Source organism: Arthrobacter sp. Y3223166 (assembly GCF_059090935.1).
In genome coordinates this window covers 1-54814 of the sequence record NZ_JBNHGE010000015.1, presented here as the reverse complement: position 1 = coordinate 54814, position 54814 = coordinate 1, and the positions used below count along the sequence as shown (strand labels likewise).

The 54814-nt window shown below is 66.5% G+C and carries 67 protein-coding genes and 1 pseudogene (1 of these 68 cut by a window edge); 61 read left to right on the top strand and 7 right to left on the bottom strand.

The window, feature by feature from the left end; all coding sequences use genetic code 11:
* The 22 genes from rplD to AC5RUH_RS09075 all read left to right on the top strand — a co-directional run.
* Positions 1-373, top strand: partial view of a 50S ribosomal protein L4 gene (rplD, locus tag AC5RUH_RS09180; RefSeq protein ID WP_494000478.1) — the 3' portion only. 245 nt of this gene lie to the left of the window's left edge; only the last 373 of its 618 coding nucleotides appear in the window; its start codon lies off the left edge, out of view; it ends in the stop codon at positions 371-373.
* The gene (gene rplW / locus AC5RUH_RS09175; protein ID WP_493941555.1) at positions 370-675 is read left to right on the top strand and encodes a 50S ribosomal protein L23; all 306 of its coding nucleotides are present in this window, start codon (positions 370-372) and stop codon (positions 673-675) included. Before rplD ends, rplW begins: the two co-directional genes overlap by 4 nt.
* A gap of 30 nt (positions 676-705) precedes the next feature.
* On the top strand, positions 706-1545 hold the full coding sequence (gene rplB, locus AC5RUH_RS09170) for a 50S ribosomal protein L2 (RefSeq protein WP_493979217.1): 840 nt from the start codon (positions 706-708) through the stop codon (positions 1543-1545).
* A gap of 12 nt (positions 1546-1557) precedes the next feature.
* Complete coding sequence (rpsS, locus tag AC5RUH_RS09165; RefSeq protein WP_074701289.1) at positions 1558-1839, top strand: 30S ribosomal protein S19; 282 nt, start codon at positions 1558-1560, stop codon at positions 1837-1839.
* A 38-nt stretch (positions 1840-1877) separates the two neighbouring features.
* Positions 1878-2243 (top strand): 50S ribosomal protein L22, encoded by a 366-nt coding sequence (gene rplV / locus AC5RUH_RS09160; protein WP_136784918.1) that lies wholly within the window; start codon positions 1878-1880, stop codon positions 2241-2243.
* Positions 2244-3077, top strand: coding sequence for a 30S ribosomal protein S3 (rpsC, locus tag AC5RUH_RS09155; RefSeq protein ID WP_494101425.1), 834 nt, complete (start codon positions 2244-2246; stop codon positions 3075-3077).
* Positions 3078-3494 (top strand): 50S ribosomal protein L16, encoded by a 417-nt coding sequence (gene rplP / locus AC5RUH_RS09150; protein ID WP_493979215.1) that lies wholly within the window; start codon positions 3078-3080, stop codon positions 3492-3494.
* A 2-nt stretch (positions 3495-3496) separates the two neighbouring features.
* Positions 3497-3844 carry a 50S ribosomal protein L29 gene (gene rpmC / locus AC5RUH_RS09145; RefSeq protein WP_494101424.1) on the top strand — a complete coding sequence of 116 codons (348 nt, stop codon included), beginning with the start codon at positions 3497-3499 and terminating at the stop codon, positions 3842-3844.
* On the top strand, positions 3841-4140 hold the full coding sequence (gene rpsQ / locus AC5RUH_RS09140) for a 30S ribosomal protein S17 (protein ID WP_494000476.1): 300 nt from the start codon (positions 3841-3843) through the stop codon (positions 4138-4140). The genes rpmC and rpsQ overlap by 4 nt, the downstream gene beginning before the upstream one ends.
* 380 nt (positions 4141-4520) lie before the next feature.
* Positions 4521-4889 (top strand): 50S ribosomal protein L14, encoded by a 369-nt coding sequence (gene rplN, locus AC5RUH_RS09135; protein WP_127511069.1) that lies wholly within the window; start codon positions 4521-4523, stop codon positions 4887-4889.
* Between the two features lie 3 nt (positions 4890-4892).
* Positions 4893-5258, top strand: coding sequence for a 50S ribosomal protein L24 (rplX, locus tag AC5RUH_RS09130; protein ID WP_493979212.1), 366 nt, complete (start codon positions 4893-4895; stop codon positions 5256-5258).
* Positions 5258-5827, top strand: a complete 570-nt coding sequence (rplE, locus tag AC5RUH_RS09125) for a 50S ribosomal protein L5 (protein WP_493989348.1) — start codon at positions 5258-5260, stop codon at positions 5825-5827. Before rplX ends, rplE begins: the two co-directional genes overlap by 1 nt.
* A gap of 82 nt (positions 5828-5909) precedes the next feature.
* Positions 5910-6308, top strand: a complete 399-nt coding sequence (gene rpsH, locus AC5RUH_RS09120) for a 30S ribosomal protein S8 (RefSeq protein WP_136784914.1) — start codon at positions 5910-5912, stop codon at positions 6306-6308.
* 18 nt (positions 6309-6326) lie between these two features.
* The gene (gene rplF, locus AC5RUH_RS09115) at positions 6327-6863 is read left to right on the top strand and encodes a 50S ribosomal protein L6 (protein ID WP_494000475.1); all 537 of its coding nucleotides are present in this window, start codon (positions 6327-6329) and stop codon (positions 6861-6863) included.
* 3 nt (positions 6864-6866) lie between these two features.
* A complete protein-coding gene (gene rplR / locus AC5RUH_RS09110) occupies positions 6867-7250 on the top strand; it encodes a 50S ribosomal protein L18 (RefSeq protein WP_127511074.1) in 384 nt (127 codons plus the stop codon).
* The gene (rpsE, locus tag AC5RUH_RS09105) at positions 7247-7963 is read left to right on the top strand and encodes a 30S ribosomal protein S5 (RefSeq protein WP_493989347.1); all 717 of its coding nucleotides are present in this window, start codon (positions 7247-7249) and stop codon (positions 7961-7963) included. The genes rplR and rpsE overlap by 4 nt, the downstream gene beginning before the upstream one ends.
* Positions 7963-8175, top strand: a complete 213-nt coding sequence (rpmD, locus tag AC5RUH_RS09100; RefSeq protein ID WP_127511076.1) for a 50S ribosomal protein L30 — start codon at positions 7963-7965, stop codon at positions 8173-8175. The genes rpsE and rpmD overlap by 1 nt, the downstream gene beginning before the upstream one ends.
* 2 nt (positions 8176-8177) lie before the next feature.
* Positions 8178-8633: a 50S ribosomal protein L15 gene (gene rplO / locus AC5RUH_RS09095; RefSeq protein ID WP_493979208.1), complete on the top strand. Its 456-nt coding sequence runs from the start codon at positions 8178-8180 to the stop codon at positions 8631-8633.
* Positions 8634-8829: 196 nt separating this feature from the next.
* Positions 8830-10143 carry a preprotein translocase subunit SecY gene (secY, locus tag AC5RUH_RS09090; protein ID WP_493979207.1) on the top strand — a complete coding sequence of 438 codons (1314 nt, stop codon included), beginning with the start codon at positions 8830-8832 and terminating at the stop codon, positions 10141-10143.
* Entirely contained in the window at positions 10140-10715 is a 576-nt protein-coding gene (locus AC5RUH_RS09085; RefSeq protein WP_494128402.1) for an adenylate kinase, read from the top strand. Before secY ends, AC5RUH_RS09085 begins: the two co-directional genes overlap by 4 nt.
* 31 nt (positions 10716-10746) lie before the next feature.
* Complete coding sequence (gene map / locus AC5RUH_RS09080; protein WP_494000473.1) at positions 10747-11574, top strand: type I methionyl aminopeptidase; 828 nt, start codon at positions 10747-10749, stop codon at positions 11572-11574.
* Positions 11575-11853: 279 nt separating this feature from the next.
* Entirely contained in the window at positions 11854-12699 is an 846-nt protein-coding gene (locus AC5RUH_RS09075; protein WP_494128401.1) for a metal-dependent hydrolase, read from the top strand.
* A 71-nt stretch (positions 12700-12770) separates the two neighbouring features.
* On the opposite strand, the gene AC5RUH_RS09070 is transcribed toward AC5RUH_RS09075, so the two are convergent.
* On the bottom strand, positions 12771-14357 hold the full coding sequence (locus AC5RUH_RS09070; RefSeq protein ID WP_494128400.1) for an HNH endonuclease: 1587 nt from the start codon (positions 14355-14357) through the stop codon (positions 12771-12773).
* 251 nt (positions 14358-14608) lie between these two features.
* Here AC5RUH_RS09070 and AC5RUH_RS09065 point away from each other — a divergent pair, with 251 nt between their 5' ends.
* The 7 genes from AC5RUH_RS09065 (at position 14609) to rplQ (ending at position 19034) form a co-directional block, all read left to right on the top strand.
* A complete protein-coding gene (locus AC5RUH_RS09065) occupies positions 14609-15628 on the top strand; it encodes a P1 family peptidase (protein WP_494128399.1) in 1020 nt (339 codons plus the stop codon).
* 218 nt (positions 15629-15846) lie between these two features.
* Entirely contained in the window at positions 15847-16068 is a 222-nt protein-coding gene (infA, locus tag AC5RUH_RS09060) for a translation initiation factor IF-1 (protein ID WP_005267757.1), read from the top strand.
* 77 nt (positions 16069-16145) lie between these two features.
* Complete coding sequence (gene rpmJ / locus AC5RUH_RS09055) at positions 16146-16259, top strand: 50S ribosomal protein L36 (protein WP_005267758.1); 114 nt, start codon at positions 16146-16148, stop codon at positions 16257-16259.
* Between the two features lie 160 nt (positions 16260-16419).
* Complete coding sequence (gene rpsM, locus AC5RUH_RS09050; protein WP_493979201.1) at positions 16420-16794, top strand: 30S ribosomal protein S13; 375 nt, start codon at positions 16420-16422, stop codon at positions 16792-16794.
* Between the two features lie 46 nt (positions 16795-16840).
* Positions 16841-17242, top strand: coding sequence for a 30S ribosomal protein S11 (rpsK, locus tag AC5RUH_RS09045; protein ID WP_005267760.1), 402 nt, complete (start codon positions 16841-16843; stop codon positions 17240-17242).
* Between the two features lie 158 nt (positions 17243-17400).
* Positions 17401-18405, top strand: a complete 1005-nt coding sequence (locus AC5RUH_RS09040) for a DNA-directed RNA polymerase subunit alpha (RefSeq protein WP_493979200.1) — start codon at positions 17401-17403, stop codon at positions 18403-18405.
* A gap of 65 nt (positions 18406-18470) precedes the next feature.
* The gene (rplQ, locus tag AC5RUH_RS09035; RefSeq protein WP_494128398.1) at positions 18471-19034 is read left to right on the top strand and encodes a 50S ribosomal protein L17; all 564 of its coding nucleotides are present in this window, start codon (positions 18471-18473) and stop codon (positions 19032-19034) included.
* 10 nt (positions 19035-19044) lie between these two features.
* Here rplQ and AC5RUH_RS09030 read toward each other — a convergent pair whose 3' ends face one another.
* Positions 19045-20001 carry a cytochrome c oxidase assembly protein gene (locus AC5RUH_RS09030; RefSeq protein WP_494128397.1) on the bottom strand — a complete coding sequence of 319 codons (957 nt, stop codon included), beginning with the start codon at positions 19999-20001 and terminating at the stop codon, positions 19045-19047.
* Positions 19998-20534, bottom strand: coding sequence for a DUF2243 domain-containing protein (locus AC5RUH_RS09025; protein ID WP_494128396.1), 537 nt, complete (start codon positions 20532-20534; stop codon positions 19998-20000). Before AC5RUH_RS09025 ends, AC5RUH_RS09030 begins: the two co-directional genes overlap by 4 nt.
* A gap of 192 nt (positions 20535-20726) precedes the next feature.
* On the opposite strand from AC5RUH_RS09025, the gene AC5RUH_RS09020 reads away from it, so the two are divergent.
* Positions 20727-21659, top strand: a complete 933-nt coding sequence (locus AC5RUH_RS09020) for a tRNA pseudouridine synthase A (protein WP_494128395.1) — start codon at positions 20727-20729, stop codon at positions 21657-21659.
* Between the two features lie 184 nt (positions 21660-21843).
* Here AC5RUH_RS09020 and AC5RUH_RS09015 read toward each other — a convergent pair whose 3' ends face one another.
* From AC5RUH_RS09015 to AC5RUH_RS09000, 4 genes are read right to left on the bottom strand one after another with little or no spacing between them, the layout of a single operon-like run.
* A complete protein-coding gene (locus tag AC5RUH_RS09015; RefSeq protein ID WP_494000466.1) occupies positions 21844-22227 on the bottom strand; it encodes a flagellar assembly protein FliW in 384 nt (127 codons plus the stop codon).
* Entirely contained in the window at positions 22224-23135 is a 912-nt protein-coding gene (gene flgL, locus AC5RUH_RS09010) for a flagellar hook-associated protein FlgL (protein ID WP_494128394.1), read from the bottom strand. The genes AC5RUH_RS09015 and flgL overlap by 4 nt, the downstream gene beginning before the upstream one ends.
* 2 nt (positions 23136-23137) lie before the next feature.
* Complete coding sequence (flgK, locus tag AC5RUH_RS09005) at positions 23138-24559, bottom strand: flagellar hook-associated protein FlgK (protein WP_494128393.1); 1422 nt, start codon at positions 24557-24559, stop codon at positions 23138-23140.
* Between the two features lie 10 nt (positions 24560-24569).
* Positions 24570-25055, bottom strand: coding sequence for a flagellar protein FlgN (locus AC5RUH_RS09000; protein ID WP_494128392.1), 486 nt, complete (start codon positions 25053-25055; stop codon positions 24570-24572).
* 245 nt (positions 25056-25300) lie between these two features.
* On the opposite strand from AC5RUH_RS09000, the gene AC5RUH_RS08995 reads away from it, so the two are divergent.
* The 31 genes and pseudogenes from AC5RUH_RS08995 to AC5RUH_RS08845 all read left to right on the top strand — a co-directional run.
* On the top strand, positions 25301-26113 hold the full coding sequence (locus AC5RUH_RS08995) for a sigma-70 family RNA polymerase sigma factor (RefSeq protein ID WP_494128407.1): 813 nt from the start codon (positions 25301-25303) through the stop codon (positions 26111-26113).
* 148 nt (positions 26114-26261) lie between these two features.
* A complete protein-coding gene (locus AC5RUH_RS08990) occupies positions 26262-27116 on the top strand; it encodes a flagellin N-terminal helical domain-containing protein (protein ID WP_494128391.1) in 855 nt (284 codons plus the stop codon).
* Positions 27117-27238: 122 nt separating this feature from the next.
* On the top strand, positions 27239-28588 hold the full coding sequence (gene fliD / locus AC5RUH_RS08985) for a flagellar filament capping protein FliD (RefSeq protein WP_494128390.1): 1350 nt from the start codon (positions 27239-27241) through the stop codon (positions 28586-28588).
* The gene (gene fliS / locus AC5RUH_RS08980) at positions 28585-29031 is read left to right on the top strand and encodes a flagellar export chaperone FliS (protein WP_494022505.1); all 447 of its coding nucleotides are present in this window, start codon (positions 28585-28587) and stop codon (positions 29029-29031) included. Before fliD ends, fliS begins: the two co-directional genes overlap by 4 nt.
* Positions 29018-29566: a hypothetical protein gene (locus tag AC5RUH_RS08975; RefSeq protein WP_494128389.1), complete on the top strand. Its 549-nt coding sequence runs from the start codon at positions 29018-29020 to the stop codon at positions 29564-29566. The genes fliS and AC5RUH_RS08975 overlap by 14 nt, the downstream gene beginning before the upstream one ends.
* A gap of 125 nt (positions 29567-29691) precedes the next feature.
* The gene (locus AC5RUH_RS08970; RefSeq protein ID WP_493979253.1) at positions 29692-30033 is read left to right on the top strand and encodes a flagellar basal body rod protein FlgB; all 342 of its coding nucleotides are present in this window, start codon (positions 29692-29694) and stop codon (positions 30031-30033) included.
* On the top strand, positions 30033-30425 hold the full coding sequence (locus AC5RUH_RS08965; RefSeq protein WP_493979188.1) for a flagellar basal body rod protein FlgC: 393 nt from the start codon (positions 30033-30035) through the stop codon (positions 30423-30425). Before AC5RUH_RS08970 ends, AC5RUH_RS08965 begins: the two co-directional genes overlap by 1 nt.
* Positions 30425-30730, top strand: a complete 306-nt coding sequence (gene fliE, locus AC5RUH_RS08960; protein ID WP_493979187.1) for a flagellar hook-basal body complex protein FliE — start codon at positions 30425-30427, stop codon at positions 30728-30730. Before AC5RUH_RS08965 ends, fliE begins: the two co-directional genes overlap by 1 nt.
* Entirely contained in the window at positions 30730-32364 is a 1635-nt protein-coding gene (gene fliF / locus AC5RUH_RS08955; protein WP_494128388.1) for a flagellar basal-body MS-ring/collar protein FliF, read from the top strand. Before fliE ends, fliF begins: the two co-directional genes overlap by 1 nt.
* A complete protein-coding gene (gene fliG, locus AC5RUH_RS08950; protein WP_494128387.1) occupies positions 32361-33380 on the top strand; it encodes a flagellar motor switch protein FliG in 1020 nt (339 codons plus the stop codon). Before fliF ends, fliG begins: the two co-directional genes overlap by 4 nt.
* Positions 33370-34026: a FliH/SctL family protein gene (locus AC5RUH_RS08945; RefSeq protein ID WP_494128386.1), complete on the top strand. Its 657-nt coding sequence runs from the start codon at positions 33370-33372 to the stop codon at positions 34024-34026. Before fliG ends, AC5RUH_RS08945 begins: the two co-directional genes overlap by 11 nt.
* The gene (locus AC5RUH_RS08940) at positions 34023-35351 is read left to right on the top strand and encodes a FliI/YscN family ATPase (RefSeq protein WP_494000454.1); all 1329 of its coding nucleotides are present in this window, start codon (positions 34023-34025) and stop codon (positions 35349-35351) included. Before AC5RUH_RS08945 ends, AC5RUH_RS08940 begins: the two co-directional genes overlap by 4 nt.
* A 2-nt stretch (positions 35352-35353) precedes the next feature.
* Complete coding sequence (locus AC5RUH_RS08935) at positions 35354-35776, top strand: flagellar FliJ family protein (RefSeq protein WP_494049544.1); 423 nt, start codon at positions 35354-35356, stop codon at positions 35774-35776.
* Positions 35777-35778: 2 nt separating this feature from the next.
* Entirely contained in the window at positions 35779-36666 is an 888-nt protein-coding gene (locus tag AC5RUH_RS08930) for a C40 family peptidase (RefSeq protein WP_494128385.1), read from the top strand.
* An 890-nt stretch (positions 36667-37556) separates the two neighbouring features.
* On the top strand, positions 37557-38285 hold the full coding sequence (locus AC5RUH_RS08925; RefSeq protein WP_494128384.1) for a flagellar hook-length control protein FliK: 729 nt from the start codon (positions 37557-37559) through the stop codon (positions 38283-38285).
* A 13-nt stretch (positions 38286-38298) separates the two neighbouring features.
* Positions 38299-38742: a flagellar hook assembly protein FlgD gene (locus AC5RUH_RS08920; RefSeq protein WP_494128383.1), complete on the top strand. Its 444-nt coding sequence runs from the start codon at positions 38299-38301 to the stop codon at positions 38740-38742.
* Between the two features lie 90 nt (positions 38743-38832).
* Positions 38833-40005 carry a flagellar hook protein FlgE gene (locus AC5RUH_RS08915; RefSeq protein ID WP_494128382.1) on the top strand — a complete coding sequence of 391 codons (1173 nt, stop codon included), beginning with the start codon at positions 38833-38835 and terminating at the stop codon, positions 40003-40005.
* A 543-nt stretch (positions 40006-40548) separates the two neighbouring features.
* A complete protein-coding gene (locus tag AC5RUH_RS08910) occupies positions 40549-40806 on the top strand; it encodes an RHS repeat-associated core domain-containing protein (RefSeq protein WP_494128381.1) in 258 nt (85 codons plus the stop codon).
* Between the two features lie 1213 nt (positions 40807-42019).
* Entirely contained in the window at positions 42020-43966 is a 1947-nt protein-coding gene (locus tag AC5RUH_RS08905; protein WP_494128380.1) for an HNH endonuclease signature motif containing protein, read from the top strand.
* A 265-nt stretch (positions 43967-44231) separates the two neighbouring features.
* Positions 44232-44549, top strand: coding sequence for a flagellar FlbD family protein (locus AC5RUH_RS08900; RefSeq protein WP_494012690.1), 318 nt, complete (start codon positions 44232-44234; stop codon positions 44547-44549).
* The gene (locus tag AC5RUH_RS08895; RefSeq protein WP_494000442.1) at positions 44550-45371 is read left to right on the top strand and encodes a motility protein A; all 822 of its coding nucleotides are present in this window, start codon (positions 44550-44552) and stop codon (positions 45369-45371) included.
* Positions 45368-46459 (top strand): OmpA/MotB family protein, encoded by a 1092-nt coding sequence (locus AC5RUH_RS08890; protein ID WP_494128379.1) that lies wholly within the window; start codon positions 45368-45370, stop codon positions 46457-46459. Before AC5RUH_RS08895 ends, AC5RUH_RS08890 begins: the two co-directional genes overlap by 4 nt.
* 142 nt (positions 46460-46601) lie before the next feature.
* Positions 46602-47519, top strand: coding sequence for a flagellar motor switch protein FliM (locus AC5RUH_RS08885; RefSeq protein ID WP_494022517.1), 918 nt, complete (start codon positions 46602-46604; stop codon positions 47517-47519).
* Positions 47516-48214 (top strand): flagellar motor switch protein FliN, encoded by a 699-nt coding sequence (gene fliN / locus AC5RUH_RS08880; protein WP_493979153.1) that lies wholly within the window; start codon positions 47516-47518, stop codon positions 48212-48214. Before AC5RUH_RS08885 ends, fliN begins: the two co-directional genes overlap by 4 nt.
* Positions 48215-48961, top strand: coding sequence for a FliO/MopB family protein (locus AC5RUH_RS08875; RefSeq protein WP_494128378.1), 747 nt, complete (start codon positions 48215-48217; stop codon positions 48959-48961).
* Positions 48962-48975: 14 nt separating this feature from the next.
* Positions 48976-49827, top strand: a complete 852-nt coding sequence (gene fliP, locus AC5RUH_RS08870; RefSeq protein ID WP_494000438.1) for a flagellar type III secretion system pore protein FliP — start codon at positions 48976-48978, stop codon at positions 49825-49827.
* Positions 49828-49829: 2 nt separating this feature from the next.
* Positions 49830-50105: a flagellar biosynthesis protein FliQ gene (fliQ, locus tag AC5RUH_RS08865; protein ID WP_494000437.1), complete on the top strand. Its 276-nt coding sequence runs from the start codon at positions 49830-49832 to the stop codon at positions 50103-50105.
* Positions 50105-50866, top strand: coding sequence for a flagellar biosynthetic protein FliR (locus AC5RUH_RS08860; protein ID WP_494000436.1), 762 nt, complete (start codon positions 50105-50107; stop codon positions 50864-50866). Before fliQ ends, AC5RUH_RS08860 begins: the two co-directional genes overlap by 1 nt.
* Positions 50867-52045, top strand: a complete 1179-nt coding sequence (locus tag AC5RUH_RS08855; protein WP_494128377.1) for an EscU/YscU/HrcU family type III secretion system export apparatus switch protein — start codon at positions 50867-50869, stop codon at positions 52043-52045. It abuts the gene before it with no gap.
* Positions 52045-54099 (top strand): flagellar biosynthesis protein FlhA, encoded by a 2055-nt coding sequence (gene flhA / locus AC5RUH_RS08850; protein ID WP_494128376.1) that lies wholly within the window; start codon positions 52045-52047, stop codon positions 54097-54099. Before AC5RUH_RS08855 ends, flhA begins: the two co-directional genes overlap by 1 nt.
* Positions 54074-54814, top strand: a pseudogene (locus AC5RUH_RS08845) (hypothetical protein); the annotation flags it as partial. The gene flhA and the pseudogene AC5RUH_RS08845, both read left to right, overlap by 26 nt.

Genomic DNA, 54814 nt, shown 5'->3' with positions numbered 1-54814 from the left:
GACCCCGCGCGACTACAGCCAGCGCACCCCCAAGAAGATGAAGGCCGCTGCCCTGCGCGGCGCCCTCTCGGACCGGGCACGCAACGGCCGCATCCACGTCGTGGAGGCACTGGTTGCCGGCGACAAGCCGTCCACCAAGGCCGCTACCGAGGCCCTGCGCGCCATCACCGACCGCAAGAACCTGCTCGTAGTCATCGAGCGCGCCAACGATGTGGCGGCCCTGAGCCTGCGCAACATCGAGGCTGTTCACACCATTTACGTGGATCAGTTGAACACCTACGACGTGCTCGTTTCCGACGACGTGGTCTTCACCCAGGCCGCCTACGAGGCATTCATCGCAGCTAAGGCAACTGCCAAGGAGGACGCCAAGTGAGCGCGACCACCACAAAAGATCCCCGCGACGTGATCCTTGCTCCCGTCGTTTCGGAGAAGAGCTACGGCCTGATCGACGAAGGTAAGTACACCTTCCTGGTCGACCCCCGCTCGAACAAGACCGAGATCAAGCTGGCCGTGGAGAAGATTTTCTCCGTCAAGGTCGACTCGATCAACACCATCAACCGTGCCGGTAAGCGCAAGCGCACCAAGTTCGGATGGGGACAGCGCAAGGACACCAAGCGCGCAATTGTCACCCTGAAGGAAGGCACAATCGACATCTTCGGCGGTCCGCTTTCTTAAGCGGAGACCACTTTAACGAGGAATTGAACTATGGGAATCCGTAAATACAAGCCGACTACACCGGGCCGTCGCGGCTCGAGCGTAGCCGACTTCGCTGAAATCACGCGATCGACGCCGGAAAAGTCGTTGCTGCGCCCGCTGACCAAGTCAGGTGGACGTAACAACTCCGGCAAGATCACTACCCGCCACAAGGGCGGCGGACACAAGCGCCAGTACCGTCTGATCGACTTCCGTCGCCACGACAAGGACGGCGTGCCCGCCAAGGTCGCTCACATCGAGTACGACCCGAACCGCACCGCGCGGATCGCCCTGCTGCACTACGTTGATGGCACCAAGCGCTACATCCTGGCTCCGGCCAAGCTGAAGCAGGGGGACACGGTCGAGGCCGGCGCCAGCGCCGACATCAAGCCGGGCAACAACCTGCCGCTGCGCAACATCCCCGTCGGTACGGTCATCCACGCCGTGGAGCTGCGCCCGGGCGGCGGTGCCAAGATGGCCCGCTCCGCCGGTGCCTCCGTGCAGCTGGTGGCCAAGGAAGGCAAGTACGGCCAGCTCCGGCTGCCGTCCGGCGAAATCCGCAATGTTGATGTGCGCTGCCGCGCAACCATCGGCGAAGTGGGCAACGCCGAGCAGTCCAACATCAGCTGGGGCAAGGCCGGCCGCATGCGCTGGAAGGGCGTTCGCCCGACCGTCCGCGGTGTGGCCATGAACCCGATCGACCACCCGCACGGTGGTGGCGAGGGCAAGACCTCCGGTGGCCGTCACCCGGTCAACCCGAATGGCAAGCCCGAGGGCCGCACCCGCCGCCCGAACAAGGAAAGCGACCGCCTGATTGTGCGTCGCCGTCGTACTGGCAAGAACAAGCGATAGGAGCCTGGGAACATGCCACGCAGCCTGAAGAAAGGCCCCTTCGTCGATCAGCACCTCTTCGTGAAGGTAGCTGCAGAGAACGAAAAGGGCACCAAGAACGTCATCAAGACGTGGTCCCGCCGTTCGATGATCGTGCCCGACATGCTCGGACACACGATTGCCGTACACGACGGACGCAAGCACATCCCGGTGTTTGTCACTGAGTCGATGGTCGGGCACAAGCTCGGCGAATTCGCCCCGACGCGGACCTTCCGCGGCCATGTGAAGGACGACCGCAAGGGCAAGCGCCGCTAGGCGCTGCTCTTACGGCAGAAGACGAGAGAAGGAAAGCAATGGAAGCCAAGGCTATTGCGCGCCATATTCGCGTGACGCCTATGAAGGCCCGGCGCGTCGTCAACCTTGTTCGTGGCAAGCAGGCGAATGAGGCTCTGGCAATTCTGAAGTTTGCCCCGCAGGCAGCTTCGGAGCCGGTCAGCAAGGTACTCGCGTCGGCAGTCGCCAACGCCCGCGTTATCGCGGACCGCGACGGCGTCGCCTTTGACGAGAGCGACCTGTACATCAGCGAAGCATTCGTAGATGAAGGCCCCACCATGAAGCGGTTCCAGCCGCGCGCCCAGGGGCGTGCCTACCGCATCAAGAAGCGGACCAGCCACATCACGCTTGTTGTCGCTACCCCGGAGAAAGAGGAGGACCAGTAAGTGGGACAGAAAGTAAACCCGCACGGATTCCGACTCGGTATCACCACCGACCATGTCTCCCACTGGTTCGCTGACAGCAACAAGGCCGGCCAGCGCTACAAGGACTTTGTCCGCGAGGACGTGAAGATCCGCCAGCTGATGTCCACGGGCATGGACCGCGCGGGCATCGCGAAGGTTGAGATCGAGCGTACCCGTGACCGCGTGCGTGTGGATATCCACACCGCCCGCCCCGGCATCGTGATCGGCCGCCGCGGCGCCGAAGCAGACCGCATCCGCGGCGAGCTGGAGAAGCTCACCGGCAAGCAGGTGCAGCTGAACATCCTCGAGGTCAAGAACCCGGAGATCGAAGCGCAGCTGGTTGCCCAGGGCATCGCCGAGCAGCTGACCTCCCGCGTGGCCTTCCGCCGCGCCATGAAGAAGGCCATGCAGTCCGCGACCCGCGCCGGCGCCAAGGGCATCCGTGTCCAGTGCTCCGGTCGCCTCGGCGGCGCCGAAATGAGCCGCTCGGAGTTCTACCGCGAAGGCCGTGTGCCCCTGCACACGCTGCGGGCGAACATCGACTACGGCTTCTTCGAGGCCAAGACCACGTTCGGCCGCATCGGCGTCAAGGTCTGGATCTACAAGGGCGACGTGACCGCGAAGGAACTGGCGGCCCAGCAGGCTGCCGCTCCGTCCTCGCGTGGCCGCGGCGACCGTCCGGGCCGCCCTGCCGGTGGCGAGCGCCGTCGTCGTAATGACCGTCCTGCCGCTCCCGCCGCAGGCGAGGGCGCAGCCAAGGCCGAGGCACCTGCCGCTGAGGCAGCAGCGCCGGCGGCAGAAGGAGGAGAAGCTTAAATGCTTATCCCACGTCGAGTTAAGTTCCGTAAGCAGCACCACCCGGGTCGTTCCGGCGCTGCTTCCGGCGGCACCGAGGTCAGCTTCGGCGAGTGGGGTATCCAGGCTCTGACGCCGGCATACGTCACCAACCGCCAGATCGAAGCGGCCCGTATTGCGATGACCCGCCACATCAAGCGTGGCGGCAAGGTTTGGATCAACATTTATCCGGACCGCCCGCTGACCAAGAAGCCGGCCGAAACCCGCATGGGTTCCGGCAAGGGTTCGCCGGAATGGTGGGTCGCCAACGTCAAGCCGGGACGGGTTCTGTTCGAACTGTCCGGTGTCAATGAAGAGGTAGCTCGCGAGGCCCTGCGCCTGGCGATCCACAAGCTGCCGTTGAAGGCACGCATTGTGCGTCGCGAAGGTGGTGAATAGAAATGGCAGTTGGTTCAAAGGAACTGGCAACCGATCAGCTCGAGACTTTCGATAAGGACCGTCTCGCAGAGGAGCTGCGCAAGGCCAAGGAGGAGCTGTTCAACCTCCGTTTCCAGTCCGCCACCGGTCAGCTGGAAAACCACGGCCGCCTGAAGGCCGTCAAGCGGGACATCGCGCGCATCTACACCGTGCTGCGTGAGCGCGAGCTGGGCATTCGTCCCGAGGTCGTTGCTTCTGCGGAGGCTCCGGTTGAGGAGAAGAAGGCCAAGAAGGCTAAGAAGTCTGAAAAGGCCGCCGAAGCCGAAACCGCCGAGACCGAAACCCCCGCTTCGGAGGATGAGGCCAAGTGAGCGAAAACACGAACAAGGATGCAACTGTGGAAGAAGCCACTCCGGCTCGCGGTTACCGTAAGACCGCCCGCGGCTACGTCGTCTCGGACAAGATGGAAAAGACCATCGTGGTCGAGGTTGAGGACCGCGTGAAGCACGCGCTGTACGGCAAGGTGATCCGCCGGACCGAGAAGCGCAAGGCCCACGACGAGCAGAACTCCGCCGGCATCGGCGACCTGGTTCTGATCGCCGAGACCCGGCCGCTGTCCGCCACCAAGCGGTGGCGCCTGGTCGAGATCATCGAAAAGGCCAAGTAGGACCTACGTCCTGCGCGGGGCCCGCCTGCCGAGCGGGCGGGCCCCGCACCCTTAAGTTTCCCTTCCGGCACAAGAGGATCCCGGTCCGCCGGAGCAGCCGGAAGGGTTTGGAAGGGACCGTGGTTTCGGCCGCGGACCCTTTGAAAAGCACAAGCCCCTGGCCGTGATTTCACGTCCGGGGTGTCTTGGTCATAAACTAGTAATCTTGCCTGTGCCGTTTGGAAAGACCATCCATCCTTCCGCATGGACAGAATAGGCAAATTCCCGCAACCGCCTTCGGACCGCACACGCGTGCGGTCAGGGGGAGTTACGGTGCGGGCTACCCATATCCGTTCCGCAAGGCTCAGCAATGAGAACCGGCGCGACGACAGGAGTAATAAGTGATTCAGCAGGAGTCGCGACTGAAGGTCGCCGACAACACGGGTGCCAAGGAAATCTTGACCATCCGCGTTCTCGGTGGATCCGGCCGTCGCTACGCAGGCATTGGCGACACCATTGTTGCCACCGTCAAGGATGCAATTCCCGGCGGCAACGTCAAGAAGGGTGACATCGTCAAGGCTGTCATCGTTCGCACCAAGAAGGAACGCCGCCGTGCGGATGGTTCCTACATCAAGTTCGATGAGAACGCAGCCGTGATCCTCAAGAACGACGGCGACCCCCGCGGTACCCGTATCTTCGGCCCGGTCGGCCGTGAGCTTCGCGACAAGAAGTTCATGAAGATCATCTCGTTGGCTCCGGAGGTGCTGTAGTCCATGGCTAAGTACAAGATCAAGAAGGGTGACCTGGTTCAGGTCATCACCGGTGCCAAGGCTGAGCGCGGCGGCGACCGCGGCAAGCAGGGCAAGGTCCTGAAGGTGTTCACGGAGTCCAACCGGGTGCTGGTCGAAGGCGTTAACCGCGTCACCAAGCACACCAAGGCCGGGCAGTCGGAACGCGGCACGAAGACCGGTGGCATCGAGACCGTTGAGGCCCCGATCCACATCTCGAACGTGGCGATCGTCGATCCCGAGACCAAGAAGCCGACCCGCGTTGGCTACCGCACCGAAACCGTCGAGCGTGATGGACGTGAGCGCACTGTGCGCATCCGCGTGTCCAAGGCCTCCGGGAAGGACCTCTAATGACTGAGACTGTCACCAAGATCGTCCCCCGCCTGAAGACTCGCTACGCCGGCGAGATCAAGCAGGCTCTGCGGGACGAGTTCAAGTACGAGAACGTGAACCAGGTTCCCCGCCTGGTCAAGGTCGTAGTCAACATGGGTGTTGGAGATGCCGCCAAGGACTCCAAGCTCATCGACGGCGCCGTGCGCGACCTGACCCAGATCACCGGTCAGAAGCCGCAGATCACCAAGGCCCGCAAGTCCATCGCCCAGTTCAAGCTGCGCGAAGGCATGCCGATCGGCGCCCACGCGACGCTGCGCGGCGACCGCATGTGGGAATTCGTGGACCGCCTGGTCACCCTGGCCCTGCCCCGTATCCGCGACTTCCGCGGCCTCAACGGCAAGCAGTTCGACGGCAACGGCAACTACACCTTCGGTCTGACCGAACAGTCCATGTTCCACGAGATCGATCAGGACAAGATCGACCGCGTGCGCGGTATGGATATCACCGTAGTAACCACTGCAAAGACCGATGACGAGGGCCGCGCGCTGCTGAAGGCGCTGGGCTTCCCGTTCAAGACCGAAGATTAATTAGCTACGTGAAAGGTCCCGCCCCGGCGCCCAGCGCTGACCGGAGCGAGGAAACCGTTACGAGGAAGGGCAAGAGCCCACAATGACTATGACAGATCCTGTCGCAGACATGCTCACGCGTCTGCGCAACGCCAACTCGGCATACCACGACTCAGTGTCGATGCCGTACAGCAAGCTCAAGGCTCGCGTCGCCGACATCCTGAAGGCCGAAGGCTACATCGCCGGCTGGAAGGAAGAAGAGGCCGAGGTTGGCAAGAAGCTGACCCTGGAACTCAAGTTCGGTCCGAACCGCGAGCGTTCCATCGCCGGCATCCGCCGCATCTCCAAGCCCGGTCTGCGCGTTTACGCGAAGTCCACCAACCTGCCGCACGTACTCGGTGGCCTGGGCATCGCAATCCTGTCCACCTCTTCCGGGCTGATGACTGATCGTCAGGCCGGCAAGAAGGGCGTGGGCGGCGAAGTCCTCGCTTACGTCTGGTAACGGAAAGGAAGAGATTAAATGTCACGTATTGGACGTCTCCCCATCACCGTTCCCGCAGGCGTTGAGGTCAAGATCGACGGCAACGTCGTCTCCGTCAAGGGCGCCAAGGGCGAGCTGAGCCACACTCTGGCTTCGCCCATCACGGCTTCCCTGGACGAGAACACCATCACCGTCTCCCGCCCGAACGACGAGCGCGAATCGCGGTCCTTGCACGGCCTGACCCGCACGCTGATCAACAACATGATCGTCGGCGTCACCGAAGGCTACAAGAAGAACCTCGAGATCGTCGGCACCGGTTACCGTGTGCAGGCCAAGGGCTCGGACCTCGAGTTCGCCCTCGGCTTCAGCCACCCGGTGGTCGTCAACGCACCCGAGGGAATCACCTTCGCCGTGGAGGGCGCCACCAAGCTCTCCGTTTCCGGTATCAACAAGCAGCAGGTCGGCGAAGTTGCTGCCAACATCCGCAAGCTGCGCAAGCCCGACCCCTACAAGGGCAAGGGCGTTCGCTACGCCGGCGAGCAAATCCGCCGCAAGGTCGGAAAGGCTGGTAAGTAAACCATGGCGATCAGCATTAATAAGAAGCGGACCTCGAAGTCCAAGTCCGCAGCACGCGGCCGCCGCCACCTGCGCGTCCGCAAGCGCATCACCGGTACCGCGGTCCGTCCGCGCCTGGTGGTCAACCGCTCCGCACGCCACATCTTTGTCCAGGTTGTCGATGACAGCAAGGGCATCACCGTGGCTTCCGCTTCCACCATGGAAGCCGACCTGCGGGCGCTCGACGGCGACAAGTCCGCCAAGGCAAAGCGCGTCGGTGAGCTCGTTGCCGAGCGTGCCAAGGCTGCCGGTGTTGAGGCCGTGGTCTTTGACCGCGGCGGCAACCGGTACCACGGCCGTATCGCAGCGGTTGCCGACGGCGCACGTGAAGGTGGGCTGGCACTGTGACCGCTGAGAACAACGAAAAGGAAACTCAGGTGACTGAAGCAACTGAGACCGCTGCCGCGGGATCCGCTGAAACCACCGCTGCTTCCGGCCAGGAGGACCGCCGCGGCGGCCGTCGTGGCGAACGCGGTGGCAGCGACCGTGGTGGCAACGACCGTGGCGGCCGCGGCCGTGGCCGCGACAACGCCCGCGACGCCGAGAAGGACAAGTTCCTCGAGCGCGTCGTCACCATCAACCGCGTGTCCAAGGTCGTCAAGGGCGGCCGCCGCTTTAGCTTCACGGCCCTGGTAGTTGTCGGCGACGGCAACGGCATGGTCGGCGTGGGCTACGGCAAGGCCAAGGAAGTTCCGGCAGCGATCGCCAAGGGCGTGGAAGAGGCCAAGAAGTCCTTCTTCCGCGTGCCGATCATCGCCGGCACCGTTCCGCACCAGGTGCAGGGCGAAGCCGCTGCAGGCGTTGTCATGCTGCGTCCGGCTGCTGCCGGTACCGGTGTGATCGCCGGTGGCCCGGTCCGCGCCGTGCTCGAGTGCGCCGGTATCCACGACGTGCTCTCCAAGTCGCTCGGCTCGGCCAACGCGATCAACATTGTGCACGCTACAGTCGATGCGCTGCGTCGCCTGGAGGAGCCCCGCTCCGTGGCTGCCCGCCGTGGCCTGCCCCTGGACGAGGTTGCGCCGGCTATCCTGCTGCGCAACATGCAGAAGGCAGGTGCGTAATGACCACACCCAAGAATCTGACTCCGTCGGATGCGCAGTTGGAAATCACGCAGATCAAGTCCGTCATTGGCGGCAAGCAGAACCAGCGCGACACGCTGCGTTCACTGGGCCTGAAGCGCATCGGACACACCGTTGTCCGCAGCGCCGATGCAGTGACCGTCGGCATGGTCAACACTGTTTCTCACCTGGTGAAGGTTGAGGAGGCGAAGTAAAAATGGCAGAAGAGAACAAAACTCTGAAGGTCCACCACCTGCGTCCTGCCCCCGGTGCCAAGACCGCCAAGACCCGTGTCGGTCGTGGTGAAGGCTCCAAGGGCAAGACCGCCGGTCGCGGTACCAAGGGTACGAAGGCCCGTTACCAGGTCAAGGCTGGCTTTGCCGGCGGCCAGCTGCCGCTGCACATGCGCCTGCCGAAGCTGCGCGGCTTCAAGAACCCGTTCAAGGTGGAATTCCAGGTCGTAAACCTGGACAAGCTCAACGAGCTGTTCCCCGAGGGCGGCGAAGTGACCGTGGACGCCCTGGTGGCCAAGGGTGCGGTTCGCAAGAACCAGCCCGTGAAGGTCCTGGGCACCGGCGACATCACCGTCAAGGTCGATGTGAAGGTTGACGCCTTCTCCGCCAGTGCCGCTGAAAAGATCGCCGCCGCCGGCGGCACCGTGACGGCGCTCTAGCAGCCCGTGACTGGTGGGGTCTTTTAGCAGCCTCTGACTGAACTCGTGGTGGCCGGTTTACGCCGGCCGCCACGAGTTCAGCCGCTTTAAGGCACACCACGTATTCTTAACCCGTTTAATGCGAACGGGCCGAGCCGATAGACTCGGATCTTGTGACTTGCCGCGCAGCGGCATCAGAAACTTCTTGGGAGGACGCTTGCTTAGCGCAATTGGCCGGGCATTCCGGACGCCGGACCTGCGGCGCAAGTTGCTGTTCACGCTCGGCATCATGACGGTCTACCGCATGGGCGTCTTCATCCCCGCCCCCGGCGTGGACTACGGCAACGTGCAGCAGTGTCTGGCGCTGGGCAACACCAGCGGCGGGCTGTACCAGTTCGTCAACCTCTTCAGCGGCGGTGCGCTGCTGCAGGTGTCCATCTTCGCCCTCGGCATCATGCCGTACATCACCGCCAGCATCATCGTGCAGTTGCTGCGCGTCGTCATTCCCCGGTTCCAGGAACTGCATCAGGAAGGCCCGCAGGGCCAGTCCAAGCTCACGCAGTACACCCGTTACCTGACCATCGCGCTGGGCCTGCTCAACGCCACGACGCTGGTGTCGCTGGCGCGGACCGGCGCCCTCCTGGGGGACTGCCCGGTCCCGATCATCCCCGAGGACAACCTGGTCACGATCTCCCTGATCATCCTGACCCTGACCGCAGGCACCGGCCTGATCATGTGGATGGGCGAGCTGATCACCGAGAAGGGCGTCGGCAACGGCATGTCCCTGCTGATCTTCATCTCCATCGCCGCCGGTTTCCCGAGCTCGCTGGGCGAGATCTGGAACACCCAGGGCGTGAACGTGTTCCTGGGCGTGCTGATCGTCGGCCTGCTGACCGTCGCCGCGGTGGTCTTCGTGGAACAGTCGCAGCGCCGCATCCCCGTGCAGTACGCCAAGCGCATGGTGGGACGCCGCACGGTCGGCGGCACCAGCACCTACATCCCGATCAAGGTGAACATGGCCGGTGTCATCCCGGTAATCTTCGCGTCGTCGATGCTGTACCTGCCGTCCCTGATCGCCCAGTTCAACACGCCGGCCGACGGAACCACCGCGCCGCCGGAGTGGGTCAACTGGATCAACACCTACCTGGTCAGCGGGGACTCGCCGTTCTACATGGCGGTCTACTTCGCACTGATCGTCTTCTTCACCTACTTCTACGTGGCGATCACGTTCAACCCCGAGGAAGTGGCGGAGAACATGAAGAAGTACGGCGGCTTCATCCCGGGCATCCGGGCCGGCCGCCCCACGGCGGAGTACCTGCAGTACGTGCTGGCCAGGATCACTCTGCCCGGCGCGCTCTACCTGGGCATCGTCTCGCTCATCCCGCTGATCGCCCTGGTACTGATCAACGCCAACCAGAACTTCCCGTTCGGCGGCGTCTCCATCCTCATCATGGTTGGTGTGGGCCTGGAGACCGTCAAACAAATCAACGCACAACTACAGCAACGTCACTACGAAGGACTTCTGCGATGACACAAATGCTCATTATCGGCCCGCCCGGATCGGGCAAAGGCACCCAGGCCTCCCGCATCTCCGACCGGCTGGGCATCGTCGCGATCTCCACCGGAGACATCTTCCGAGCCAATGTGAAGGAAGAGACGCCGCTCGGCGTCGAGGCCAAGAAGTACATCGACAAGGGCGAGTTCGTGCCGGACAGCGTCACCAACAACATGGTGCGCGACCGGTTGAAGCAGCCCGACGCCGCCGACGGCTTTCTGCTGGACGGCTACCCCCGCACCGGCGGCCAGGTCGACGAGTTGGACAGCATCCTGGCCGATGCCGGCTCGCAGCTGGACATCGTGCTGCAGCTGACCGCCGACGACGAGGAGCTGGTCAAGCGCCTGCTCGGCCGCGCCGCGCAGGAAGGCCGCAGTGACGACAACGAAACCGTGATCCGGCGCCGGCTGGCCCTGTACCACGAGCAGACGGAGGCCGTGGTGAGCCGTTACGCTGACCGCGGGATCGTCGCGACCGTTGACGGCATCGGCGATATCGACGAGGTCACCGAGCGCATCATGTCCGCGCTCAAGTCCGTCACGGCCTGACACCCCGCCAGACAGTTAGAAGAGGCAGCCCATGGCCTTCGGCCAGCCCAGCATCGAATACAAGACCAAGGACCAGATCCGGAAAATGCGGACCGCCGGCCTGGTGGTCAGCCGCGCCCTGGACGCTGCGGTTGCCGCAGCCGTCCCCGGCGCGACGACCGCGGATGTGGACGCGGCCTTCGAAGCGGTGCTGGACGAGGCCGGGGCCAAGAGCAATTTCAAGGGCTACCACGGCTTCCCCGCAACGGTCTGCGTGTCCGTCAACGAGGAAGTGGTTCATGGAATCCCGGGCGGTAAGGTGCTCGGCGACGGGGACATCATCTCGATCGACGGGGGCTGCAGCATTGACGGCTGGCACGGCGACTCCGCCCGCGGCGTGATCGTGGGCACCGCCGATCCGGAAGACCAGCGGCTGTCCGACGTCACGGAGGAGGCCATGTGGCACGGCATTGCCGCCCTCGCCACCGGCCACCGCGTGGGCGACATCGGCAACGCCATCGACGACTACGTCTCCTCCGTGCCGGGCAAACCGTTGGGCATCCTGGAGGACTACGTGGGCCACGGCATCGGCACCGCCATGCATCAGGCCCCGGACGTGCTGAACTACCGGACGAACCACCGCGGCCCGAAGATCCGTCCCGGGCTCTGCCTGGCCATCGAACCCATGCTGGTGCGCGGGGACATCGAGACCAAGGTGCTGGACGACGACTGGACCGTCGTGACCACGGACGGCTCGCGGTCCTGCCAGTGGGAGCACACCGTGGCAGTGCACGACGGCGGCATCTGGGTTTTGACCGCCGAAGACGGGGGAGCGGCCAGGCTGGCTCCGCTGGGGGTTACCCCGGTACCGCTGGACTAAACGCCCGCTGCCACACCCTTGGCCTGACGTCATCGAAAGGCCGGGTCCCGCTGGATCCATCGTCCAGCCGGCCCGGCCTTTAGAGGTTAATCCGCATCCTGCCCACCCGGGGCGGCCTGCCGCGGCTGGGCGAAGGGATGCGCACGGACACCGCACCGCGACCCGGTCCGCCGTGGCGGCCGATTGGCTGCGCACGGACACCGCACCCCGACCCGGCCCCACCGCGGCGGCCGAAGGGCTGCGCGCGGACGCCGCACTCCCGAAAGGACCCTGCCCATCATGATGGGAGCCCACCACGCCCTCTCCGGCGCCGCCGCCTGGATCGCGGTCACCAGCCAGGTCCACATACCGCTGGATGCCCTGACGACGCCGATGGGCTGGGGCGGGCAGAGCCTCACCCTGGGCTGGGGGCTGCTGGACGTGGGGCCGCTCGGCCTGATCACCGGTGCCATGGTGACCGCCGGCGCCGCACTCGTCCCGGATGCCGATCACCGCCACGCCACCATCGCCCGCTCGTTGCCGCCGCTCTCCAATGCCGTCTGTGCCGGTATTGGCGCTGTGGCCGGCGGGCACCGCAGGGGCACTCACTCGCTGATCGGCCTGGCGGCGTTCGTCGCGATCGCGTGGGTCGCCGGGCTCTGGACTGCCGAGACCGAGCGGTTCGGCACGGTCTACCCGGGCGCCGGCATTCTGTGCGTGTTGCTGGTGGCCTTTGCCGCCAAGGCGCTGAAGTTCCTGCCCGACGGGCTGCAGAAAATACCGTGGGCCGTCGGCCTGTCTGTGGCGGTCTTCATCGCCCTGTACGCCCCGGAACAGCACAACTGGTTCCCGCTGGCCATGGGCATCGGCGTCGTCATGCATGTGCTCGGCGACATGCTGACCACCGGGGGAGTGAACCTGCTGTGGCCGCTGCGAATCAAGCCACCCAAGGTGTGGCGCAGGATCCCGCTGCTCAACGCCATCTGGCGGCGGAACGGCTACTTCGCCCTGCCGCTGCTGGGCAATGCCGGTTCGGCACGCGAGTGGGCGCTGCTGGTCCCGGTCAGCGCCTATGTGGTGGTCCTACTCCTCGGGGCGTGCCTCGACGTCGGGCAGCAGAGCCTGGTGGCCATCGGGGCCGGCTAGCTGCTAATCGCCGGATTCGAGAAGAGTCTGAGGGCTGCACCGAGCGGCCACGAGCGCCAACGGGCCGGCCGCTAGGCCGCTTTCGTTCCGGGCGGAGGCGTGCCCGGCGGTGGCGGCGCGGTGTTGATGTAGGTGTGCCCGGTGGGGGTCGTGGTTTCGACCTGGTGCAGGGGCCCGCCGACTGTCCGGCTGGACCAGCCTTCGGCTTCTTTGTCCTGGTTACAGCGTTCGCACAGGCCCTGTCCGTTGGTAATGGTGGTTTTCCCGCCGTCGGACCAGGCGACGATGTGGTCGATGTGCCGGATCGGGGCGTCGCACCAGGGGCCGGAGCAGACCTGGTCGCGGGCGATGACCATCCGGCGTAGTCCGGCCGGGAACCTGCGGGCTTTCGAATCCATACCGAGCAGTTGCCCGGTGCCGGGGGCGGTGTAGAGGCGGCGGATCCAGACGTCCGCAACGCCGCCGGGTTTCAGCTCTTTGCTGCGTCGGGCGGTCTGCCGTGCGGTCTTCCAACCAGGTTCGGTGCCTGCCGGCGGCGCATTCTGCCCGGGCGCTTGGCCCAACGGCTCATGGCCGGTCAGCGTTCCTGCCGGTGCTCTTTGGTCGGGTGGCCTCTTGCCGGCCAAGCCCGCCGCGTGGCCGGTGCCGCCCCTGGCGGTGCCGGTTGGTACGGGCGGGTTTTGCGGAAGGCGGATGAGGTCCCGGGCGTATTGAGCCGGGACGACGCCGTAGCCAGTGAGCCAGGCCGGTTCGCTGTCGCCTTGGAGCAGGGCGCGGTCCGTCATGACGAGCTGTATTTCGGTGCGGGCGGGGTCGGCGGTGGTGGCACCGGTGACGCGTTCGAACATGGTGTCAGCCATGGCCTGGCCGCGTGTCCTGGCGTCGCCGTTGTTGCGCAACCGGTCGGCTTCGCGGTGCAGCGCGGCCATCAGGGCCACGCCCTGGACGACGGGCAGCAGTGTCCGGACGGCCACCATGGTGTCGGGTTGGGGGCGGGCGGAGACGTGCCGGTCGGCTTCGGCTTTCGCGGCGCGGTTCACCACGGCGCGGGGGTCCAGACGGTAGGCGATCCGTTTGGCTTCGGCTTCGAGTTGCCGGTTGCCCAGCCCGTGCAGGCGGGCCGGGTTGCCGGCCAGTTCCTGGTCCACCGCGGCCCGGTCTTCCTTGGTCAGGCACGCGGTTTCGCGGACCAGGGTCGCTGCGCGCCACTCGTTCAGATGCCCGGTGGCCAGGGCGTTGAGGGTGTGAGGCATTTCGGTGACAAGGATCTTCGCGACGCCGAGCATGAGCGCGGCGCGGTGCGGGGATTCCCGCCGCGCCAGCGCGATCTGCTTCGCGATGCCCTGGCCCTGCCGGTTCTTCGGGACCCCGGCGGCGGCGCGCCGGGCCCGCGTGGCCTCATCCAGGGCTACCTGCAGCTTGGCCTGGGCGGCGGCCGCCGCGTCCTTGGCGTTTTCCAGCGCGGTGATCCGGTCCACCAGGTCCTGTTCGGAACCGAGCAGGTCGACCCGGGCCAGGGCGCCGGCGAAGGCATCGATCCCGGGCGTCCCGACCGGGCCACCGCGTTCGGCGTGCGCAGGCCGCGCTCCGCGCGCTGCTTCGCGTGCCTCGGCTGCTTCGGGTGCTGCTGGTGGCTCGGGTCCGGCCGGATCAAACATGTCGGCGTCTCAATCTTCGGCGTGCCCGCGGCACGGCAACGACTACGAGAGGTCATGGAACAAGGTCCACAGACGCCGCCGGGCCCCCGCCCCGATGGCCAACGATGCTGCTGAACTACTAAGAACAGGCTATTAGCCGGGTACGACAGTTTCGGAACCCGCAGCGGACCGGTGGGCAGGGGGAACTGCGGGCGTGCTTACCGCTGCACCTCATCCTTGCCCATCCCCATCCTCCGGGCGAGGATGAGGCCATGGCTTCTTCCATTACCGACGTGCCCGGCATCCGCGTGGGCCAGGTCCAGAAGATCGGCGACGGTTGGCTCACCGGCGTCACCGTGGTGCTGCCGCCGGCCGGGACGGTCGGCGCAGTGGATGTCCGCGGGGGCGGGCCGGCCACGCACGAGACCGACGCGCTCGATCCCACCACGCTGGTGCCCACGGTGGATGCCGTGGTGCTCGCCGGGGGCAGCGCCTTCGGGTTGGTGGCCGCGCACGGCGCGCAGCGCTGGCTGGAGGAGCAGGGGCGCGGCTTCCGCACCCAGAATGCGGTGGTGCCGATCGTTCCGGCCGCTGCCCTTTACGACCTGGGCCGCGGCGGGGACATCAGGGCGCGGCCTGATGAGCAGATGGGGTACGACGCCGCTGCCTCCGCCGGCGCGATGGAGGACTTTGGTGTAGTGCAGCGGGGTAATGCGGGCGCCGGCACCGGGGCTGCGATGGGCTTCCAGCAGTACAAGGGCGGAGTGGGGACCGCCTCGCTGCGCATGGGCGGCGCGAACGAGGGAATCGTGGTCGGCGCGCTCGCGGTGGCCAATGCCGCCGGCAATCCGTTCCGCGGGACCAGAGGAGCCTCGCCCGCGGCGCAAGCAGAAGAACCGCTTGGCACACCCGGCGCGGCAGGAGTTCCAGAGGCACCAGGAGCACCGGGAGGAACCGGCTCACCGGCGGCCGGGCCGCTGAACACCACCCTGTGCGTGGTCGCCACCAACGCCGTGTTGGATCCGGCGCAGACCAAGCGGACGGCATCGGCCGCGCATGCCGGGCTGGCCCGGGCGGTTAGCCCGTCGCACACCCTGATGGACGGGGACGTGGTCTTCGCCCTGGCCACCGGTGCGCAGCAGCTGGTGCAGGACGGGCCCATCGACCCCCGGGCGGAACTGCACGTGCTGGCCGCGGAAGCGGTCACCGCGGCCATTTGGGACGCCGTGGTGAGTGCCGAACGGGTGGCGGCGGCCGGCGTCGTACTGGAGAAGTATCCGCACCTCGGCTGAAGTCTGCCGCCCGCGTCCCCGACCCTTACCCGGATTTAACTTTATCCGGCTTCCGGAGTACAGTTGTCTGTTGGTTGTCTCTACCTTCATGCCCATCTTCGGGTGCATGGCGCCCGCGAAAGCCTGCCGGAACGTACGGCTCAGTGGGAGTGTAGCGGCAAGCGAAACCCTAAAACTAGCCACCGCTCCGGCGATGGTTACTGACGTTAGCGGAGGATATGGCTAAGAAAGACGGTGTCATTGAGATTGAAGGCACTGTGCAGGAGGCTCTGCCCAATGCGATGTTCCGCGTTGAGTTGACCAACGGGCACGTTGTGCTGGCTCATATCTCGGGAAAGATGCGTCAGCACTACATCAGGATCCTCCCCGAGGACCGCGTTGTGGTGGAACTCAGCCCGTACGACCTCTCACGGGGCCGTATCGTCTACCGCTACAAGTAAAGGCTTATGCCGCAGGCAACTGCGGAGAACCGTAAGTAGTTACAAGGCAGCATCAGCTAACAACGCAAAGGAAAACCATGAAGGTCCAGCCGAGCGTCAAGCGGATTTGTGACAAGTGCCAGGTGATTCGTCGCAAGGGCAACGTCATTGTGATCTGCGAGAACCCGCGCCACAAGCAGCGCCAGGGCTAAGACTCCTGCTTCAAGCAGGGGCAGCACGCCCACGCGTAGTAACTCAAGATAAAGGCAGCGCAGCAGGGCAACCTGCACACCCCCGGCACGGAGGCCGGGGACCCGAACAACGGGGCCGCGCTGCTTCAGACCTCCGGATACAACAAGGAGAACCGCCACTATGGCTCGTCTCGCTGGCGTAGATATTCCCCGCGAAAAGCGGGTAATTATCGCCCTGACTTACATCTACGGCGTGGGTAAGACCCGTGCAGAGCAGGTTATCGCGGAGACCGGCATCAGCCCGGAAACCCGCGTCAAGGACCTCACCGACGCTGAGCTCGTGCAGCTGCGTGACTTCATCGAGGGCAACTACAAGGTAGAAGGCGACCTCCGCCGCGAAGTTGCAGCCGACATCCGCCGCAAGGTTGAGATCGGCAGCTACGAAGGCATCCGCCACCGCCGTGGCCTGCCCGTCCGCGGACAGCGCACCAAGACCAACGCTCGCACCCGCAAGGGCCCGAAGCGCACCGTCGCCGGTAAGAAGAAGACCCGCTGATTCCCAGCCGGTCAGATAGCTACCAACCAACTTTGTAGGAGAAGCAATGCCCCCCAAGACTCGTGGAGCGGTACGCAAGCCGCGTCGCAAGGACAAGAAGAACATCGCGCTGGGCCAGGCGCACATCAAGAGCACCTTCAACAACACCATCGTGTCCATCACGGATCCGACCGGTGCCGTCATCTCGTGGGCCTCGGCCGGCGAGGTTGGCTTCAAGGGCTCCCGCAAGTCCACCCCGTTCGCCGCGCAGATGGCTGCCGAATCGGCCGCCAAGCGTGCCCAGGAGCACGGCCTGAAGAAGGTCGACGTCTTCGTGAAGGGCCCGGGGTCGGGACGCGAGACCGCAATCCGTTCGCTGCAGGCCGCTGGCCTCGAGGTTGGCTCCATCCAGGACGTCACCCCCAGCGCGCACAACGGTTGCCGTCCGCCGAAGCGCCGCCGCGTCTAAACAGCCCAAGGATACTTTTGGCCGCCGCACAGATTCCTCCCACTTTTGCGGGAGAGTCTGTCGGCGGCCGAAAGTTCCACGCTGGAGGCTGACCAGCCGCCCTTTTCCACCAATTCGTGCTGCGTCATATAGCGGATGCTCGCTGAAAGGAAATCTAAGTGCTCATTGCACAGCGCCCCACCCTTACTGAAGAAGTAGTGGCCGATAACCGCTCCCGGTTCGTCATCGAACCGCTGGAGCCGGGCTTTGGCTACACCCTCGGAAACTCCCTCCGCCGCACGCTGCTGTCCTCGATTCCGGGGGCTGCCGTCACCAGCATCCGCATCGACGGCGTGCTGCATGAGTTCACCACCGTGCCGGGTGTGAAGGAAGATGTCACCGAGATCATCCTGAACATCAAGAACCTGGCTGTCTCCTCCGAGCACGACGAGCCCGTGGTTGCCTACCTGCGCAAGCAGGGACCCGGTGTCGTCACCGCCGCGGACATCGCGCCGCCGGCCGGCGTGGAGTTCCACAACCCGGACCTGCACATCGCCACGCTGAACGAGAAGGGCAAGTTCGAACTCGAACTGACCATCGAACGCGGCCGTGGCTACGTGTCGGCAGCCCAGAACAAGTCCGGCGACCAGGAGATCGGCCGCATCCCGGTCGACTCCATCTACTCGCCGGTGCTGAAGGTGACCTTCAAGGTTGAGGCAACCCGTGTTGAGCAGCGCACCGACTTCGACCGCCTGATCGTCGACGTCGAAACCAAGGCCTCCATTGCACCGCGCGACGCCGTCGCCTCTGCCGGAACCACCCTGGTTGAACTGTTCGGCCTGGCCCGCGAGTTGAACACCGCCGCCGAAGGCATCGAGATTGGCCCGAGCCCCACGGACGCCGCCCTGGCTGCCGACATGGCCCTGCCGATCGAGGACCTGGAACTGACCGTCCGTTCCTACAACTGCCTTAAGCGTGAGGGCATCCACACCGTGGGTGAACTCGTAGCCCGCTCCGAGGCCGACCTGATGGACATCCGCAACTTCGGTGCCAAGTCCATCGACGAGGTCAAGGCAAAGCTGGTGGAACTGGGTCTGTCGCTGAAGGATTCGCCCCCTGGGTTCGATCTGGCTGCCCGCGCCGCAGCCATCGACGAGGACGAAACCTTCGAGGACGAACTCTAAAACGCAAGAATTCTGCCGCCACGGCGCTCGGGAGCGCACAGCGGCACCATTGAGGAGAAAACATAATGCCTACCCCCGCTAAGGGTCCGCGCCTCGGAGGCGGTCCTGCCCACGAGCGCCTGATGCTCGCCAACCTGTCCGCCGCGCTCTTCGAGCACAAGCGGATCACCACCACGGTCACCAAGGCCAAGCGCCTGCGCCCGTTCGCCGAGCGCCTGATCACGTTCGCCAAGCGCGGCGACCTGGCCTCGCGCCGCCGCGTGCTGGCAGTGATCAGCAACAAGGGCATCGTGCACGAGCTGTTCACCGACATCGCGCCGGTGATGACCAACCGCGACGGCGGCTACACCCGCATCACCAAGATCGGCAACCGCAAGGGCGACAACGCCCCCATGGCCGTCATCGAACTGGTGATGGAGCCGGTGTCCCCGAAGCAGGCCGTCGTGAACGAGGCCGAGAAGGCCACGGCCAAGGCTGCCCCGGCTCCGGTCGAGGAAGAGACCGCTTCGGCCGAGTCCGCTGAATCGCCCGAGTCGGCGCAGTCCGGCGATTCCGCTGACTCTCCCGAGTCCGCAGAGTCCGCTCCGTCGGCCGAGTCCGCCGAGGATGCTGCCGAAGAGAAGAAGTAGTTCTTCGCCTTCACTGCTTGAAGCCCGCCGTCCCCTTCCGGGGCGGCGGGCTTTTGCGTATCTTCAAGCCCCCCCCCCATAACGACGCCGGGCCCGCCTCGGGGGCGCGGGGTCCGGTCCCGCGGGAGCTTGGTGCGGCCGGTTCGCCGCGACGCGGTTCAGCGTCGTGGACGGGAATCGGCCGGCTGGCCAGCGGCATGCGCCGGGGCCGCCACGTCGACACCAGCGCGAAGGCCAGCAGCAGCTCGGCAACGTCTCCGCCGTAATACATCAGTTCGCCGGCAAGCCTCAGCTCGGCGGCCGGCGCCGGGACCTGGACGAACAGCCCCGCGTAGAGCAACTGGGACAGGACCGCATGGCCGGCGATGGCGACGCCCAGCACCACCAGCCGCGCCGGCACGGAGGGCCTGCGCGGTGCCGGGTCCGGCCCGGCGATCACCCAGGCGAAGAGGCAGCCGGCGGCTAGGAAGTGCAGGTGGACGGCGTGGTGCAGCAGCGGGGTGTCCGCCGCGAGGCTGTAGAGCGGCGTGAAGTACAGCCCCGCCAGCCCGCCGAGGGTGAGTACCAGCGCAGTCACGGGGTTGGCCACCAGATGGGCCGGGTGTGAGCGCAGCACCCTTCCGATCACCCTGCCGCAACGGCGCGGCACCGACCTCAGCAGCAGAGTCACCGGCGCACCAAGCACTAGGCCGATCGGCGCATACATGCCAATCAGCAGGTGCTGGACCATGTGGGCCGGCAGCCCGCCCGGCGGCAGCGGCATCAGCTGCGGCGCGAGGCCCAGCGCCAGCAACAGCGCGCCGGCGAGGAAGGAAACGGTCCGCCGGCGGCTCCAGCCGCGGTCCTCGCGGCTCCGCAGCCACGCCAACGCCAGGTAGGCGACGGCTGCCGCCGCCACGAGGGCCGGTAGCAGCACGCCGTCGAACGCGGCCGGCTGATGGTTGTGGACCGAGTGGGCGCCGATCACGCTGGTTCCCGCCCGGGGGTGCCAGCCCTCAGGTCTACCACCCGCCCGGACCGTTGCAGCAGCCAACCGCCGATCACCAGCAGTGCCCCGAAGATCAGGAAGAGAATGTCGGCCAGCATCTGGTACTCGCCGCCGATGACGTGGTGAATGGCGAGGATGTGGTGGTCGATGATCCCCTCCACGAGATTGAAGAGTCCCCAGCCGAGCAGCATCCAGCCCCAGAGGGTCCGGGATGCCCAGACCCGTCCGCGCGAGGTCGTCACCCGCGAGTACAACAGGCCCAGCCCGATCAGCACGGCCAGCCAGGTCACCGTATGGAACAGCCCGTCCCACAGCGTGTTCATCTGCAGGCCGTGGACGGTGTTCGCCGGGAACGAACCTACGTCGATGTTCGCGGTGTCCGCGCTCGTGAGCATGTGGTGCCACTGCAGGATCTGGTGCAACAGGATGCCGTCCACGAAGCCGCCGAGCCCCACCCCGAGGACGATCCCGGGCAGGGCGATCCGGCGGTTGTGATCCGTGGTGGTTGCCATTCCGGGGCTGCCTGCCATCGCTCCTCCGAACCTCGCGGTCCCGCCCGTGTGTGCGGGCGCTGTCCCAGCAACATAGACCGAATGCCCGCCCCCGTCGACAGTCCGCCGATGCCTGGCAGGTCGCCGCCTGCAACCAGCCGCGGGCGCCGGCGGCATCCGGAGGACTCGGGGGCTCCCGGTAGCATGGAATCCATGCCTCCGACTGTTTCCCCCGTCCCAGGCCGGGACGGCGGGCCCTTGCGTGTCCGCCTGGATCTTGCGTACGACGGCGGCCCCTTCAGCGGGTGGGCCGTGCAGCCCGGCCGGCTGACCGTGCAGGGCGCGCTCGAGGAGGCGCTGGCAATCATGATCCGCCGGTCGGTCCGGCTGACGGTTGCCGGCCGCACCGACGCGGGGGTCCACGCCCGCGGGCAGGTGGTGCATTTCGACCTGGACCCGGGGGAGTGGCACGGCTTGGCCCGCGGCCGCGAGGTCGATCCCGCCGAAGCCCTGGTCCGGCGCCTGCGCGGCGTGCTGGCCAAGGTGCTCGGCGGCCGCGTCGGCGCCCCGGTACCCTATCGGGACCTTGCCGGGGCCATCGAGGTTAAGCGCGCCGTCCTCGCCCCCCACGGGTTCGACGCCCGGTTCTCCGCCCTCTGGCGCCGCTACAGCTACCGGATCGCGGACCGGGCCGAGACGTGGGACCCGCTGTCTCGCAACACCACGCTGTGGCACAAGCACGCCGTCGACGTCGATCTCCTGAACCGCGCAGCCGCCAAGCTCCTGGGCATCGGCGACTTCCTGGCGTTCTGCAAGCCCAGGGAAGGCGCCACCACCATTCGGGAGTTGCAGAAGTTCGAATTCGCCCGAGGAGCCGACGGCGTTGTCACGGCCACGGTGCAAGCCGACGCGTTCTGCCACAACATGGTGCGTGCCCTGATCGGCGCATCGTTGTTGGTGGGCAGCGGCGAGCAGGCGCCGGAGTGGCTGCGCGACCGGATGCTGGCGAAGGTAAGGGACTCGAAGAGCAAGCTGGCTCCGCCGCACCCGTTGGTGCTGGAAGAGGTGCTCTATCCCGACGGCGGCGAACTGCTGCTCCGGGCAGAGCTGACCCGGGCAAAACGCGCGGATCCGGACGAGGGGTGAGGGTGGTTGCTTCCGGCGGTTCCCCCATAAGCCGCCGGAAGCCATAACCGGTGATTCCGGATCCCCCAGCAGGTCCCTTGGACCGTGGGCATAACTCTTGCACGGTAGCCGCCGTCAGCTCAAGAGTTTCAGACGTCTGACTTCTTCAGCCGTTACCGCCGTGTCACGCGATCGGGGGGTGAAGCTAGGCGGCCTGCGGTGTCAGTTCGGCACGGAGCGGCCAGTCCTGGCCTTCCAGAATGACTTGGGCGCTGACGCCGGTGTGCACGTTGACCACGATCGGGGCCATCAGGTTCACGGTGGTGCCCGATTCGCCGGGGTTGGCCACCACCAGCACCATGGCGTCCTCGGAGGCATTGAGGTCCAGGGCGGCACGATCGTCGTCGGAAATCACGGGGGTGTACTGGTTCAGGTAGGTCGCCGCGTCCAGGACGAAGAGGCGCTTGCCCGGTTCGGCCACGGGCTGCAGGGAGTACAGGCCGGCCGCTCCCGCGATCTCGTCGAGGGTGAAATCGACCAGCGGTGCCAGTCCCGGGGGAGGGGCCACGAAGGTCAGCGCGGCGCTCATCGCAGGAAGTCCATGAGCGTCGGCTGCAGCACCCGCGCGGTTACCTGCAGGGCGGCCTGATAGGCCACTTCCTGCATCTTGAGGTCCAGGATGACCTTTCCGATATCCGGATCCTCGATTCCGGAGCGGCGGGCTTCAAGCGAAACAGCTTCGTCCAAGTTCGTCTCCTGGGCTTTCAGGATCTGGGCGTGGCGGGTGCCGACCTCGGCGCGGGCGTTGATCACCGTGTTCAGCCGGGCGTCGATGTCGTTCAGGTGGCTGCTGATGTCGACTCCTGCCCGGAGCTTGGACGTCAAGGTGTCGATCAGGGCAAACACGGAGTTGCCGGCACTTCCGTCTGCCGGGTCGCTGCCGAAGATTTTCGCGCCATCAGCGTCCGCTCGAACTGTCAGGTCGGGGCCAATCCGACGATCAACCGTAGAGTCGGGGCCCATGAAGGTGTATGTTGCCGAGCCGTCGGCGTAGGCGAAGACCGCTGCGCCATCCGAATTGCCCGCAAACACGCTGCGACCCAGGTACTTGGTGTTGGCGGCATCCAGCAGGCTTCCCTTGATGCTTTCCAGTTCGAGCGCGATGGCTTCGCGGCCGGTGGGGGACACCGATCCATTGGTTGCCTGGATGGTCAGATCCCGGGCCTTGTTTAGCAGCGAAGTGACATTTCCGAGGGCTGAATCCGATGTAGCCAACCAACCGTTGGCATCATCGATATTGCGCTTGTACTGCTCGTTGGCCCGCAGATCCGCACGGGTCCGCATGGAATCGGCGGTGCCCGTCGGGTTGTCCGAGGGGCGGGCAATCAGCGACTCTCCGGCGGCCAACTCCTGCAGCTTGGCAATACGCGCCATATTGTCCTGCAGGTTGCGCTGGGCGAAGCTGCTCATCGTTTGGTTGGTGACTCTTGAAATCATGGCTACCTCCCGACCAATCCGGTGCGGTTGATCAACGTATCGAGCATTTCATCAATGGCCGTCATCACCCGGGCCGCGCCCTGGTAGGCGTGCTGGTATGTCAGCAGGTTGACGTTCTCTTCGTCCATGTCCACGGACGCGTTGGACAGTTGCAACGTCTTGGCGGACTGGGACGCGATGTCCGCGAGGTTGGACTGCTGCAGCTCCGTCTTTGCGGCTACACCGATGGTGGTGACAATGTTCTCCCAGACGCGATCCGGTGAGCCTGCCCGAATGCCGATTTGGGACAACTCGTCGGCGATGGAGCCATCAAGATTTCCCTTCGCGGGATCACCCGCCTTGAGGCCGTCTACCGTTTTGATCGCAACGGTCAGCGCCAGCGCACCGGGGGGCAGATTGGGATCAAAACTGAAAAACTCCGGTGCGGGATTCTCGCCGGGCGCAGTCTTCGCGTAGACGTTGTTCACCGAGTCCTTCAACGTGGTGGCGAAAGTGTCGTAGCTGCCGGCGGCCTTCTTCAACGGGCCATCGTCCTCACCGTTGCTTAGCATCGACAACGCCCCAGCGATCTCGCCGCCTCCGAGCACAACCGGCATGCTTTCGCGGCTATCGCCTTCCCATTTGAGGTGAACGCCTTTGGTGCCGGAAATATCCGTATCCGAGTCCGCTGTAACGGCGATTCTTTGGGCGCTGGAACCAGTGACAATCGCATTCCCGCCGATCAGCACATCCACCTGCCCGTCGCCGCCGTGGCGAACCGTGGCTCCGGTGAGGGCAGCCAGCCGTTCGGTCAGCAGGTTGCGGTGGTCCATCAGCTCGTTGGCGGACCCTCCGTTGGCGACGGCAAAACGAATCTTCTCGTTGAGGTTGGCTACCTGGGACGCAGCGCCGTTGACCTCCGCGGTCATCGTGTCCACATCGGAGCGCAGGCGGGAGAACTGCTCGCGAACCTCCTGGTAACCGCGCTTGACCATGTTGGCCAAGATGTTCGCCTCTTCCAGCACCACCGCGCCGGCGGCGCCGTCATCCGGCCGGTTCGACAGGGCCTGCCAGGAGGCCCAAAACTCCTGAAGCTGCGTCGAGATGCCGTATTGGCCCGGCTCGCGCAACGACGCTTCCAGGCCGGACATCGTATCGGCGCGCACTGCAGAATACCCGGCGACACCGGCCGAGAACCGGACGCGCGTGTCCAGGTGCATGTCACCCAGTCGCGCTATCGCGTCCACCGAAACGCCCTGGCCGATCTGCACTCCGCCGGTCAGCAGCCCGGTGCGGTCAAGGGCGCCGATGGACGACGTGCTGACCCGCTGGCGGGTGTAGCCCTCGGTATTGGCGTTGGCGATGTTCTGGCCCACCACGTTCAACCCTTGGCGGGCGGCCACCAGACCGGTGTACGCGGTGTTCAGGCCGCTGAAGGTACTCACTGCGAAAACCTCAGATCGTTGTGTCGAACAGCTGGGAGCGGTTGCCCGAAAGCCCTGCCGTCCCCTGTGCGTCGTAGGTCCCGGCATCGGGATTGAAATTGGCCAGCGTTTCCTGGGTGGACCGGGCAGCCGCACGCAGGAACTTCTCGTTCACGTCGCGCAGTTCGCGGATCTGCAGGGTCAGCTGGGTCAGCGCCTGCAGATGTCCCGTGAAGATTTCGCCCCATGGCCCCACCGGAGCCTGTTCGGTCAGCTCCCGCAGCGTGGCGCCGTCCGGCGTACCCCACTCCCGGGCCAGGGCGGCCACCTCCACCGTGCGGGCCAGGCCGGCGTCGCGCAGCCTCTCCAACACCTGTTCCACCTCCCGGGTGGCGTGCTGCAGCCACCGGGACTTGCCGGCGGTCAGGAGCAGCTGCTCCTCCTCGAGTTTGAAGACCAGCAGTTCAAGAAGTTCGCGTTCGTGCCACAGCATGGCGGACAGTTCATGGGCTCCCATGTCAGGCACCTCCCCTGGTTGATTCTGCGGACACAACCCCCGCGGGTCCGCGTCAAAAAGCCGCACTAAATGAACAAGAAGTAACGGCATGGCTACATTCCTATCTATCGGCAGCACCACCCCCTTGCGTTAGGAGCAATTGATGGTAGGTTTCACCAAGAGATGAATCGTTCTTCCGGGGCCGCACCCCTTGGTAGCTGGGATGGTTTGTCCACGTATTTCTGGGCACGGAGGGGGACATGTCAGTGAATCGTGCTGACCGCAATGCACTGGTGGTTGAAAACCTCCCGCTCGTCGGATACCTGGTCTCCGAAGTGTGTGCCAAAGCCACCCACCTCTCCCGCGACGACCTCGCCTCTGCCGGCTCGGTTGCCCTCATCACCGCCGCCGACGCCTTTAATCCGGATCTCGGCGTCCCCTTCGGTGCCTTTGCCCGCCGCCGCATCATCGGCGCCTTTGCCGACGAGATGCGTGCCATCGACTGGGCTCCCCGCTCCGTTCGCAAGCGGATCAAACAAACGCTGTCCGTCCGCGAAACCCTGACGGCCGAACTCGGCCGCTACCCGAGCGTCGACGAGCTTGCCGCCGCCCTCGGGGTGGACCGGGAGACCGCTGAGGCGGCCATGGATGATGCCTCCCGCACCGTCTCCGCCCTGGATGACACCACGGCCGAATTCCTGGTCTCCGAGACGGTGTCGCCCGAAGGCTCTCTCCTCACCGAGGAGCGGCTCGCCTTCCTGAAGGCCGCGGTCCACCACCTTCCCGCGAAGATGCGCTACATCGTGGAGCAAATCTACTTCGAGGACCGCACCGTCAAGGAGATCGCCGAAGAGCTCGGCGCTACCCACTCGGCCGTCTCCCAGCAGCGCTCCGAGGCCATCCGCCTCCTCCGGGACGGCCTGCACACCCACTATTCCGACGACGACGGTGCCGGCCATGTGCCCGAGTCGCGGATCGCTCCCTCCCGTCGGAAGGCGTACCTGACTGCGCTGGCCGATCAGACCATCGGCGGGATTACACGCTTCGCCGCCACGCAGCCACGGGCCGCGGTTTCTTGACCTGTTCGCAGCAGCCGGCCCCGGCGGCCCGCACCGCGAAAAATACTTTGCACTTCTCCTAACGGATCCTCGTAATCCTCCGATAGCTACAAGTGCCAGCCCATGGACGGGCCGGTGAATTTGTACCATCTCATGGAGGAGTTTCATCATGGCTTTCGCCATTAACACCAACGTTGCGGCCCTGAACTCGTACCGCAACCTCTCGAACACCCAGAACGACATTTCCAAGTCCCTGGAGAAGCTGTCCACCGGCCTGCGCATCAACCGCGCTGCCGATGACGCAGCCGGCCTGTCCATCTCCGAGGGCCTGCGCTCGCAGGTCAACGGCCTGAACGTTGCCGCCCGCAACGCCCAGGACGGCATCTCCGTCATCCAGACCGCTGAAGGTGCGCTCACCGAGGTCCACTCCATCCTGCAGCGCATGCGCGACCTGGCAGTTCAGGGTGCGAACGATTCGAACAACCCTGAGGCCCGCACCGCCATCAAGAAGGAAGCTGACCAGCTGGGCGCGGAGTTGAACCGCATCACTGAGTCGACCACCTTCAACGGCATCGACCTGCTGAAGGGTAGCCTCGGTAACTCAGGAGCGAGCCTCAAGTTCCAGGTTGGCGCGGCAGGCGACGCGAACAACGCCATTGAGGTGACCTTGGCCGATGTAACCACTGCTGTGGGCGCCCTGGCCGGTGCTGCCGCGGCTGGGGACTTCGACGTGACGGGCCACGACGCCGCGCAGGGCACGATTGTCAAGATCGACACCGCCATCTCGAACATCTCCGCCCAGCGCTCCAACCTTGGTGCTTCGCAGAACCGCTTTGAGACTGCGATCAAGAGCATCAACATCTCTGCGGAAAACCTTTCGGCTGCGGAGTCTCGTATCCGCGACACCGACATGGCTTCGGAAATGGCTAAGTTCACCAAGAACCAGATCATGTCCCAGGCCGGCACTGCGATGCTGGCTCAGGCCAACCAGATCAACCAGGGTGTGCTGCAGCTCCTCGGCTAAATCCGGGTAGCTAACGGCTGAATGCGGCCCGGCAGCGAGGCGAACGAATTGGACCTCACACTCTTCGCTGCCGGGCGTCAGCATTTCTTCTAGTAAACAGGCTTCTTTCAGGAGGAACTCGCGTGGCGTTTTCGATTGGCGGCATGGTCAGCGGTTTGGACACCGCCACCATGATCAACCAGCTCATGCAGTTGGAAGCGCGTCCGCAGTCACTCCTGAAAAACAAGGTCTCCGGCACTCAGACGCTGGTGAATGCGCTCCAAGCACTCAACACACGCATCGCCGATGTCGGAAAAACGGCCACCGAGACGAGCAAGGCCAACGCTCTTAACATCCACTCAGGCACGAGCAGCTCTGAGAAGGTTTCAGTAGCCACGGCCGAAGGAGCTTCCGCCGGCGCTATCGACCTGGAAGTTGTCCAAGTGGCAAAGGCCCAGGTTTCGGTTTCGTCCCTGCTCAGCGACTGGCCGGAGAGCGCCACAGTGCTCACTATCGCCCTCAAAGACGGCCAGGTAAAAAAAGAGATTGATACCCAAGGGATGACGCTCGACCAGGTCGTCACCGCCGTGAACGAATCCGGCGCCGGGATTACCGCAACCAAGGTGTCGGTGGGAAGCGATCCGGCGAACCCGCAGTATCGGCTGCAGTTGGCGTCAAAGGAGACAGGAGCCGCTGGCAACTTCATTGTGATGCTCGCCGGGGACGCCGCGTTTTCCACGACGGACGTTCAAACCGCGCAAGATGCTCGGGTGTCGATTTGGAACGGAATGCAGGAAATCTCTTCATCCTCGAACACGTTTACGGACCTTCTGCCCGGTGTGAGTGTCACCTTGGGGGCTGACGCGGTTTCCGGGGATAAGTCGACCGTCACGATCACGCGTGACGACGAGGCCGTCAGTGCCAAAGCCAAGGCGCTGGTTGACGGCTTGAAGGATCTGTTCGCCTTCATCTCCAAGAACTCATCCGTGAACGTCTCCACGTCCACCGGGTCAACGACGACCAAGGGCGGAATCTTCACAGGGGACAGCAGCGTCCGCGATATTCAGCAGCGCATGATGACCGCTGCGATCAGCCCCATCGACGGACGGTCGCCGTCGGAAATAGGCATCAGCATCACCAAGGACGGCTCGATTGAGTTTGACGCCGAGAAGTTCGGCAAGGCGATGACGGAAGACTCCGCGTGGGTCGAGAAGGTGGTCCAGACGATCGCCGGTCGCGTGGCTAGTGCTGCGACGGATGCCTCGGACAAGTATGACGGCGCCATCACCAAGCGAATCCAGGGCCAGGAATCACTGGTCCGCAGCATGAATGGCCAAGTTGCCGAGTGGGATACCCGGTTGGCGATGCGCCGCTCCACGCTGGAGCGTACCTGGGCCCAACTTGAAGTAACGCTGAACGGCCTGCAGTCGCAGGGGGACTGGCTCAACTCGCAGCTGGCCACCCTGCCCTCATGGGGGAGCACGAAGAAATGACACTGACATACGGGCCGGGCTTCGGAGCCCAGGCCAAGCGCAACCAGTTCCAGCGTGACGCGATCATGTCTGCCACGCCCGCCCGGCTGTTGACCATGTTGTATGACCGGCTGCTCTTGGACCTGAACCGGGCGGAGGCCGCGCAGCAGAACCAGCACTGGTCGGTGGCGTCCGAGAACTTGATCCACGCGCAGGCCATCGTGTCCGAGCTGATGTCGTCGCTGAAGACGGACGTGTGGGACGGGGGAGAGGGCCTGAAAGCGCTCTACACCTACACGCTGACCGCGATGATGAACGCGAACATCCACCGCGATGCGGCCCGGACCCGCGAATGCATTGAACTGTTGCAGCCGCTGCGCGAGGCCTGGCACGAGGCCGCCGGGCAGCTACCGGCACAGCCGGCACGTGGCGTCGGCCTCGGCGGCGAACTTGGCATTGCCTGACATGCCGGAGGGCGACATTTCCGCGCTGGAGCGCTGGACAGCCGTGCTGGACGAACTCGAACTGGCTCTCGCCGAGGCCGCCGGGACCGGAGGCCATGGCATTGGACTCACCGAACCGGCCGAGACCGGGAGCCACGCCAGCGGACTCACCGGAACTGCCGGGACCGAAGACCAAGGCAGCGGAGTCACCGGAACTGCCGAGACCGGGGTCGGTGGCAGCAGACGCACCGAAACGGCCGAGACCGGGGTCCAGGGCAGTGCGCTCGCCTACGCTGCGGACCCCGGGGACAAGACCGTTAAAGCGGCGGTGAGCAGCCCGCGCACCGCCGTCGCGCGGTGGAAGGCCCCGCAAGGGCTGGGGCCGATTCCGGACGAGCTGGTGGAGCGGGCGACAGAGCTCGCCGCCGCGCAGCAGGCAGTAATACGTGAATTGCGCGCCGAGATGCGGCAAAACCGCCAGGAATCGGCGCTCTTGGATGCCGTCCCCACCTCTGGTACTTCGGGTCGTTCCGTCTACCTCGACGTAAACGGTTAACCAATCTCAAGATTTACCTAACGACTCCCGTCTCCGTGCCGATAACTGGTTAGTGAGCACGGATCGCTCACAGAACAGGCCATGGATCGGCCGCCCACATGCCAGTAGTAAGACGGGTCTTTGCTGTGTTCGAATCTGTGACGGGGGCTGCCATGCAGAGCGCCCTGGACGGCCTCGCCATGCGTCAGCGTGCCATCGCCAACAACATCGCGAACGTCAATACCCCCGGCTACCACGCGCAGCGCGTCCAGTTCGAGGATGCACTGGCCACATCGGTGGCCCGCGGGAACGGCAGCGCCAGCGCCACGATGGAACGCTCGCTGGAGCCCACCCGGCTCGACGGCAGCAACGTCAACCTGGACACCGAGACGCTCTCCAACATTGAAACAGTGCTGCGCTACCAGTTTGCAGCCCGGGCCGCCGAGAGTCCTTTCAGCGGCGTCCGCACGGCGATGAGGACCAACTGATGACTTTCGACGCCATTGGAATCGCCGGCACCGGCCTGACCGTTCACCGCAAGTGGCTGGACGCCGTCTCCGACAACCTCGCCAACGCGAACAACGCCACCAGCACCGACGGCGCGGCCTTCCAGGCGCGCTACGTGATCGCCCAGGAAGGCCAGGGCGTCTCCGGCGTGTACGTGGCCGGGGCCGAATTCGGCGAGGCCGAGGGCCGCATGGTCCACGAGCCCGACCACCCGCTGGCGGATGAGGACGGCTACGTCCGCTACCCGGACATCGACCTGTCCCAGCAGATGGGCAACCTGATCCTGGCCCAGCGCGGCTACCAGGCCAACGCGGCCGTGGTGGACCGGGCGAAGACGACCTACGAGGCCGCCCTCCAGATTGGACGCAACTGATGCCGCTCTCTTCCATACCGCCGATCCAGGGCGTCGCCGGCACCGGTTACCTGCCGGCCGCCGAAGCTCCGCAGGCCACCAACGGCGTCGGCTTTGCCACCTCCCTCACCGGTGCCATCGACAACCTGCAGCAACTGCAGTCCACGTCCAATGAACTGGCCATCCAGGCCGTTACCGGCGACCTGAACGACATCCACAACGCGACCCTGGCCTCCACCCGCGCCGCCGTGACGCTGGAGCTCGTGGCAGCCGTCCGGAACAAGGGCGTTGACGCCTTCAACGAGATCATGAGGATGCAGGCCTGATGCCCGGCAAGGTCTCCTCCTGGTTCTCGCGGCTGGGCAAAACCGTCAGCGAGTTCACCGTCGCCCAACGCACCATCGCGATCATCGGCATCGCCGTCGTCGTGCTCGGCGTTGCCGCCCTGACGACGTGGGCGTCCAAGCCCTCCTACACGCCGCTGTTCTCCGGGCTGGCCGCGGCCGACGCGAACACCATCGTGGAGCAGCTGCGCACCGACGGCGTGCCGTACGAGTTGACCAACGGCGGCGGGACCATCCTGGTGCCGGAAGACAAGGTATACGACCAGCGGCTCAAGGCCGCCGCGGCCGGCCTGCCGAGCTCGTCCACCGGCGGCTACTCGCTGCTGGACGACATGGGCGTGACGTCCTCTGAGTTCCAGCAGTCGGTTACCTACAAGCGGGCCTTGGAAGGCGAACTGGCCTCCACCATCGAGGCGCTCGACGGCGTCAAGACCGCCTCCGTCCGGCTGGCCATCCCGGAGGAAACGGTCTTCGTCTCCGAGAAGGGCGAGGCGACCGCCTCCGTGTTTGTGGACACCGAAAAGACCACCCTGTCCGCCGACCATGTCCAAGCCATCGTTCACCTGACCTCCGCCTCGATCGACGGCATGAAGCCGGAAAACGTCGCCGTCATCGACGCCGCCGGCACCGTGCTCTCCGCGGTGGGGGTTGGCGCCACCGGCTCCGCGGACAAGCAGGCCTCCGACTACGAGGAGCGGGTGCGCGCCTCGGTGCAGAGCATGCTGGACCGCGTGGTCGGGCCCGGCAATTCCTCCGTGGTGGTTGCCGCGGACATGAACTATGAGTCCGCCGAGCGTGTGGAAGAGACCTTCACGACGCCGGACGGCGCGCCGGCCCTGAACGAGTCCGCGCAGATCGAAGAGTACGAGGGGACCGGCGGGGGAGCGGCCGGTGTGCTGGGCCCGGACAACATCGCCGTACCGGGCAACACCGGCGGCGACGGGACCTTCACCTCCGAGTCGGAGACCAAGAACAACGCCCTGAACAAGGTGACCGAGACCCGCGCCATCCCGGCCGGGGCGATCAACCGCCAGACCGTGTCCGTGGCCTTGGACGCCGACGCCGCCGGGGCCCTGAACGTGGCCAACATCGAGGGCCTGGTGACCACCGCCGCCGGCATCAACGCCGACCGCGGGGACGAGGTCACGGTCGAACTCGTGCCATTCAACACCGCCGGCGCGCAGGAGGCCGCCGAGGCGCTGGCCGCCGCGCAGGCCGCCGAGGAAGCCGCGCGCCAGGCCGAGCTGATCCGCACCGCCATCATCACCGCCGGCATCATCCTGCTGGTGATCATCGCCCTGCTGGTCTACGCCCGCTGGTCCCGCCGCCAGAACCGCGAGCCGGTGGACCTGGGCGAGCTGCAGGATTTCCAGCCCGAGATCGAGGCGCCGCAGGACCTGCAGCTTCCCGCGAAGCCCATCATCGTTCCGGAGCCGATCCCCGTGGTCACCGGCCCGAACACCACCGCACTGGAGCTCGCCGGCCCGCCGGAGCTGTCCGACGAGCAGAAGGAAATGAACCGCAAGCGGGCGGAAATCGACGCCCTGGCCGCCCAGGAACCGGACAAGACCGCCGACTTCCTGCGCTCCCTGATGGATGACAAGCAGAACGCATGAGCGAGTTACTGACCACGTTGACCGGCACCCAGAAGGTGGCGGTGGTGCTGATGCAGATGGAACAGGCGCGGGCCGCCGAGGTCATGAAGCGCTTCAGCGAGGCCGAGGCGGAGCTGATCACGGCCGAGCTCGTGAGCATGGGCCGCGTGGATCCCGAGACCGCCGAGGAGGCGTTCAAGGAATTCCACGACATGACGGTCAAGGGCCGGCGCCGGCCCCGCGGCGGCAGGGAGTTCGCCGCCGGGCTGCTGGCCGCCTCCTTCGGCGCGGAGAAGGCCGCCGGAGTGCTCGACCGGCTGGCCACCTCCATGGCCGGGAAACCGTTCGAGTTCCTGGATGACGCCGACCCCACTCAGCTGATCACGCTGCTGAACGGCGAGATCCCGCAGACCATCGCGCTGGTGCTCGCGCATGTGCGCCCGGAGCTGGCATCCACGGTAATCGCCGGGCTGGAGGATTCGGTGCGGCCGGAGGTGGCGCAGTGCATCGCCACCATGGGCACCGCCACCCCCGAAGCCGTGTCGATCGTGGCGGACACGCTCAAGGTGAGGGCCGGCGCCGTCGTGCCCCGCCAGCAGGTGGAGGTGGTGGGCGGCGTCGGGCCGCTGGTGGACATTATCAACCGCGCCGACGTCGCCACCGAACGCGCGTTGCTGGAGGCCCTGGAGGAACGCGATCCGGAGCTGGCGGAGGAAGTCCGCTCCCGGATGCTCACCTTCGAAGACATCACCAAGCTCGAACCGCGCGACGTGCAGCAGGTGCTGCGCGGCATCGAGATCGCGGTGCTCGCGGTGGCCATGAAGGGCGCCAGCGAACCGGTCACCGAGCTGATCCGCAAGAACGTCTCCGAGCGCAACCGCGACATCCTCGACGACGAGATCAAGGCCATCGGCCCGCTGCGCATGTCCCAGATCGAGGAGGCCCGCGCGGACATCGTCCGCTCGATCCGCGAGCTCGAGGCCAGCGGCATCATCACCGTCCAGCGCGGGGCGGAGGAGGACGAATATGTCTACTGACGCCGCGTTCTCCAGGATGAGTTTCCCCGAGCTGAACACCGGTACCGGGGCCTTCGCCAAGCTGCGCTACACCGAACTGCGCAGCGACGACTCGCAGGACAAGGCGCTCGAACAGGCCAGGGTCCGGGGCCACGCCGCCGGCTACACCGCCGGCATGCGCGAAGGCGCCGAGCTGATGCGCGAACGCCAGCTCGCGATGGAGCAGGACCACGCCGCCGCGATGGCGGACGCCCGCACCCGCCTGCAGCATGCAGTGGCAGCGCTCGGCGCGGCCACCCGTGCGCTGGAGGAGCGGACCGCGCCGGTACTTGCCGCCGCGCAGGACACCCTGGCCGCCGCGGCCATGGAACTGGCCGAAGCCATCCTGGGCCATGAATTGTCCGACGGCGCGGCCTCCGCCCGTTCGGCCCTCACCCGGGCCCTGGCCGGGGTGGATGCCTCGCGCGTGCACACCGTGCGGATGAATCCGACGGACCTGACCATGCTGGCGCCGGAGACGCGGCAGCAGGCCGGCGTGAGCTTCAGCCCCGATTCGTCGCTCGCGCCGGGGGACGCCGTCACCGAATTCGCCGACGGCTTCCTGGACGCGCGGATCGGCGCCGCGCTGGCCCGCGCCAAGGCCGCGCTGCTGGAGGCCCGGCAGTGACCGCCGTCGCCTGGCGCCCCCGCGCCGACCGGTTCGCCGGCGCGCTGGCGGCTGCCCGGCCCCCGCGCTACGGGATGGTTTCCTCGGTGGTGGGCCTCGGCGTCGAGATCATTGGGCTTGATTGCGCCATCGGCGACCTGGTGCTCATTGGCGACGGCCAGGGCGTGGAGGCCGAGGTCGTGGCCACCGGCCGGGACAGCATCCGTTGCATGCCGCTGGGCCGGCTCACCGGGATCAATACCGGCACCCCGGCCAAGGCCAAGGGGGCGCCGGTCCTGGTGCCCACCGGCAACGGGCTGTTCGGCCGGGTGCTGGACGGGATGGGGCGGCCGATCGACGGCAAGGGGCCGCTGGTCTTCGACTCGCTGGTCCCGCTGGACAACGACACCCCGTCCGCCATGCACCGCGCGCGGATCGAGACGCCGCTGCAGCTGGGCGTGCGCGTGCTGGACACGCTCACCACCGTTGGCAAGGGCCAGCGCATGGGCCTGTTTGCCGGCTCCGGCGTGGGCAAGTCCTCGCTGCTGTCCATGATCGCCCGCGGCACCGACGCCGAGGTCTCCGTCATCGCGCTGGTCGGGGAGCGCGGGCGTGAAGTCCGCGAGTTCCTCGAAGACGACCTCGGCGAGGCCGGCCTGGCCCGGTCCATCGTGGTGGTCTCCACCTCGGACGAGCCGGCGCTGATGCGGCTGCGCGCCGCCTTCACCGCCACCCGGATTGCCGAATCGTTCCGCGACCGCGGGGCGGACGTGATGCTGATGATGGACTCGCTGACCCGCGTGGCCATGGCCCAGCGCGAGATCGGCCTCTCCGTCGGCGAGCCGCCGGCCACCCGCGGGTATCCGCCGTCGACCTTTTCCCTGCTGGCCCGGCTGCTGGAACGCGCCGGCACCGCCGAAACCGGTTCCGTGACGGGGATGTACACCGTGCTGGTGGACGGCGACGACCACAACGAACCGATCGCCGACTCGGCCCGCTCCATCCTGGACGGGCACGTGGTGCTGGACCGCAAGCTCGCCGTTTCCGGGCACTACCCGTCCGTGGATCCGCTCGGCTCTATCTCGCGCGTGGCGTCCAAGGTCAACAGCCCGGAGAACTCCCGCGCCGCGGGCGCCCTGCGCAAGGTGCTGGCGGCCCGCAAGGCCGCGCAGGACCTGCTGGACGTGGGCGCCTACCAGCCCGGTTCCAACCCGCTGGTGGACGCGGCCGTCCAGCATGAAGACGACATCAACCTGTTCCTGCAGCAGCGGATGGATGATCAGACGCCGGCCGCGCAGTCGTGGGAGCAGCTGCACCGCCTGGCCCGCACCCTTGGAGGTATGTAGAGATGGCACGATCCTTCCCCCTGGCCGGGCTGCTGCGGCTGCGCCAGCTTCAGCAGGACCAGGCCGCCGGCAACCTCGCCGCCGCAAACCACCGCGCCCGCGAATCCGGCGCCCGGGTGGTCGCTGCCCGCGGCGAGTTGGGCGAGATCATCAGCGAAGTCTCCGATGCGGCCACGCTGCACGCGGTGGCCGCGGCCCGCTCCGCCTCGCGCAGCATGCTGGCCGACCTGGAGAACCTGGACCGGGCCCGGCAGAACGAGGCGCAGCAGGCCCAGCAGGAGTTCCTCGCCGTGCGCAAGCAGTCCGTGGGCCTGGAGAAGCTCGAGACCCGGCACCTCGCGGCCGAGGCGTTCGAAGAGCTGCGGCGCGAGCAGCTGGTGCTTGACGAGCTGTCCACCGGAGCCCGGGGCGGCGACGGACGATGAGCATGACCGATACCCTCGGGCGGATCCAGCAGATCCAGTCCACGCTGACCCAGCTCGCCCAGCCTGCCCCCGCCGTGGAAGCCGCGGCCAGGGCCACCGCGGCCGGCAGCACCGGCGGCGCAACGGCAAGCGCTTTTGCCGACGCGCTGACGGCGGCAGCCCAGGCCCCCGCCGGCGCTTCCGGGACCGGCGCCGTGAGCGGGACCGGTGCCGCGACCGGGACCGTCGCCGAGCTGATTAAGGCCACGGAGAAGTACGTCGGCCTGCCCTACGTCTGGGGCGGCAACGACGCGTCCGTCGGCCTCGACTGCTCGTCCTTCGTGCAGCATGCCTTCCGCGACATCGGCATCGACCTGCCGCGCGTCACCTGGGACCAGATGAAGGAAGGCACGCCGGTGGCTTCCATGGCAGATGCCAAGCCCGGCGACCTGCTCTTCAGTTTTGACGGCGGCCACGTCTCCATCTATCTGGGCAACGGCAAGGCCATCGACGCCCCGCAGCCCGGCGACACGATTAAGGTCCGGGACGCCTGGGAGAACGACTCCAACCTCACCACCATCCGCCGTATCCTGCCCGAGGAGTCCTCGGTCCAGGCTGCCGGCGCCGGTTCCGGCGGGGCTGCCGGAGCCGCGGGGTTGACCGCGGACCAGCAGAGCGCGCTGACCGACCTGATCGCCGCCGCCCAGCTGTCCACGTCCACCGGGCTGACCTCGATGCTCACCGGGCAGAACGGCACGTCCGGCGCGATCACCGCCATGCTCAACGGCCAGACCGGAAACACGGGACTGGCCTCGACGCTCAACGGCGGCCCGGGCTCTGGCGGCGCCGGACAGCTGACCGACCTGCTGGCCGCCGCGCAGGCGGCCATGGCGAGGGGACGAACCGCATGAGCCTGCCCGTGAACTCCCTGCCCGTCGCCCCGGCGTCCTCCGCCCGTCCCGGCGGGCCGGCTGCCGCGCGCTCCTCTTCTCCCGGCTTCGACGCCGCCATGCAGGATGCGCTGAGGCAGGGTTCCGCTGCTTCCGCCAAGCGTTCCCAGCACGACGGCGGTGCCTCCGCCGGGAGCGCCGCGGGTGCCGCGGGTTCCGCGGGTCCCGCCGGGTCCGGAACTGCCCGGGCCGAAACCGGTCGCGGTGCAGCATCGCAGCCAGGCACCGGGACCACCGGCTCTGTCACCGGCCCGTCCCGCGGGACTGCGGCGACTGATCCGGCAGCCGCAGTCGCTGGTCCCGAAGGTTCTCCGGCACCCTGGCCGCTCCTGGTCGGGCAAGGCCTTACCGCCGGTGATACGACCAACGCGGGGACGCCGATCAGCGAAGAGGACGCGGAGACAGTTCAGTCCCTGGTGCCGGCCGACGCTGGCGCCGGAAGCCCGCAGGCCGCCGGCGCGGACACTTCAGCTGGCCTCGGTGCAACGGATGCAACCGGTGTGTCCGGCGCATTTAGCGGTACCGGTGGCTGGCCCGCCTCGGTCACCGGTCACGCAAGCGGCGACGGAGCCTCCGTTGGGGTCAGCCCGGTTGGCCCGGCTGCTGCCCACGCCGGAGCATCCTCAACCCTTGCTGGTGCCCCGTCCGCCGCGAACGCTATCAACGGCGAGAACGTGGCCGAACAGGGCGCAGCAAGTCCGGCATCTGCGCTGGCGAACTCTGCCGCAACCGCGGCGGGTGCACTCGGACCGGCCGCCGGACCAGGGGCAGCCGCAGCGGCGTCCGCGGCCGGAGCCGGTGTTGCGCCGGCGGCCGGGACAGGCGACACTGCTCAGAACCAACAGGCCGGCATGATCGCGCCGGCAGTTTCCACCCAGCCCGCAGCCCAGGCAACCATTCCCACGCAGCCGACCACCGGCGTCGTGCTTCCCGGACAACCCTCGCCGGGCACTCCGGCTCACGGCGGAGCCGCCACCGCAACAGCCGCAGCCAGCGCAGTGCGCGGCGAGACCGATCAGGTGCAGCCGGGCCTCCAGGTGCCGGTCGCCGCACAGCCGGTCCCGGTGTCCCAGCCGACGGCCGCCGCGCCCGCCGCAGCCGCCGCTCCCGTCCCGCCGAACCAGCAGTTGCCGTTCACCGCGCAGGTGGCCCGCCCGCTCTTTACGCTCGCGCAGGCCAAGCCCGGCGAGCACGTGATGACCATCAGCGTCACGCCCGACAACCTGGGCCCGGTCACCGTCCGAGCCCACGTGACGGGGGAGGGCGTCCGCGTGGAGCTCTTCGCGCCGAATGACGCCGGCCGCGACGCCTTGCGCGCCGTCATGGCCGACCTGAAACGCGATCTTGCCGCCACCGGCCTGAACGCCAACTTGGACCTTTCCAACCAGAACCGCCCGAACGATGCGCGCCCCGGCATGCAGTTCGGCCCCGACGGCCGGCCCTCCGGCGGCCCGCAGGGACAGGAAGGCCGCCCCGGCACGGCCACCGGAACCGCCGCAGACACGGCCCCGGACACGACCGACCCATCCGCCCTGAGACGTCCCTACGGGATATCGACCAGCCTCGACGTGCTGGCCTGAGACAAGGAGAACCATGCCCACCGACTCAGTCGCGCCCGTTGGCACAGTCGCCCCGACGTATACCGCCCCGCCCGTGCGCGCACCGAAGCAGTCCATGGACGGCGAGATGTTCATGCACCTGCTGGTCACCCAGCTGCAAAACCAGGACCCCAGCTCGCCGATGGACACCAACCAGATGATCTCCCAGTCCACGCAGCTGGCCATGATGGAAAGCATCGCGACCATGACCACCACCAGCGAGGAAAACTTCTCCCTGCAGATGCGTGGCGTAGCCGCGTCGCTGGTGGGCCGCGAGGTCAGCTACTACGGCGCGGACGGTTCGCTCGTCACGGGAACCGCCACTTCGGTGTCCTATGCCGGGCCGGTCCCGCAGGTGATCGTGGACGGCAAGGAGATCCCGCTGGATCTGGTCGCCGGGATCACCGCCGCCGGTACCACCGGGGGTGCCGCCGCCTGAGATGCTGCCCCCTAAGCCGGCTTGTGCCGCCAACAAATTTTCCCAATCACTGAATTACCCGTCCGTTCCACGATCCGAAAGGCGCTGATCATGCTCCGCTCCCTCTACTCCGGAATCTCCGGACTTCGCTCCCACCAGACCATGCTTGATGTCACCGGCAACAACATCGCCAACGTCAACACCACCGGCTTCAAGGCCTCCTCGGTGCAGTTCCAGGACACCCTGTCCCAGATGACGCAGGGCGCAGGCGGCCCGCAGGCCCAGGCCGGCGGCACCAACCCCGCACAGGTGGGCCTCGGCGTGCAGGTGGCCGGCATCTCCACCAACTTCACCCAGGGCTCCTCGCAGGCCACTGGCAAGGCCACCGACATGATGATCTCCGGCGACGGATTCTTCGTCACCACCAAGGGCGGCGAGCAGCTTTACACTCGCGCCGGCGCCTTCGAACTCGATTCCATGGGGCGCCTCGTCTCCCCGGACGGTGCAATCCTGCAGGGCTGGATGGCAGATGCCGACGGAAACATGCCCGTTGGCGGCCCCATTGGCGCAATCGATCTTTCCCCCGACGCCATTTCCAAGGCCCGTGCCACTTCCGAGGCAGTGCTCGCAGGGAACCTTCCGTCTGACGCGAAGCAAGCAGATGCCCTCGTCCGCGATGTTGAGGTCTTTAAGGCGGACGGCACCAAGGCCAGCCTCTCCCTGACGTTCACTCGGACACCAGACGGCTGGGATGTCTCCAAGACCGGCAGCGGGACTGTCGGTGCATCGCTTGCGCTCAACGGGAACGGCGTCCTGACGCCTAGCGGCCCCATGGCGGTTGACGGCATCAACGTTAATCTGACGAGTCTCAGCGGTTACGCAGGCATGACTACCGTTGGATTCGACAGTCAGAACGGTCGTGCGGCCGGAACCCTTGAATCCTTCACCATGAGCCCGGATGGCACACTCATGGGATCCTTTAGTAACGGGGACCAGGCTGTCGTCGGCCGGGTTGCACTGGCCAACTTCACCAACCCGGGAGGCCTCGAAAAGGCGGGTTCGTCGTCGTACCGTGCAACTGCCAACTCCGGCCAGGTGGAACTCGGCACTGCAGGCACCGGCGGCCTCGGCACGCTGGCAGGCGGCTCGCTGGAAATGTCCAATGTGGACCTCTCTCAGGAATTCACTAACCTGATCGTCGCGCAGCGCGGCTTCCAGGCCAACGCCCGCATCATCACCACCTCCGATGAGGTGCTGCAGGAACTGACTAACCTGAAGCGCTAGAATTCCGCAACTTTTACCCTGTCTCCTAGCAGACATGGGAAAATAGCCCCGGTCCGATACGTTCGGACTGGGGCTATCTCCTATTTGTGTGATCTGCATTACACTCGTCCCTATACCGGGGGGGGGGCAGGTTCATGTCTAGGACACGCATCTAATAGGGCGGCGGGTGGGATCCGATCGTCGTCGAGCAGGAGCTCGGCGTGCCCCCGCTGGACATCCCGCCCGTCATCTCGCCGGTGCTCACCGTGGACGGACTGTAGTGGGGGCTGCTGCGGCTCCGCTAGTGGTTGGGGCCGTGGTCTCCGCGGGCACCGAGCATAGGAGCTGCGGACTCTTGTTAAAGTGCAGTCAGCCCAAGCGAATCGAGGAAGGGCATGCGTAAGAGGCAGCACATCGCTGTATACATGTCCATGGCGATCTTTGCGCTGTTGGCGGCGCTATACGCCGCGCTCGTTTTAGATTCGAGTCAAGCCGTTCCTAGAGCAGCTATCCTTCTGTGCGCTGTTGTATTGCTCGCGACTGCAGTTTGGGGATACGTAATGAATGTTCAACGAAGGTGACGCTTCAGACATCCATCGCCGTTGCCCAAACCCCTACCTCTTCAAGCAAGCCATCCAGGACCGCGCCACCGGCTGGGTCAAGTTCGGTGCCCGCTACTACAACCCTGACACTGCACGTTTCACCCAGCAGGACACCCTCGACACTCCCCTCGAGCGGGGTCGCCGCTTCCGTTGCCCTCGGATTGGGCACTCTGAGCGGGGGATGGGGGACCGTCTACCCTCGGAGCCAGTTGCGCGCTGAGCGTTGCTGCAGGTAATTTTTTGCAGATTTAGTAACGGACAACCCAGCAGACGCCACGAGCATAGAAATGGTCTGAACTATCTTGCTTTCCTCGGAGACTTGGCTCGGATAGGTAACGCCCTTCGTTAGATTGGAGTGACAATGTTCCCGAAAAGAGGGCAGGTCTGGACTTACCGTGAAAGAGGGCGATTCCTCACTCTCATGATGGGCATACCGCTAGTCCTGATGCTGGTTGCTGGCATCTACTTCATGATTACTGAGTCGAATTGGACACTCATCCTCGTAACCATACTTGGCCTCATGTTTTTGGCTATGTTCTTATTCGACAGCGAACGCAAGCATCGTGGAGAACCTTGAATTGGGCGCCGAACGCGAACCGGCCCTGGTTTCGAACATGGCCGTCTCGGAACCCTCGCATCTGTAGTGGGAGCCGTCGGAGGGCTGGGTGTGTGTGTGTGGGCATTGGGTTACACAACTTATGAGGACTCGTGATGAAACTAAGAGTTGCCGTTATCACTCCCGCCCTCGTACTGATGCTTGCGATGTGTGGTTCTTCTGGCAACGGCCGCCTTCGTCCTGACGATGACGGCCCTGGCACTGACCGTGCCTTCGGATCTGCTGCCCCTTCTTTTAATCGCCACGATCGTCGCAGCGGTTGCGGCGGGGGTGACTGCACTCCTTCTGGAGCGCCGGTCGAGGCAGCGACGCGCGGCTCCGGGTGCGGCCGCGGCTGGAACGGGAGTGGGATGAGCGTAACCCCTACTCCGGCTGAGCGGAGATGGATCCAAGCTTCTTTTTATCGGATCGGGCCTGCGATCTAGAGGGGCACCGCCTACAGGATGGTAGAGAGATTGCAGACCATTTCCTCATCGTCACCCCTAAGATCACGTACCGCCCTTGTCGGATTCCGCCGCGCTGCCGAAAGGCGCGCCCGGTCCCGGAAACGTTCACACGTGAGCATTCCGACGGTCACAGGGGATGACCCTCCGGTTGCGGTCCGCCTTCCCGGAGCTGCGAAATGATTACCACCGAAGTGCAGCTGCCCGACGGTTCGCGGGCAGCTGCAGCGGCCGCCTGCACCGTTCGCAGTCGGCCGCTTTTTCTTTGCCGCGAAATCAAACCTCGGCACCAGTTGCTTGAGTGGCGTGCCACTACTCCTACACAATGGCGCCTTTTGATGGCTATCGAATGTGTGTACGAATAAAATTGTGGTATGGCTCTTGCACCGTTGGAACGCACCGGGGAGATCGACGCATCCCTGGCTCAGGCGTTTGTCCTGCTGCAGGATGTTGCCGACCGTTTTCCCGCGGAGTCGGGGTCCCTGCGTACCCGGGACCTGGTCAATAAGGTGGCGGCGGTCGAGGACGTTTCGAAGCTCGTGGAGTTCCTGCAGGTCGTCGGCGCCCACGCGGTGGAGCGGGCGGACATCGCCGCCACCGGGGAACAGTCGACGGCGCTGGCGGCAGGAGCCGGCCAAGGCGCCGACGCCGAAGCCGTGGAGCAGGCGGACATGCCCCCCATCGGGGAAAACGCGACGGCGGCTGGGCCTGAATCCGGCGTTGAGGCGGGAGCAGGTGCCGGCGCGGGGGCGGGGGAGTGGGCGGATCCGGCGGCGGCGATCAAAACCGGCGGCGGCGTGGACGCAGTGAACCCGGACCTGTCCGGGTCCAAGCGGGTGCAGCGCCGCCGCAAGACGGAGTTCGCGAACACGGCGGAGTATCTGCGCTCCCGGCTGGGGATCGGGATTGTGGAGGCGCGGCGCCGGCTGCGGGTCGGCAAGGCGATCGCCGCGCCGGTGCGGTTGAACGGGGAACCGGGTGCGCCGGCGCTGCCGGTCTTGGCCGAGGCCATGGCCGGCGGTGAGGTCAGCGGCCAGTCCGCGGCCCTGGTGGTCGATTCCCTGGACCGGGCCCGCCACGCCGGCACTCCGGAGGCATTGCAGGCGATGGAAGCGTCGCTGGTCCGGCAGGCCGCGGACGCCGACGCGGACACCCTGGTGATGGTGGCCAGGACGTGGGAAACCGCCGTCGACCAGGACGGTGCCGAACCGTCCGAGGAGGAACTGCGGGCCCGGCAGGGCATGTTCTACCGCGGCCGGCGCCGCGGGCTGCACCAGTTCGTCATCAACACCACCGACGCCCAGTACGAAGCCCTCGCCACCGTGATGAACAGCGCCGCGAACCCAAGGATCCGCCCCGACGCCATAGAAACCACCGCCACAGCTCCTGCCGCCACCGGCCCTGCCGTCAACAGCCCATCCGACGCCGGCCCGGCCGGTTCGGGTGAGCCCCGCACCGCAGGTTGCGGAACCACGGCCGCCGGCACGGCCAACGGCGGCGGTAACCATGATGTTCCCGGCGCCGGAACCGGCACCGGAACCGGAACAGGAACCGAAACCGGCACCGGCACCGGTACCACGGAGGCAGGCAGGGGCGGAGCCGATACCGCTGACGCGGGTGGGACGGACGGGGCCGCTGCGGACGGCAGCGCGGCTGCCGGATCCGGTCGCACCGGCGGACGCCACGCCGGTGTGGACCCGACCGTGGTGGAGGCGATGGATGACGCCACCCGGGCGCAGAAACTGCTCGCGGGACTGGTCGGGGCCTGCCGGATCGCGCTGAACACCGGCAGGCTTCCGGACTCGGGCGGGCACCGCACCCAAGTGATCGTCACCACCGGATACGACCAGCTGGCCGGGCTGCTCTCCGGCGGCGGCAACGCGGTCTTCACCGGCCCCGTCTCGGCCACCACGGTCCGCCGGATGGCCTGCGACGCCGAGATCATCCCGGCCGTCCTCGGTTCAGAAGGCGAGGTCCTGGACTTGGGCCGGTCCCAACGGTTCTTCAACCGCGCCATCCGCCGGGCCCTGGTCGCACGGGACAAGGGCTGCGCCTTCCCCGGGTGCAGCATGCCCGCGTTCTGGACCGAAGCCCACCACATCATCCCGTGGTGGGCCGGCGGCCGCACCGACGTCAACAACGGGGTATGCCTCTGCCTGCTCCACCACGACCTGATCGAGCAAGGGAACTGGGAGATCAACGTCGTCGACGGCATCCCCTGGTTCACCCCGCCGGACTACATCGACCCCCGCCGCAAACCGCTGCGCAACACCTACTGGCACACCCACATCCCACCCCAACCACTCCAAGCCACTGGATGATGAGGCAGGCCTCCCGCGATGCCCGCTGTCCAGTCTTGCTACGGGAGCTACGGGATGAATCACCACCCAGACAGCAGCTGGGGCCTTCTTTAGGGTCGCTGAGTGAATGTCTTGCTGCGGCAAGACCCGGAATCAGGACCAAGTCCAGCCACTCTCCGCGTGACGCGCGCGACAAGTGGGCTGGGCAGCTAACCGCGGGGCGCGCGCGGCCGAAGGTAGTAGGTAGCGGCTCACCGGAGCCCTCGAGAGACCTGGGACGGGGCCAATGATCGTAGTAACGCGGCTGAATGACAGCCAGTTTGCGGTCAACCCTGACCTGATTGAGCGCGTCCATTCCAACCCGGACACCACTTTGGTGATGGTTGACGGCGCCAAGTACATCGTCATCGAGACGATGAGCCAGGTCATCGAGATGATCGCCAGCTACCGCGCCTACGTGCTGCACCTGGCCCGTGAGTTGCCGCCTTCAGTCCACCAGCACGGTCACCCCCAGCTCGGCCTCGTGCCACCAGCCGCCCCGGCCCCCGGAGACGACTCCGCGGACCCCGGCAACACTGTGCCGCTGCGCCCTAGGAATACGTAAATGGATCCCGCAACACTTATTGGCCTCCTGCTGGCCTTCGGCTCGCTCTATGCCATGATCACCCTCGAGGGCGCCCACGTCTCGGCGCTCCTCATCCCGGCTCCCATGATCCTGGTCTTCGGTGCAACTATCGCCGTGGGCTTGGCCAGCACCACCCTCAGGGACGGCCTGCACGCCTTCAAAGCGTTGCCCCGGGCTTTCACCGGCAAGGTGGCGAAGCCCCAGACGGTCATTGACCGAGTCGTCGAGCTGGCCGAAAAGGCGCGCAGCGAGGGCCTGCTGGCACTGGACGCAGAGGCGACCGAGGAAAAGGACCCGTTCATGCAGCGGGCGCTGCAGAACATCGCCGACGGCACCGACGGCGAGGAACTGCGGATCCTTCTCGAAGACGAGATCAGCACGAAGGCGCGCGCCGATCGCCAATCCTCCAAGTTTTTCATGGGCATGGGCGGCTACGCCCCGACCATCGGCATCATCGGCACCGTCGTATCGCTGACGCACGTGCTGGAAAACCTCTCCACCCCGGACACCCTCGGACCGATGATTGCGACGGCGTTCGTCGCCACGCTGTGGGGATTGCTCTCCGCCAACTTCATCTGGCTGCCGATCGGCGGCAAGCTGAGGCGCTTGGCCGACCTTGAAACCGAGCGCATGACCCTGCTGATGGAAGGCATGCTGGCCGTCCAGGCCGGCAGCCAGCCGCGGCTGTTGGGCGAACGCCTGCGTGCCATGGTTCCGGAGCATGAGATGGGCGCGGGGAAGCCGGCCAAGGAAGGCAAATCCGGGAAGTCCGACGACAAGCCTGCGGTCAAGGCAGCATGAAGTCGCGGCGCCCGCGCCGGCCTCTCGGCGCGGAAGAGGACGAGCACCCGGACGAGCGGTGGATGGCCTCCTACATGGACATGGTCACCGTGCTGATGTGTATGTTCATCGTGCTCTTCGCCATGTCCACGGTGGATGCGGCGAAGTTCGAGAAGCTGGCCAACTCGTTGGCCACGGGTTTCGGCGTGGAACGCACGCAGGCGGTCGACACGGCCGAAGGGGTAGTGGTCCCGTCTGAACTCATTGACGAGGAGGGCCAGGGGTTTACCAGTGGCGACGCCGAAGAGGACACCGAGGGTGAACTGAAAACCGATCTCGACGTGGCCATCAAGGAAGTCAACGACCTGCGCAACATCCAGGCAAAGATCACCAAGGGGCTGCAGGAAGAAGGCCTTGAAAAAGCTGTCCGCTTCCAGCTTGACGAGCGCGGCCTGACCGTTCGCCTGATCGGCAGCGAGACCTTCTTCGAGCCCGACTCGCCGGTGCTCACCCGGCAGACCATCAAGGTCCTGAACGTGGTGGGTCCGGTGCTGAGGCCGGTCGGCTACGAGCTGAAGGTGGAAGGGCACACGGCCCAGGTGCGCCACCTGGACCCGAACGCACTGGACTGGGAGCTTTCCTCGGAGCGTGCCGTGAACGTGCTGCGCCATCTGGTGGAAGACAGCGGCGTGGTTTCGAACCGCATCTCCGCGGTCGGGTTCGGCGAATCCAGGCCGCTGACCCGCAGCGGGAGTGATGCAGATCTCGCCATAAACCGCCGCGTGGACATTGTGGTGCTCTCCGGCCAGCCGGAGGCCATCCGCAACCTGATTCCCGAAGTCATGAAGGATCCTGCCGGTGCCGCTAAAGAGGCCGCCGCGGAACGTGCGGAATTGGCCAAGAAGGCCGCCGAAGCTGAATCTGCGGAAAAGGCGGAGGCCGAGTCGGCTGAAACCGAAGCCCCTGAGGACAAACCTGCCGAGCGCGTAGCAGGCGAACCGGGTAAAAGCTCCGGGCGCGACGTGGTTACCGGTAGTGGCCGCAGCGGCGGCCCGGGGCCGGACGCCACCTACGCGCCGGCGCCCGGCGGGGCATCCTCCGACCACTGAGCGCACGCCTTTGGCACCGGCCGGCCGGCGTTGGTAGTCCTCCCACTGAGCGCCCGCCTCTGACACGGCCGAGTTGGACGTGCGGCGGGGCACCCCACCCGCATTATCCAAACTCCTAACATGCCGAACCACGCTGCCGATAGTGCCTGCTGTGACGGTCCAGGAACATGCGCACTCTAGCGCGCCCGAAAAGCCGGCCAGAGCCGTCGAAGTTTACGACTTCCGGCGGCCGACCACCCTGGCGCGCGAGCATTCCCGCGTGCTGGAGTTGGCCTTCGAAACATTCGCCCGACAGTGGGGCACCCAGCTGACTGCCAAGGTCCGCGTGATCTGCACGGTCACGTCGGAGCAGGTCCAGATGCAGACCTACGACGAGTACGCGGCCTCGTTGCCGGCCAGTACTGCGATGGTTCTCTGCGCCCTCGATGACATCACCGGCAAGGCCGTGATCCAGTTTCCGACCAAGGCCGCGATGACGTGGGTCGACCATATGCTGGGCGGCAACGGCAGCCACGACTATCCGGACCGCAAGTTCACGCAGATTGAACAGGCCCTGGTCAGCCGGTTGATGGAGGATGCGCTGGAGGACCTGCGCTACTCGCTGGGTTCCCTGCTCACCACGCCCATCAGCCTGGACCAGATCCATTACAACTCGCAGTTCGCGCAGGCGGCGGCCACCAACGACCTGATGATCGTTGCCACCTTCGAAATCCGTGTCGGCGACCTGTCCGCGCCCGCCACGGTCGCCATCCCGGCCGAGGTACTGCTGACCCAGCTGCGTGATTCGTTCGCGATGAGCAGCCCGGCCAACGCGCGAAAACTGCTGGAGACCCAGCTGGTGCAAATCCCGGTGGACGTATCCCTGCAGTTCGCCCCCATGCGCGTGCGGCCCGGCCAGGTCCTCGACCTGGCCATCGGCGACCTGCTGCCGCTGCCGCACCCGCAACACCGCCCGCTGGATGTTGCCATCAACGGCGAACGGCTGGCACACGCCGCCGTGGGCGCCAACGGCAACCGCCTGGCCGGAGTCATTGTTACAACCGAGGAGAACGCCCGATGACACAGACCCAGACCCTTCAGGCTGCTGCCGCCGACGCGCTCCTGGGGCTGCTGCCCACCAACACGCCGCTCTACGCAGTGCGCCAGGATGAAGGCGGGCCGCTGCCGGGGCAGGTGGCCTCCGCCGTCGTCGGGTCCTTCGTGGGCGGAACCTCGGCCGACGTGGCCTTGGTGGTGGCCGACCAGGCCGCCCTGTCCGCCGCCGCGGGCACGGATTCCCCCTTGGTTTCGGCCGCCGACCTGTTGCGCCCGGCGCTGGAAGCTGCCACATCCGTGCTCGGCGCCGGTGTGCTGGGCGAGGCACGCGTCGGCAACGCCGCGGCGCTGTTCTCCGATCCGGAAGCCGCCGTCTTCAAGCTCACCGGCGGCGACGGCGAGGCCGGCGGCTGGTTCGCCATCCGGCTGCGCGAGAACCCGGCCGGCCACGGCGCCGACGACTCGGTGTTGGCCAAGCTGGGCCGCATCAACAACGTCGAAATGGCCCTGACGGTGGAAATCGGCCGAACGCGGATGTCCGTGCGCGATGTGCTGAACCTGGAACCGGGCGGCGTGATCGAACTGGACCGCTCGGCTGGCGCCCCCGCCGACGTGCTGCTCAACGGCCGCCTGATCGCCCACGGCGAGGTCGTCGTCGTCGACCAGGACTACGCCGTGCGCATCACCAAGATCCTCGACGTGCCCGAAGGACTCCTCTAGATGGAGACAGTCGTCCTTGCCGTGCGGGTAGCGCTCTCGCTGGCCGTGGTGCTGGGGCTGCTCTGGGTGCTGCAGCGCCGCTTCAGCCGCGGCGCCCGCACCGGCGCCCGCAAGCTGGTGCGCGTGGTGGAACGCCAGACCATCGGGCCCAAGGCCGCCGTCGTGGTGGTGGACGCCGACGGCCAGCGCTTCGTGCTGGGCGTGACGGATCAGGCGGTGCACGTGCTGGACAGCCGCGAAGCGCCGGTCGAAGAGACGGCCGAGCCCGCCCACCGTGCCCCACAGACCGCGGCGGACAGCTTCTCCCGGCTGCTGGAGCTGGCCACCGGCCGCGCCTCGGGCCAGGACCAGGCCGGTGGGGACGTCACGGCCCCATCGGGGTCGGTCGACGCTGCCGTCGCCGCCCGTCCGGCAACACCTTCCGACGGCGACGCCGGTGTCCCGCGCCGCGCGGCCCGTCGTGCCGCCGCTATGCCCGAGCCGCCCGTCGAACAAACGTTTCAAGGGCACCGTGACGTCGCGCAGGAGTTCGACGAGCCGCACCACGACGGCGACGTCATTCCCCTCCGGCAGGCGGGGCTGTATCCGATCGACGGCGGACGGCGTTCCGTCCGCACGGGCCGCCGGGCGTCGCGTCCGGCCGGCCGGCAGGAGCAGGCGCCGGATTCCCCGCTGGCCGGGTCCATCTTGTCTCCGTCCACCTGGAAGCAGACCGCCGAAGCCCTGAAGCAGGTCCGTTCGCGTTGAGAAGCACCGGCATCATGGCCTTGACGGCGGGCCGCTGGCCGCGTTTGGCCACCGCAGCATTGCTGGCATTACTGCTGGCAGTGGCCTTTGCCGTCGCCGCTGCCATCCTGAGCGCGCCTTCGGCCTTCGCGTCGCCGGTCGCCCCGGTTCCCCCCGTTGACCCGCTGGCCCCCGTCGAACCGGGCTCGCCGGACGGCGACGGCGGGTTCTCGGTGGAGATCAACGGGCCCAACGGCACGCCGTCGTCCGCCGTCATCACGCTGCTGGGCATCACGCTGCTGTCGGTGGCCCCCGCGCTGCTGCTGATGATGACGTCCTTCACCAAGATCTTCGTGGTGCTGGCGATGACCCGGAACGCGCTGTCCCTGCCCTCCATCCCGCCGAACCAGGTGCTGGCCGGGCTGGCACTGTTCCTGTCGCTGTTCATCATGTGGCCGGTGCTGACCCAGGTGAACGAGCTGGGCGTCCAGCCGTACATGGAAGGGACCACGGACTTCACGGATGCGGTGGGCGCCGCCGCCGCTCCGCTGCAGAACTTCATGCTGGCGCACACCCGCGAAGAAGACCTGGCGCTGATGATGCGGGCGGCCGACCTGCCCAACCCGGAGAATCCCGAGGCCGTGCCGCTGCAGACCCTGATCCCGGCGTTCATGATTTCCGAGTTGCGCGCCGCGTTCATCATCGGGTTCGTCATCTTCGTGCCGTTCCTCGTGATCGACCTGGTGGTGGCCTCGGCGCTGATGTCCATGGGCATGATGATGCTCCCGCCGGTGATGATTTCGCTGCCTTTCAAGATCCTGCTGTTCGTGCTGGTGGATGGCTGGGGCCTGATCATCACCGCCCTGGTCGGAAGTTACGGTACCTAGCCGTGGATACAAACGCCGTCCTCGACATCGGCCTGCAGGGCCTGCTGGTCGCCGCCAAACTCTCCGCCCCGGTGCTGGTCACCGCGCTGGTGGTGGGCTTCGCCGTCTCCCTGGTCCAGTCCATGACACAGATCCAGGAAATCACGCTGTCCTTCGTGCCCAAGGCCGTGGCCGTGGCCGTGGCGCTGCTGATCTGCGGACACTGGATGATTTCGGAGATGGTCTCCTTCACGCAGGAAATGTTCGAGAAAATCCCCGGCCTGCTCGGCGGCGGATAATGAACATCCCGCTCGACCAGGCGTGGATCGAGGCCACCATGCTGGCAGGTGTCCGCATGGTGGCTTTCCTGCTGATTGCCCCGCCGTTCTCCTACGGAGCCATCCCGGCCCGCATCAAGGCGATGCTCGGCGTCGGACTGGCCCTGGCGGTGTCCCCGCGGGTGGCCAACGGGTACGAGCCGATGAGCACGGCGGGATTCTTCGGCGCGCTGGTGCTGGAGATCCTGGTGGGCGCCCTGCTGGGGTTCCTCGTGCTGGTGGTGTTCTCCGCGGTGCAGTCGGCGGGCACGTTGATCGACCTGTTCGGCGGCTTCTCCATGGCGCAGGCGTTCGACCCGCAGTCCATGGTCAACGGCGCGCAGTTCACCCGGCTGTTCCAGATGGCCGCGCTGGCGCTGCTGTTCGCCTCCGACGGCTACCAGTTGATCATTGGCGGGCTCGCGCGCAGTTTCACCGCGCTGCCGCTGGGCGGGGGAGTCGACCTGGCCGAGCCGGTGCAGCTGATCATCACCGGTGTGACGCAGATGTTCCTGGCGGCGGTGCAGATTGCCGGACCCCTGCTGGTGGTGCTGTTCCTGGCCGACGCCGGCCTCGGCCTGCTCACCCGGGTGGCCCCGGCGCTGAACGCGTTTGCGCTGGGCTTCCCGTTGAAGATCTTCCTGACCCTGACCCTGGCCGGCGTGGTGTTCGTGGCGCTGCCGCGGATTGTCTCCTCGCTCGCCGGACAGGCCGTGACGGCACTGACGGGGGTGGTGGGCTAGATGTCGCAGGACACCTCCGAAGAACGGACAGAGCAAGCCACCGCCAAGCGGATGAAGGAAGTCCGGCAGAAGGGCCAGCTCTCCAAATCCCAGGACCTCACCGCGTGGCTGGGCGTGGGCGCGGCCGCGTTGATGCTGCCGATGACCATCGGCCGGGCCTCCCAGGCCGGCACCGACCAGATGTTCACCGTCACGCGGATGATCGAGTCGCCGGACCCGGGGCTGGTGGTCAAGGCGCTCGAGGACGGCCTGGGCACGATCATGTACACGCTCACGCCGATGTTCCTGGCCGTGGTCGCCGTGATCATCGCGGGTGCGGCGCTGCAGGGCGGCATCCACTGGAAGAAGTTCAAACCCGAGACCCAGCAGTTCAACCTGGTCAACGGGCTGAAGAAGGTGTTCGGCCTGCAGGCGCTCTGGCAGGGTGCCAAGGCGCTGCTGAAGACCGTGGTGGTGGGGCTCGCTCTCTACTTCGTGATCCAGGGCCTGGTCCCGGTGCTGATGACCGCCGGCGGGCTCTCGGTCGGATCGCTGCTCGAGGCTGCGGGCGGCGGAACCGCCGGCCTGCTGCAGACCGCGATCATCGCCGGCCTGATGCTGGCCGCGCTGGACGTGATGGTCGTGATCCGGCGCAACCGCAAGAAAACCCGGATGACCAAGAAGGAAGTCCGCGACGAAAACAAGAGCTCCGAGGGCGATCCGCTGATCAAGTCGCAGCGGCGCTCGCGGCAGTTGGCGATGAGCCGCAACCGCATGATCGCCGCGGTGGGAGGCTCCGACGTCGTGCTGGTCAACCCGACCCACTACGCGGTGGCGCTGAAGTACGAACCGGGAAAGTCGGCGCCGCGCGTGGTGGCCAAGGGGGCGGGCAACATTGCCGCCCGCATCCGCGAGGAAGCCGAAACCACCCGCGTGCCGGTGGTGCGCGATGTCCCGCTGGCCCGGGCGCTGCACGGCGCCTGCGAGATCGGCCAGGAGATCCCCTTGGAGCTTTACAACGCCGTGGCCCGCGTGCTGGCCTTCGTCATGAGCCTGAAGGCCCGCGGCACCTCAGCCGGTACAGCCGCAGGCGTCCACACTATGGCGGAGCCGGCCATGACCGACGCCGACGCTGCCGCCCACGCTTCAACCCGGCAGGGCCGCCGAGCCTTGTCCCTACCGTCACCCGGAGGTGACTGATGAACCGCAACCTCTCCAAGCTCGCCGTCCCGATCGGCGTGGTGGGCATCGTCCTGCTGCTGGTGGTGCCGATTCCGGCTGGACTGCTGGACGTGCTGATCATCGTGAACATCCTGCTGGCGCTGGTGATCCTGCTGACCACGATGTTCGTGAAGAAGCCGCTGGACTTCTCCGTGTTCCCGTCGCTGCTGCTGGTGGCCACGCTGTTCCGGCTGGGCCTGAACGTGGCGTCTACCCGGCTGGTGCTGGGCGACGGCTATGCCGGGCAGGTGATCGAGGCCTTCGGCCACGTGGCCGTGGGCGGCTCGATCATCATCGGCGCGGTGGTGTTCCTGATCCTGGTGGTCATCCAGTTCGTGGTGGTCACCAAGGGCGCCGAGCGCGTGGCCGAGGTGGGGGCTCGCTTCACGCTGGACGCGATGCCGGGCAAGCAGATGGCGATCGACGCCGACCTGAACGCCGGGCTGATCACCGACGTGCAGGCCCGGGAACGCCGTGCCGCGGTATCCGCCGAAGCCGACTTTTACGGCGCGATGGACGGCGCGTCGAAGTTCGTCAAGGGCGACGCGATCGCCGGCATCATCATTATCATCATCAACATCGTCGGCGGCATCGCCATCGGCATGCTGCAGCGCGGCATGGAAATCGGCGACGCGGTCAGCACCTACACCCTGCTGACCATCGGCGACGGCCTGGTCACGCAGATCCCGGCGCTGCTGATGGCCGTGTCCACCGGCATGGTCGTGACGCGTTCGAATGCCGACTCCGAAATGGGTTCCGACGCCTCCGACCAGCTGACCCAGTCCCGGCAGGCGCTGATGATCGCCGGCGGCGCGGCCATTCTGCTGGCCCTGATCCCGGGCATGCCCAAGATCCCGTTCATCCTGGTGGGCGCGTTCCTGATCTTCATGGCGCAGCGGCTCAAGGCCACCGAGGCGGCCAAGGCCAAGGACGACGACGCCGCCGCCGCCGAGGCGGGTCAGGCGGCTCCCGCTTCGGAGACTACCGAGGACCTGATTGAACAGATGCGGGTGCACGCGCTGGAGATCCAGCTGGCCCCGGACCTGGTGGATTTGGTCTCCGGCGCCTCCGACGACCTGCTGGCGCGGGTGCGTGCGCTGCGCCGGAAGATAGCCATGGAACTGGGCGTCGTGGTGCCGCCGGTGCGCACCCGCGACAGCATCGACCTGCCGATGTCCACCTATGTGATCCGGATTGCCGGCGTGGAGGCCGGCCGCGGCGAGGCCCCGGCCGGCAAGGTGTTGGCGCTGGGGGACAACCTGGAATCGCTGCCGGGCATCGCCACGGTGGAGCCGGTGTTCGGGCTGGCCGGCAAGTGGGTCCCGGCGGAGATGCGGCACAGCGCGGAGATGGCGGGAGCCACCGTGATCGACCGGGTCTCCGTGCTGGTCACCCACCTGTCCTCGTTGATCTCCGCCAACGCCGCCCGGCTGCTGACCCGTGAGGACGTGCGCGTGCTGACCGAGGGTGTGAAGTCGGTGAACCCGTCCGCGGTGGACGAACTCACCCCGTCGCTGCTGTCGCTGGCCGAGGTGCAGCGCGTGCTGCAGGGGCTGCTGGCGGAGCAGATCCCGATCAACGACCTGCCGCGCATCTACGAGGCACTGGCGCTGAAGGCCAAGTCGTCCACCGACCCGGAGGGCCTGATCGAGGCCGCCCGGCAGGCGCTGGGCCCGGCCCTGACCGCGCAGTACCTGGACAGGCAGCTGCTGCGGGTGATCATGATCGATCCCACGCTGGAGCAGTCCATGCTGGAGGGCATGCGCCCGTCCGAGCACGGCACGCAGATCCTGCTCTCGGTCGAGCGGACCGAAGCCGTGCTGGCCTCGCTGCGGGATGCGCTGGAGAAAGTGGAAGCCAACGGCCTCACCGCGGTGCTCGTGTGCGCGCCCGCGCTGCGCCCGGCCATCCGGCGGCTCGTCTCGGCGCAGGCCGGGGGACTTCCGGTACTGTCCTATCAGGAGGTCACCTCCGCCAGCGTGAAGATCGAGACCGTGGGGGTAGTACGTGTCGGCCAGACGGCTGCAGCTTAAGGGCGCTTCCCTCCAGGAACTCAAGGCCAAGGTCCTGGCCGACCACGGACCCGACGCGAAGATTGTCGCGGCCGAGAAGGTCACGGTCGGCGGCATCCGCGGCTTCTTCGCCCGCGAGCACTACGAAGTCACGGTGGAACTGCCGGCCTCGGCCGTGCGCGGCCAGCATGCCCTGGACCAGAAGGCCCGCGCCGGAATCGCGGCGCTGCTGGCCGACGCCGAGCGCACCGAATCCAGGCTGCACGGCAAGGCGCCGGAACTGCACGTCTCCACCCACACCGACCAGTTCGCGGTCATCATGGACAACCTGACCCTCAACACGGCGCGGCCCACCCGCCTGCCCAAGGGCGCCCGACTGGAGGAACCGCCGCCGGAGGCTGCCGGGCAGGCGGAGCGCCCCGGAGCCGCGGCGGCAAGGCCCGGCTGGGGACGGCGGCGGAACGACCCAAAGCCCCCGAAGGACGCTGCAGCAGATTCCGGCGGCGCGACCGCGCCGGGGCCGGGGGCAGGTGCAGGGGCCTTGGAAGCCCCCGCCACGGCAGTCCCCGGTGCGGAAGACGCCGCCGTGGCAGCGGCAGCCACAATCCCGGCCTTGGACGCAGCCTCGGCGGCTTCGGCCCTGCCCGCGGCAGCCCAAGCTGACGACTCCCGGGAGGCCGCCGGACCCGCCAACCGGACGGCCGGGACGGGTCGGCGCGCGGCGGCCCGAGCCACT

Bases quoted from the DNA above. Each gene is read 5' to 3' on its own strand.
- AC5RUH_RS08990 (WP_494128391.1), top strand. From the start codon at position 26,262: ATGGCTTTCGCCATTAACACCAACGTTGCGGCCCTGAACTCGTACCGC.
- AC5RUH_RS09070 (WP_494128400.1), bottom strand. From the start codon at position 14,357: ATGTTTGATCCGGCCGGACCCGAGCCACCAGCAGCACCCGAAGCAGCC.
- flhA (WP_494128376.1), top strand. From the start codon at position 52,045: ATGAACCGCAACCTCTCCAAGCTCGCCGTCCCGATCGGCGTGGTGGGC.
- rplX (WP_493979212.1), top strand. From the start codon at position 4,893: ATGGCTAAGTACAAGATCAAGAAGGGTGACCTGGTTCAGGTCATCACC.
- fliS (WP_494022505.1), top strand. From the start codon at position 28,585: ATGACACTGACATACGGGCCGGGCTTCGGAGCCCAGGCCAAGCGCAAC.
- rpsH (WP_136784914.1), top strand. From the start codon at position 5,910: ATGACTATGACAGATCCTGTCGCAGACATGCTCACGCGTCTGCGCAAC.
- fliN (WP_493979153.1), top strand. From the start codon at position 47,516: ATGACACAGACCCAGACCCTTCAGGCTGCTGCCGCCGACGCGCTCCTG.
- rpsK (WP_005267760.1), top strand. From the start codon at position 16,841: ATGCCCCCCAAGACTCGTGGAGCGGTACGCAAGCCGCGTCGCAAGGAC.
- AC5RUH_RS08860 (WP_494000436.1), top strand. From the start codon at position 50,105: ATGAACATCCCGCTCGACCAGGCGTGGATCGAGGCCACCATGCTGGCA.
- rpsS (WP_074701289.1), top strand. From the start codon at position 1,558: ATGCCACGCAGCCTGAAGAAAGGCCCCTTCGTCGATCAGCACCTCTTC.
- infA (WP_005267757.1), top strand. From the start codon at position 15,847: ATGGCTAAGAAAGACGGTGTCATTGAGATTGAAGGCACTGTGCAGGAG.
- AC5RUH_RS08890 (WP_494128379.1), top strand. From the start codon at position 45,368: ATGAAGTCGCGGCGCCCGCGCCGGCCTCTCGGCGCGGAAGAGGACGAG.
- fliG (WP_494128387.1), top strand. From the start codon at position 32,361: ATGAGCGAGTTACTGACCACGTTGACCGGCACCCAGAAGGTGGCGGTG.
- rplP (WP_493979215.1), top strand. From the start codon at position 3,078: ATGCTTATCCCACGTCGAGTTAAGTTCCGTAAGCAGCACCACCCGGGT.
- AC5RUH_RS08920 (WP_494128383.1), top strand. From the start codon at position 38,299: ATGCCCACCGACTCAGTCGCGCCCGTTGGCACAGTCGCCCCGACGTAT.
- flgL (WP_494128394.1), bottom strand. From the start codon at position 23,135: ATGATTTCAAGAGTCACCAACCAAACGATGAGCAGCTTCGCCCAGCGC.
- AC5RUH_RS09000 (WP_494128392.1), bottom strand. From the start codon at position 25,055: ATGGGAGCCCATGAACTGTCCGCCATGCTGTGGCACGAACGCGAACTT.
- AC5RUH_RS08935 (WP_494049544.1), top strand. From the start codon at position 35,354: ATGGCACGATCCTTCCCCCTGGCCGGGCTGCTGCGGCTGCGCCAGCTT.
- AC5RUH_RS09065 (WP_494128399.1), top strand. From the start codon at position 14,609: ATGGCTTCTTCCATTACCGACGTGCCCGGCATCCGCGTGGGCCAGGTC.
- AC5RUH_RS08930 (WP_494128385.1), top strand. From the start codon at position 35,779: ATGACCGATACCCTCGGGCGGATCCAGCAGATCCAGTCCACGCTGACC.
- rpsM (WP_493979201.1), top strand. From the start codon at position 16,420: ATGGCTCGTCTCGCTGGCGTAGATATTCCCCGCGAAAAGCGGGTAATT.
- AC5RUH_RS08965 (WP_493979188.1), top strand. From the start codon at position 30,033: ATGACTTTCGACGCCATTGGAATCGCCGGCACCGGCCTGACCGTTCAC.
- rpmD (WP_127511076.1), top strand. From the start codon at position 7,963: ATGACCACACCCAAGAATCTGACTCCGTCGGATGCGCAGTTGGAAATC.
- rplF (WP_494000475.1), top strand. From the start codon at position 6,327: ATGTCACGTATTGGACGTCTCCCCATCACCGTTCCCGCAGGCGTTGAG.
- rplV (WP_136784918.1), top strand. From the start codon at position 1,878: ATGGAAGCCAAGGCTATTGCGCGCCATATTCGCGTGACGCCTATGAAG.
- rpmJ (WP_005267758.1), top strand. From the start codon at position 16,146: ATGAAGGTCCAGCCGAGCGTCAAGCGGATTTGTGACAAGTGCCAGGTG.
- AC5RUH_RS08925 (WP_494128384.1), top strand. From the start codon at position 37,557: ATGATCGCGCCGGCAGTTTCCACCCAGCCCGCAGCCCAGGCAACCATT.
- AC5RUH_RS08895 (WP_494000442.1), top strand. From the start codon at position 44,550: ATGGATCCCGCAACACTTATTGGCCTCCTGCTGGCCTTCGGCTCGCTC.
- AC5RUH_RS08915 (WP_494128382.1), top strand. From the start codon at position 38,833: ATGCTCCGCTCCCTCTACTCCGGAATCTCCGGACTTCGCTCCCACCAG.
- AC5RUH_RS09025 (WP_494128396.1), bottom strand. From the start codon at position 20,534: ATGGCAACCACCACGGATCACAACCGCCGGATCGCCCTGCCCGGGATC.
- rplO (WP_493979208.1), top strand. From the start codon at position 8,178: ATGGCAGAAGAGAACAAAACTCTGAAGGTCCACCACCTGCGTCCTGCC.
- fliP (WP_494000438.1), top strand. From the start codon at position 48,976: ATGGCCTTGACGGCGGGCCGCTGGCCGCGTTTGGCCACCGCAGCATTG.
- rplB (WP_493979217.1), top strand. From the start codon at position 706: ATGGGAATCCGTAAATACAAGCCGACTACACCGGGCCGTCGCGGCTCG.
- AC5RUH_RS08905 (WP_494128380.1), top strand. From the start codon at position 42,020: ATGGCTCTTGCACCGTTGGAACGCACCGGGGAGATCGACGCATCCCTG.
- AC5RUH_RS09075 (WP_494128401.1), top strand. From the start codon at position 11,854: ATGATGGGAGCCCACCACGCCCTCTCCGGCGCCGCCGCCTGGATCGCG.
- AC5RUH_RS08945 (WP_494128386.1), top strand. From the start codon at position 33,370: ATGTCTACTGACGCCGCGTTCTCCAGGATGAGTTTCCCCGAGCTGAAC.
- fliF (WP_494128388.1), top strand. From the start codon at position 30,730: ATGCCCGGCAAGGTCTCCTCCTGGTTCTCGCGGCTGGGCAAAACCGTC.
- AC5RUH_RS09015 (WP_494000466.1), bottom strand. From the start codon at position 22,227: ATGAGCGCCGCGCTGACCTTCGTGGCCCCTCCCCCGGGACTGGCACCG.
- fliE (WP_493979187.1), top strand. From the start codon at position 30,425: ATGCCGCTCTCTTCCATACCGCCGATCCAGGGCGTCGCCGGCACCGGT.
- rpmC (WP_494101424.1), top strand. From the start codon at position 3,497: ATGGCAGTTGGTTCAAAGGAACTGGCAACCGATCAGCTCGAGACTTTC.
- rplQ (WP_494128398.1), top strand. From the start codon at position 18,471: ATGCCTACCCCCGCTAAGGGTCCGCGCCTCGGAGGCGGTCCTGCCCAC.
- rplR (WP_127511074.1), top strand. From the start codon at position 6,867: ATGGCGATCAGCATTAATAAGAAGCGGACCTCGAAGTCCAAGTCCGCA.
- AC5RUH_RS09085 (WP_494128402.1), top strand. From the start codon at position 10,140: ATGACACAAATGCTCATTATCGGCCCGCCCGGATCGGGCAAAGGCACC.
- AC5RUH_RS09020 (WP_494128395.1), top strand. From the start codon at position 20,727: ATGCCTCCGACTGTTTCCCCCGTCCCAGGCCGGGACGGCGGGCCCTTG.
- map (WP_494000473.1), top strand. From the start codon at position 10,747: ATGGCCTTCGGCCAGCCCAGCATCGAATACAAGACCAAGGACCAGATC.
- AC5RUH_RS08910 (WP_494128381.1), top strand. From the start codon at position 40,549: ATGTTCAACGAAGGTGACGCTTCAGACATCCATCGCCGTTGCCCAAAC.
- AC5RUH_RS08900 (WP_494012690.1), top strand. From the start codon at position 44,232: ATGATCGTAGTAACGCGGCTGAATGACAGCCAGTTTGCGGTCAACCCT.
- AC5RUH_RS08855 (WP_494128377.1), top strand. From the start codon at position 50,867: ATGTCGCAGGACACCTCCGAAGAACGGACAGAGCAAGCCACCGCCAAG.
- rplE (WP_493989348.1), top strand. From the start codon at position 5,258: ATGACTGAGACTGTCACCAAGATCGTCCCCCGCCTGAAGACTCGCTAC.
- AC5RUH_RS08875 (WP_494128378.1), top strand. From the start codon at position 48,215: ATGGAGACAGTCGTCCTTGCCGTGCGGGTAGCGCTCTCGCTGGCCGTG.